The sequence below is a fragment of the Blautia sp. HCP3S3_H10_2 genome (genome assembly GCF_052122375.1).
In the GTDB taxonomy this organism is placed as follows: domain Bacteria; phylum Bacillota; class Clostridia; order Lachnospirales; family Lachnospiraceae; genus Blautia_A.
Map to the genome: position 1 here is coordinate 115,344 of NZ_JBQKCL010000001.1, position 57,671 is coordinate 173,014.

Annotated in this window: 47 protein-coding genes and 1 pseudogene (2 of these 48 cut by a window edge); 41 read left to right on the top strand and 7 right to left on the bottom strand. The window is 43.6% G+C overall.

From position 1 onward, the window contains the following. Window positions 1–1,305, top strand: partial view of an ABC transporter ATP-binding protein gene (locus tag ACTQWB_RS00575; protein ID WP_441500096.1) — the 3' portion only. It extends 543 nt beyond the left edge of the window; 1,305 of the gene's 1,848 nt are visible here — the last part of the coding sequence; its start codon lies beyond the left edge, outside the window; it ends in the stop codon at window positions 1,303–1,305. A gap of 230 nt (window positions 1,306–1,535) precedes the next feature. Here the strand turns inward: ACTQWB_RS00575 and ACTQWB_RS00580 are convergent, their stop codons facing one another. Genes ACTQWB_RS00580 through ilvB form a run of 3 tightly spaced genes read right to left on the bottom strand, consistent with a single transcriptional unit; the run spans window position 1,536 to window position 4,804 of the window. Beyond that, window positions 1,536–2,489: a DMT family transporter gene (locus tag ACTQWB_RS00580; RefSeq protein ID WP_441500097.1), complete on the bottom strand. Its 954-nt coding sequence runs from the start codon at window positions 2,487–2,489 to the stop codon at window positions 1,536–1,538. Between the two features lie 31 nt (window positions 2,490–2,520). Beyond that, window positions 2,521–3,033, bottom strand: a complete 513-nt coding sequence (gene ilvN / locus ACTQWB_RS00585; protein WP_441499867.1) for an acetolactate synthase small subunit — start codon at window positions 3,031–3,033, stop codon at window positions 2,521–2,523. Window positions 3,034–3,085: 52 nt separating this feature from the next. After that, window positions 3,086–4,804, bottom strand: a complete 1,719-nt coding sequence (gene ilvB, locus ACTQWB_RS00590; protein ID WP_441499868.1) for a biosynthetic-type acetolactate synthase large subunit — start codon at window positions 4,802–4,804, stop codon at window positions 3,086–3,088. Between the two features lie 278 nt (window positions 4,805–5,082). Between ilvB and ACTQWB_RS00595 the strand changes: the two genes are divergently transcribed. Next, the gene (locus ACTQWB_RS00595) at window positions 5,083–6,249 is read left to right on the top strand and encodes an AI-2E family transporter (protein WP_441499869.1); all 1,167 of its coding nucleotides are present in this window, start codon (window positions 5,083–5,085) and stop codon (window positions 6,247–6,249) included. 109 nt (window positions 6,250–6,358) lie between these two features. On the opposite strand, the gene ACTQWB_RS00600 is transcribed toward ACTQWB_RS00595, so the two are convergent. After that, window positions 6,359–7,594, bottom strand: coding sequence for an argininosuccinate synthase (locus ACTQWB_RS00600; protein ID WP_441499870.1), 1,236 nt, complete (start codon window positions 7,592–7,594; stop codon window positions 6,359–6,361). A 401-nt stretch (window positions 7,595–7,995) separates the two neighbouring features. On the opposite strand from ACTQWB_RS00600, the gene argC reads away from it, so the two are divergent. The 4 genes from argC (at window position 7,996) to ACTQWB_RS00620 (ending at window position 12,513) form a co-directional block, all read left to right on the top strand. Then, complete coding sequence (gene argC, locus ACTQWB_RS00605; RefSeq protein ID WP_441499871.1) at window positions 7,996–9,036, top strand: N-acetyl-gamma-glutamyl-phosphate reductase; 1,041 nt, start codon at window positions 7,996–7,998, stop codon at window positions 9,034–9,036. Between the two features lie 54 nt (window positions 9,037–9,090). Continuing rightward, on the top strand, window positions 9,091–10,314 hold the full coding sequence (argJ, locus tag ACTQWB_RS00610; RefSeq protein ID WP_441499872.1) for a bifunctional glutamate N-acetyltransferase/amino-acid acetyltransferase ArgJ: 1,224 nt from the start codon (window positions 9,091–9,093) through the stop codon (window positions 10,312–10,314). Window positions 10,315–10,439: 125 nt separating this feature from the next. Then, window positions 10,440–11,336, top strand: a complete 897-nt coding sequence (argB, locus tag ACTQWB_RS00615) for an acetylglutamate kinase (RefSeq protein WP_441499873.1) — start codon at window positions 10,440–10,442, stop codon at window positions 11,334–11,336. Beyond that, window positions 11,323–12,513, top strand: a complete 1,191-nt coding sequence (locus ACTQWB_RS00620) for an aspartate aminotransferase family protein (RefSeq protein ID WP_441499874.1) — start codon at window positions 11,323–11,325, stop codon at window positions 12,511–12,513. The genes argB and ACTQWB_RS00620 overlap by 14 nt, the downstream gene beginning before the upstream one ends. Window positions 12,514–12,713: 200 nt before the next feature. Here the strand turns inward: ACTQWB_RS00620 and ACTQWB_RS00625 are convergent, their stop codons facing one another. Further along, complete coding sequence (locus tag ACTQWB_RS00625) at window positions 12,714–13,043, bottom strand: DUF1292 domain-containing protein (RefSeq protein WP_441499875.1); 330 nt, start codon at window positions 13,041–13,043, stop codon at window positions 12,714–12,716. Between the two features lie 300 nt (window positions 13,044–13,343). Here ACTQWB_RS00625 and ACTQWB_RS00630 point away from each other — a divergent pair, with 300 nt between their 5' ends. The 9 genes from ACTQWB_RS00630 (at window position 13,344) to holA (ending at window position 22,637) form a co-directional block, all read left to right on the top strand. Continuing rightward, a complete protein-coding gene (locus tag ACTQWB_RS00630) occupies window positions 13,344–13,559 on the top strand; it encodes a helix-turn-helix transcriptional regulator (RefSeq protein ID WP_441499876.1) in 216 nt (71 codons plus the stop codon). Beyond that, entirely contained in the window at window positions 13,552–14,358 is an 807-nt protein-coding gene (locus tag ACTQWB_RS00635) for a DUF3169 family protein (protein ID WP_441499877.1), read from the top strand. The genes ACTQWB_RS00630 and ACTQWB_RS00635 overlap by 8 nt, the downstream gene beginning before the upstream one ends. 199 nt (window positions 14,359–14,557) lie before the next feature. Beyond that, window positions 14,558–14,992: a DMT family transporter gene (locus ACTQWB_RS00640; RefSeq protein ID WP_441499878.1), complete on the top strand. Its 435-nt coding sequence runs from the start codon at window positions 14,558–14,560 to the stop codon at window positions 14,990–14,992. Window positions 14,993–15,118: 126 nt separating this feature from the next. Beyond that, a complete protein-coding gene (locus tag ACTQWB_RS00645) occupies window positions 15,119–15,904 on the top strand; it encodes a helix-hairpin-helix domain-containing protein (protein ID WP_291817809.1) in 786 nt (261 codons plus the stop codon). A 13-nt stretch (window positions 15,905–15,917) separates the two neighbouring features. Then, window positions 15,918–16,607 carry a response regulator transcription factor gene (locus tag ACTQWB_RS00650; protein ID WP_021925592.1) on the top strand — a complete coding sequence of 230 codons (690 nt, stop codon included), beginning with the start codon at window positions 15,918–15,920 and terminating at the stop codon, window positions 16,605–16,607. Between the two features lie 3 nt (window positions 16,608–16,610). Continuing rightward, a complete protein-coding gene (locus ACTQWB_RS00655) occupies window positions 16,611–18,038 on the top strand; it encodes a sensor histidine kinase (RefSeq protein ID WP_441499879.1) in 1,428 nt (475 codons plus the stop codon). Between the two features lie 10 nt (window positions 18,039–18,048). Then, window positions 18,049–18,993, top strand: a complete 945-nt coding sequence (locus ACTQWB_RS00660) for a GerMN domain-containing protein (protein WP_441499880.1) — start codon at window positions 18,049–18,051, stop codon at window positions 18,991–18,993. A gap of 12 nt (window positions 18,994–19,005) precedes the next feature. Beyond that, entirely contained in the window at window positions 19,006–21,486 is a 2,481-nt protein-coding gene (locus tag ACTQWB_RS00665) for a DNA internalization-related competence protein ComEC/Rec2 (RefSeq protein WP_441499881.1), read from the top strand. 167 nt (window positions 21,487–21,653) lie between these two features. Beyond that, on the top strand, window positions 21,654–22,637 hold the full coding sequence (gene holA, locus ACTQWB_RS00670; protein WP_441499882.1) for a DNA polymerase III subunit delta: 984 nt from the start codon (window positions 21,654–21,656) through the stop codon (window positions 22,635–22,637). A 93-nt stretch (window positions 22,638–22,730) separates the two neighbouring features. Here holA and rpsT read toward each other — a convergent pair whose 3' ends face one another. Next, the gene (gene rpsT / locus ACTQWB_RS00675; protein WP_441499883.1) at window positions 22,731–22,994 is read right to left on the bottom strand and encodes a 30S ribosomal protein S20; all 264 of its coding nucleotides are present in this window, start codon (window positions 22,992–22,994) and stop codon (window positions 22,731–22,733) included. A gap of 188 nt (window positions 22,995–23,182) precedes the next feature. On the opposite strand from rpsT, the gene gpr reads away from it, so the two are divergent. The 23 genes and pseudogenes from gpr (at window position 23,183) to ACTQWB_RS00790 (ending at window position 52,518) form a co-directional block, all read left to right on the top strand. Further along, on the top strand, window positions 23,183–24,112 hold the full coding sequence (gene gpr, locus ACTQWB_RS00680; RefSeq protein ID WP_441499884.1) for a GPR endopeptidase: 930 nt from the start codon (window positions 23,183–23,185) through the stop codon (window positions 24,110–24,112). Window positions 24,113–24,246: 134 nt separating this feature from the next. Beyond that, entirely contained in the window at window positions 24,247–25,491 is a 1,245-nt protein-coding gene (locus ACTQWB_RS00685) for a stage II sporulation protein P (protein ID WP_441499885.1), read from the top strand. A 76-nt stretch (window positions 25,492–25,567) separates the two neighbouring features. Next, entirely contained in the window at window positions 25,568–27,376 is a 1,809-nt protein-coding gene (gene lepA, locus ACTQWB_RS00690) for a translation elongation factor 4 (RefSeq protein WP_441499886.1), read from the top strand. Between the two features lie 74 nt (window positions 27,377–27,450). Next, a complete protein-coding gene (locus ACTQWB_RS00695; protein WP_291817783.1) occupies window positions 27,451–27,840 on the top strand; it encodes a hypothetical protein in 390 nt (129 codons plus the stop codon). A 16-nt stretch (window positions 27,841–27,856) separates the two neighbouring features. Continuing rightward, window positions 27,857–28,990 carry a radical SAM family heme chaperone HemW gene (hemW, locus tag ACTQWB_RS00700; protein ID WP_441499887.1) on the top strand — a complete coding sequence of 378 codons (1,134 nt, stop codon included), beginning with the start codon at window positions 27,857–27,859 and terminating at the stop codon, window positions 28,988–28,990. 164 nt (window positions 28,991–29,154) lie between these two features. After that, entirely contained in the window at window positions 29,155–31,992 is a 2,838-nt protein-coding gene (gene uvrA / locus ACTQWB_RS00705) for an excinuclease ABC subunit UvrA (protein WP_441499888.1), read from the top strand. Window positions 31,993–32,150: 158 nt separating this feature from the next. After that, complete coding sequence (locus tag ACTQWB_RS00710) at window positions 32,151–33,140, top strand: rod shape-determining protein (protein ID WP_441499889.1); 990 nt, start codon at window positions 32,151–32,153, stop codon at window positions 33,138–33,140. A gap of 295 nt (window positions 33,141–33,435) precedes the next feature. Continuing rightward, the gene (recD2, locus tag ACTQWB_RS00715) at window positions 33,436–35,712 is read left to right on the top strand and encodes an SF1B family DNA helicase RecD2 (RefSeq protein WP_441499890.1); all 2,277 of its coding nucleotides are present in this window, start codon (window positions 33,436–33,438) and stop codon (window positions 35,710–35,712) included. Beyond that, window positions 35,705–35,770: pseudogene (locus ACTQWB_RS00720) on the top strand (hypothetical protein); the annotation flags it as partial. The gene recD2 and the pseudogene ACTQWB_RS00720, both read left to right, overlap by 8 nt. A 24-nt stretch (window positions 35,771–35,794) precedes the next feature. Next, window positions 35,795–36,346: a ComF family protein gene (locus ACTQWB_RS00725; RefSeq protein ID WP_441500098.1), complete on the top strand. Its 552-nt coding sequence runs from the start codon at window positions 35,795–35,797 to the stop codon at window positions 36,344–36,346. Window positions 36,347–36,430: 84 nt separating this feature from the next. Further along, window positions 36,431–36,865 (top strand): hypothetical protein, encoded by a 435-nt coding sequence (locus ACTQWB_RS00730; protein WP_441499891.1) that lies wholly within the window; start codon window positions 36,431–36,433, stop codon window positions 36,863–36,865. Beyond that, the gene (locus ACTQWB_RS00735) at window positions 36,862–37,980 is read left to right on the top strand and encodes a hypothetical protein (RefSeq protein WP_441499892.1); all 1,119 of its coding nucleotides are present in this window, start codon (window positions 36,862–36,864) and stop codon (window positions 37,978–37,980) included. The genes ACTQWB_RS00730 and ACTQWB_RS00735 overlap by 4 nt, the downstream gene beginning before the upstream one ends. Window positions 37,981–38,113: 133 nt before the next feature. Beyond that, the gene (gene cdaA, locus ACTQWB_RS00740) at window positions 38,114–38,992 is read left to right on the top strand and encodes a diadenylate cyclase CdaA (RefSeq protein ID WP_441500099.1); all 879 of its coding nucleotides are present in this window, start codon (window positions 38,114–38,116) and stop codon (window positions 38,990–38,992) included. Then, window positions 38,970–40,271 (top strand): CdaR family protein, encoded by a 1,302-nt coding sequence (locus tag ACTQWB_RS00745; protein ID WP_441499893.1) that lies wholly within the window; start codon window positions 38,970–38,972, stop codon window positions 40,269–40,271. Before cdaA ends, ACTQWB_RS00745 begins: the two co-directional genes overlap by 23 nt. 20 nt (window positions 40,272–40,291) lie before the next feature. Continuing rightward, window positions 40,292–40,555, top strand: a complete 264-nt coding sequence (locus ACTQWB_RS00750; RefSeq protein ID WP_441499894.1) for an HPr family phosphocarrier protein — start codon at window positions 40,292–40,294, stop codon at window positions 40,553–40,555. A 24-nt stretch (window positions 40,556–40,579) separates the two neighbouring features. Continuing rightward, entirely contained in the window at window positions 40,580–43,237 is a 2,658-nt protein-coding gene (locus ACTQWB_RS00755) for a L,D-transpeptidase family protein (RefSeq protein ID WP_441499895.1), read from the top strand. A 257-nt stretch (window positions 43,238–43,494) separates the two neighbouring features. Further along, window positions 43,495–45,072: a GH25 family lysozyme gene (locus ACTQWB_RS00760; RefSeq protein ID WP_441499896.1), complete on the top strand. Its 1,578-nt coding sequence runs from the start codon at window positions 43,495–43,497 to the stop codon at window positions 45,070–45,072. 89 nt (window positions 45,073–45,161) lie between these two features. Then, the gene (rfbC, locus tag ACTQWB_RS00765) at window positions 45,162–45,716 is read left to right on the top strand and encodes a dTDP-4-dehydrorhamnose 3,5-epimerase (protein WP_441499897.1); all 555 of its coding nucleotides are present in this window, start codon (window positions 45,162–45,164) and stop codon (window positions 45,714–45,716) included. Between the two features lie 10 nt (window positions 45,717–45,726). After that, window positions 45,727–46,542, top strand: a complete 816-nt coding sequence (locus ACTQWB_RS00770; RefSeq protein ID WP_441499898.1) for an ABC transporter permease — start codon at window positions 45,727–45,729, stop codon at window positions 46,540–46,542. A 121-nt stretch (window positions 46,543–46,663) separates the two neighbouring features. Continuing rightward, window positions 46,664–47,878, top strand: coding sequence for an ABC transporter ATP-binding protein (locus tag ACTQWB_RS00775; RefSeq protein ID WP_441500100.1), 1,215 nt, complete (start codon window positions 46,664–46,666; stop codon window positions 47,876–47,878). A 2-nt stretch (window positions 47,879–47,880) separates the two neighbouring features. Beyond that, on the top strand, window positions 47,881–48,807 hold the full coding sequence (locus ACTQWB_RS00780) for a class I SAM-dependent DNA methyltransferase (RefSeq protein WP_441499899.1): 927 nt from the start codon (window positions 47,881–47,883) through the stop codon (window positions 48,805–48,807). Beyond that, window positions 48,807–50,042, top strand: a complete 1,236-nt coding sequence (locus tag ACTQWB_RS00785; RefSeq protein ID WP_441499900.1) for a hypothetical protein — start codon at window positions 48,807–48,809, stop codon at window positions 50,040–50,042. Before ACTQWB_RS00780 ends, ACTQWB_RS00785 begins: the two co-directional genes overlap by 1 nt. Before the next feature lies 1 nt (window position 50,043). Then, window positions 50,044–52,518: a glycosyltransferase family 2 protein gene (locus ACTQWB_RS00790; RefSeq protein WP_441499901.1), complete on the top strand. Its 2,475-nt coding sequence runs from the start codon at window positions 50,044–50,046 to the stop codon at window positions 52,516–52,518. 177 nt (window positions 52,519–52,695) lie between these two features. Here ACTQWB_RS00790 and ACTQWB_RS00795 read toward each other — a convergent pair whose 3' ends face one another. Beyond that, window positions 52,696–53,946: a D-alanyl-D-alanine carboxypeptidase family protein gene (locus tag ACTQWB_RS00795; RefSeq protein ID WP_441499902.1), complete on the bottom strand. Its 1,251-nt coding sequence runs from the start codon at window positions 53,944–53,946 to the stop codon at window positions 52,696–52,698. A gap of 281 nt (window positions 53,947–54,227) precedes the next feature. On the opposite strand from ACTQWB_RS00795, the gene ACTQWB_RS00800 reads away from it, so the two are divergent. The 3 genes from ACTQWB_RS00800 to ACTQWB_RS00810 all read left to right on the top strand — a co-directional run. Next, window positions 54,228–56,099 (top strand): glycosyltransferase family 2 protein, encoded by a 1,872-nt coding sequence (locus tag ACTQWB_RS00800; protein WP_441499903.1) that lies wholly within the window; start codon window positions 54,228–54,230, stop codon window positions 56,097–56,099. A gap of 9 nt (window positions 56,100–56,108) precedes the next feature. Beyond that, complete coding sequence (locus ACTQWB_RS00805) at window positions 56,109–57,065, top strand: glycosyltransferase family 2 protein (RefSeq protein ID WP_441499904.1); 957 nt, start codon at window positions 56,109–56,111, stop codon at window positions 57,063–57,065. Window positions 57,066–57,248: 183 nt separating this feature from the next. Continuing rightward, window positions 57,249–57,671, top strand: the beginning of a protein-coding gene (locus ACTQWB_RS00810; RefSeq protein WP_441499905.1) for an undecaprenyl-phosphate glucose phosphotransferase. 981 nt of this gene lie beyond the right edge of the window; the window shows 423 of its 1,404 coding nt (coding positions 1–423); its start codon is at window positions 57,249–57,251; the stop codon falls past the right edge of the window.

Genomic DNA, 57,671 nt, shown 5'->3' on the forward strand with positions numbered 1-57,671 from the left:
CTGATCGCAAGTAAGAATCTTGCAGGCCTTAGTGGTAAGTATTTCATGGAACAGCAGAAGAACCTTGGTATTGTAAATGGTTATATCGAGGAAATGATGGAAGGCCAGAAAGTTGTTAAGGTATTTTGCCATGAGGAAGAGAGCCTTGAGAAATTTAATGAGCTCAATGACCAGCTGTTTGAAAGCGCAAACAATGCAAATAAATTTGCCAATGTGCTGATGCCGACCTGTGCACAGATCGGAAATATCAGTTATGTACTGTGTGCCATTGTAGGTGGAGTGCTTGCGGTAAATGGAATCGGCGGATTTACCCTTGGCGGTCTGGCAAGCTTCCTTACCTTTAACAAGAGTTTCAGTCAGCCAATCAACCAGGTAAGCCAGCAGTTTAACAGTATCGTTATGGCACTTGCAGGTGCAAAACGTATTTTTGATCTTCTGGATGAGAAACCGGAGGTTGATGAAGGCTATGTTACTCTGGTAAATGTAAAAGAAGAGAATGGCAAGCTTGTAGAATCAGAGAAACGTACCGGACGCTGGGCCTGGAAGCATTTCCATAAGGCGACTGGAAAAACAGACTATATTGAGCTGAAAGGTGATATTGTTCTGGATGGTGTGGATTTCGGTTACCGTGATGACAAGATCGTGCTTCATGATGTGAAAATGTACGCAGAGCCGGGACAGAAAATTGCTTTTGTTGGTTCCACTGGTGCAGGTAAGACTACGATCACGAACCTTCTGAATCGTTTCTATGATATTCAGGATGGTAAGATCCGTTATGACGGCATTAACATAAACAAGATCAAAAAAGGTGACCTGAGACGTTCCATGGGTATTGTTCTTCAGGATACCAACCTGTTTACGGCAACGGTTATGGAGAATATCCGTTATGGTAAGCTGGATGCCACAGATGAGGAAGTCATCGCAGCGGCTAAGCTGGCAAATGCAGATGGATTTATCAGAAGACTTCCAGATGGTTATAATACCATGCTGCGTAATAACGGTGCAAACTTAAGCCAGGGACAGAGACAGCTTCTTGCTATCGCGAGAGCTGCAGTAGCAGATCCGCCGGTACTGATCCTTGATGAGGCCACCAGCTCCATTGATACCCGTACAGAGAAACTGGTACAGGATGGTATGGATAAACTGATGGAAGGCAGAACTACATTTGCCATCGCGCACAGGCTTTCTACCGTCAGAAACAGTGACTGTATCATGGTTCTGGAGCAGGGACGTGTAATTGAGAGAGGTTCCCATGACGAGCTGATTGCTCAGAAGGGCAAATATTATCAGTTGTATAATGGATGATTCTGTATAAGTAAGAAATGTAGGAATCGTTTGGAAAAAAGTAAGGGGTAAATGTTTACCTCTTCTTTTTTTATTTCAAAGGAAAGCATGAAAAAAAGAGCTGCAAAAAAGCAACTCCTTGATTGATGCGACAGAATTATTTTGCTACAGACTCCAGAGGGTGTTTGAAACATCATTTCTGCAATCTGTATGCCCTATTTTGCGGTATATTTTGTAGCGTAGCCCTTGGGCTATTTTGTGGATTTCTGCGGCAACTGTGCCAATACAATAGCACAGAACATAACCACGCATCCGATGATCTCCCTTGTGCTTAAGCTTTGTCCAAGAATGATCCAACCAGCCAGTACGGAAATGCAGGACTCCAGACTCAGAATCAGAGAGGCGATGGTAGGATTCATGTTTTTCTGACCGATGATCTGAAGGGTATATGCAACACCACAGGACATAACACCGGCATATAGAATGGCACCCCACGCTCCGTTGAAATCAGAAAGCTGCGGATGCTCAAAAATCAGAGCCGGAATAGTAGTAAGGATACCGCAGACAAAAAACTGGATACAGGACATCTTAACCCCGTCAACCTTCGGAGAAAAATAATCGATCACCAGAATGTGCAGGGAGAACAAAAATGCACAGATCAGCACCAGAATGTCTCCCTTTCCTATGGAGAAACCATCTGTGATGCACAGCAGATAAAGTCCGGCTACTGCCATTACAACCGCAATCCAGATAAAAGGACTGCATTTCTTTTTCATAAACAGTCCAAGAATGGGTACAATCACGATATAGCATGCTGTGATAAATCCGGCTTTTCCAACGGAGGTCTGTAGAATGCCAAGTTGTTGGAAATTGGAAGCAAGGCACAGGCAGATGCCACAGGAGACACCTCCAAGGATTAAAGTGCGGTTACGGGAAAGCAGACCACCTGATTCCGGTCGGGATGCAGAAGCCTGGCTGTTGTTCTCTTTGCCAGAAGGTACATCATGGGAAACTTCAGTATCCCGTGGGGGATTGATCCGGTTCATCAGGAAAATAACGGGAAGCAATACCAGAGAACCAATCAGACTTCTGGTTGCGTTAAAGGTAAATGCTCCTACGGCATTGCCGCCTTCGCTCTGGGCCACAAACGCGATTCCCCAGATGGTAGCGGTAAGCAGCAGGATCAGTGAGTTTTTTAAGGGTATCTGTTGTTTTTGCATAGGCTTTTTGTTCCCCTTAGCGTTCCATCATACTGATGGATTCAATGCCTACACTACCGCCACGAACGACTTCGATGCGGCCGAATTCTTCTTTGATCAGCTTTACAACTGCGTCGTTCTTGGTTGCGGTCTGTACAAATTCCAGGAGCAGGCTGTCCTTGCCGTAGTCAATGACACGGGCCTTAAAAGTCTCAGCAATCTGGAAAAGCTCAACTTTATCTTCGGAAGAGCAGTTGAATACTTTGATATAAAGAATTTCTTTCATACGAACGAAGGTGTTGGTGAAATCAATTACTTTGATCACTTCTACCATGCGGTTCAACTGCTTCTTGATCTGTTCAAATGTCTCATCGTCACTTACAGTACCGATGGTCATACGGGAAACGGTAGGATCCTCTGTGGTACCTACAGTAAGGCTGTCCAGGTTATAGCTTTTACCGGAAAAAAGTCCGGAAATTTTGGACAGAACACCGACCTGGTTCTCTACATAGAGGGAAATCCATCTTTTTTTCATTCCTTTATCTGCCATGAGATAAACCTCCTGATTTTCATAATTGTTTGTAACGGCTGCTGAAAATAAATCAGCAATCCATGATCAGATCTTCCAATGTTCCTCCTGGTTTTACCATCGGATAAACCATTTCTTCCGGATCGATCACAAACTCGATGAGAGTAGGAACCTTGGTATTCTTCTTAGCTTCCTCAAATGCGGCGGCAACTTCATTTTTGTTGAATACGCGGATGCCTTTTGCGCCATAGCTTTCTGCCAGTTTAACAAAATCCGGTGTGTATTTCGGGTATTCCTCGCCATTGGTACGGCGGGAGAGGGCACCGGAACGGAGATTGGTCATACTGTAGCGTTTGCCGTAGAAAAGCTTCTGCCACTGACGTACCATGCCAAGATATTCGTTGTTAAATACGCAAAGGATCAGCGGAAGCTCTTCCAGGACGGCTGTGGCAAATTCCTGGATGTTCATCTGCATACCGCCATCACCGGAGATGACAATAACTGGTTTATCCGGATTGCCGATCTTGGCACCGATACCGCCAGGGAATCCGTAACCCATAGTGCCAAGGCCACCGGACATGATCAGCTGTTTGCCAGGTGTGATCTGGGCATACTGGGAAACCAGCATCTGATGCTGGCCTACATCCGTAACGATGATAGCTTCTTCAAACTGGTTGTTGATTTCATTGATAATATCAACTGGACTTAAACGGTCATTGGGACGCATGGCAAGAGGATGCTCCTGTTTCCAGCCATTTATCTCATTGAGCCATTTTTTACAGGTGTAATTTTCAACATATTCAGACATTTTGGTAAGAGCTTCTTTGGCATTGGCAACGATCGGGATATCCACATGGATATTACGTGAAATGGACGCTGTATCAATATCAATATGGATGATCTGTGCATGTGGGGCAAATTCATGGAGCTTGCCTGTAATACGGTCGTTGAAACGGGTTCCGATAGAGAAAAGCACATCGCAGTTGCTGACTGCCATATTTGCAGCGTAAGCGCCGTGCATACCAAGGTTGCCAATAAAAAGCGGATGGTTGGTAGGAATATCCCCACGTCCCATAATTGTGGTGACGACTGGAACACCGGTTTTCTCTACTACTTCAAGGAAAACATCATTGGCACGGGCAATATTGATTCCGCCGCCTGCAAGGAAAAGAGGTTTCTTTGCTTTGGAAAGGGTCTTGATAGCGCGTTTCAGCTGGCCGATATGGACGCTGGTGTTCGGTTTATAACCACGGATGTTTACATTCTTAGGATATTCCGGGCTGCCAAGCTCTGCCATAACATCCTTGGGAAGATCAATGAGAACTGGTCCTGGGCGGCCGGTACGTGCGATGTAAAAAGCTTCCTTAATAATGCGGCCGAGATCCTCTCTGTTGCGTACAGTAACGCCGTATTTGGTAATACTGCGGGTGATTCCTACAATATCAACCTCCTGGAACGCATCATTTCCGATCAGATGACGTGCTACCTGTCCTGTGAAGCATACAAGTGGAACGCTGTCGTAATTGGCTGTTGCAAGGCCTGTGACCAGGTTGGTGGCACCAGGACCGCTTGTGACCAGGCAGACTCCTACTTTCCCGGTGGTACGTGCGTAGGCATCGGCTGCATGAACCAGAGCCTGCTCATGGCGTGGAAGGATTACAGTAATGTCGTCTTGTTTATATAATTCGTCGCTGATGTCAATGGTACATGCTCCGGGATAACCGAAAACGTACTCAACACCTTCTTCTTTCAGTGCTTTTACCAGCAGCTTATTACCTGATATCTGTTTCATTTAGTGAAGCTACCTCCTTCTTGCCGGGAAAAAGAGCCGGCATTTCATGTAATTATAAAAAAATCTCCAAGCTGATCAGCTTAGAGTGTTACTGCTTTAATGAATTACAGTAATACACTTCCAGGGGCGAAAAAATAACTGCCTTGGAACAGTAAGAATATTATACCGTTTGCGGGATGGTGTGTCAACAAATGCCAGATGAAATCTATTCAAAAAATATAATCTATGGTACAATAGATAGAACAAAAATAAAGAGGAAGGGAAGAGGTTGGCGAGGCGTGGAATTAAATAAGGAAAATATGAAAAAGATAAGGTGGCTGATCGCATTTGCGGTGATTCTTTATCTGGGAGTTCAGAATCTTTCTGTAGTGCTGAAATACGTGAAGGTATTGTGGGGACTGATGCTGCCTTTTATATTGGGCAGTGCCATGGCGTTTGTTTTGAATGTTCCCATGTCTTTTATTGAGAGACATCTTTTCGGAAAAGCGAAAGAGAAACAGGGGAAGGGTGCAAAGGCAGCAGCGCGTATGGCAAGACCGGTCAGTCTGTTTTTATCCATTGTATTCGTGGTGCTGGTGGTTCTGCTTGTGGTGCTGGTCGTGGTGCCGGAAATTGGAACTACGCTGGTAAGCGTGGTGAAGAGAGTAGAAGAGAATATTCCTGTGTTACAGAAATGGCTTACCAATACGTTTCAGAGCGATTCTGAAATCGTAAAATGGATTTCTTCTATAGAAATCGAGCCGCAGAAAATCCTTGATTCCATAGGGAAAGTTCTGAAAAACGGAGCGGATAATCTGGTTTCTTCCACCGTCACGGTCACTATGGGAATTGTAAGTATGGTGGTAAATTTCGCCATTGCATTTGTGTTTTCCTGCTATGTGCTTCTGGCGAAGGAAAAGCTGGGAATGCAGGTGCGAAAAGCTGCATATGCGATTCTTCCAGCGAAGACCGTGAAATATCTGGAACATGTCTGCACCCTGGCAAGTAAGATTTTTGCAAGCTTTATCACCGGCCAGTGTATTGAAGCGGTGATTTTGGGAAGTATGTTCTTTGTGACCATGACCATTGGCAAATTTCCGTATGCAATGCTGATCGGAGTGCTGATCAGTTTTACAGCGTTGATTCCTGTATTTGGCGGCATTATCGGCTGCTGGGTGGGCTTTTTCCTCATCCTTATGGTGAGTCCTATGAAAGCCTTTGCATTCCTGGCTTTGTTCGTGATATTGCAGCAGATCGAGGGCAATCTGATCTATCCCCATGTGGTAGGAAATTCTGTGGGACTGCCAGCTATCTGGGTATTGGTTGCGGTGACCCTTGGCGGTAATCTTATGGGAATTGTGGGAATGCTGGTATTCATTCCGCTGGTGTCTGTACTGTATACGCTGTTTCGGGAATGGGTGTACGAAAGATTGGATAAGAAAAAAGTAAAGCTGGAAGAGCACTAGAGCCTGTTTGAGAAATGAATAACAAATGGTTGCATAAATAATTGAAAAATATCTCCGGGAAACAAAAAGCTTCCGGAGATATTTTTTACATTTTTATTTTTTATGAAGATCAGTCGTTGGTCTGTTTCTGGCTTTCTACTTCTGCAAGCTTCATTGCACGAACCTTCAGCGGCAGACCGAACAGAGTGATGAATCCGTCTGCGTCATGATGATCATACATATCACCTGTGGTGAAGGATGCAAGAGACTCATTATAAAGGCTGTATGGGGAAGTTGTTCCGGCCTTGATGATGTTACCTTTGTAAAGCCTGAATTTAACTTCACCAGTTACGTATTTCTGGGTGGATTCTACGAATGCCTGGATTGCTTCGCGAAGCGGTGTGAACCATTTTCCTTCGTAAACAACCTGTGCGAGCTGGCTGCCAAGTTTCTTCTTAGTCTCCAGTGTCTCACGGTCAAGAATCAGCTCCTCAAGCTGCTCATGGGCTGCCATAAGGATTGTTCCGCCAGGAGTCTCGTAAACGCCACGGGATTTCATACCTACAACACGGTTTTCCACGATATCAATGATACCGATTCCGTTTTCACCGCCAAGTTTGTTCAGCTCAGTGATGATCTCAGAAACTTTCATGGCTTTTCCATTTAAGGTTTTCGGAACACCGGCCTCAAAGGTCATGGTAACTTCTGTTTCTTTATCTGGTGCCTTCTCAGGTGTTACGCTGAGAACTAACATATCGTCATAGTTTGGAGCCTGTGCCGGATCCTCAAGCTCAAGTCCCTCATGGCTGATGTGCCACAGGTTACGGTCACGGCTGTAGCTATGCTTTGCATCAAATGGAAGATTAATGCCGTGAGCCTGGCAGAATGCGATCTCATCTTCACGGGACTGCATGGTCCATACATCTGTCATACGCCATGGAGCGATGATCTTAATGTCTGGGGCAAGTGCCTTGATTCCAAGCTCGAAACGAATCTGGTCATTTCCTTTGCCTGTTGCACCGTGGCAGATGGCAACTGCGTTCTCTTTTCTTGCAATCTCAACCAGCTTCTTAGCGATAGCAGGACGGGCCATGGAAGTACCAAGAAGGTATTTATGCTCATAGACAGCACCTGCTTCTACGCATGGCATAATGTAGTTGTCGCAGAAATCATCTACGATATCTTCGATATATAACTTGGAAGCTCCGGAAAGCTTCGCTCTTTCTTCGAGGCCATCCAGCTCATTTCCCTGTCCACAGTTTACACAGCAGCAGACTACTTCATAATCGAATGTTTCTTTCAGCCACGGAATCAGTGCTGTGGTATCAAGTCCGCCTGAATATGCGAGTACAACTTTTTCTTTCATAATAATTTACCTCTTTTCTTTTATCCCTCTGAAACAGATAGGGTTATAATTCGTATAAAATTTTGAATAAATATTCATTACTAGAACGGCGTTTTCCTGCCGTTTGTTAATCACAAAGAATAATATACAACATTACTAATAAATATGCAATAGGAAATTGAAGAAAATTTTAATTTATATTTGCATAAAAATACATCTTTTAATAGGAAAATTTGCGATGAAATGCACAAAAAGATTGCAAGGTGCGGAAAAATAAGGAAAAAATCACTATTGCATAATATGCAAAGAAGATGTATAATTCATACATCATTGTTCGTAAAGAATGGACAATCACATTAACAGCATGGTGCCAGGGCAAAAAGCGAGACTTTGACATCATATATACACGGAGGAATCAAAAGATGATAAAAGCTGGAATTATCGGAGCCACCGGTTATGCGGGAAATGAAATCGTGCGTCTCCTTCTTGGACATAAAGATGTGGAAGTTGCCTGGTATGGCTCCAGAAGTTACATCGACAAAAAATATGCAGGAATCTACCAGAACTTTTTTAAGCTGGTAGATGCCAAATGTATGGATGATAATATGGAAGCTCTTGCAGATGAGGTAGATGTGATTTTTACTGCTACACCGCAGGGGCTGTGTGCATCTCTCGTTAATGAGGGAATTCTTTCCAGAGCGAAAGTGATTGATTTAAGTGCCGACTTCCGTATTAAAGATGTGAAGAAATATGAGAAATGGTATGGAATCGAGCATAAATCACCGCAGTTTATTGATGAGGCAGTGTATGGATTGTGCGAGATCAACCGTGAGGATATTAAAAAGGCTCGTCTGATCGCGAACCCGGGCTGTTATCCAACCTGTTCAACCCTTTCCATTTATCCACTGTTAAAGGCTGGAATGATCGATCCGAATACCATTATTATTGATGCAAAATCCGGAACGACAGGCGCAGGAAGAGGGGCAAAAGTTGACAATCTTTACTGTGAAGTAAATGAGAATATTAAAGCTTACGGTGTTGCTACACATAGACATACACCGGAGATTGAGGACCAGTTAGGCTATGCCTGTGGACAGGAGGTAACTATTAATTTTACTCCGCATCTTGTTCCGATGAACAGAGGAATCCTGGTTACTGCATATGCTTCCCTGACTAAAGATGTTACATATGAAGAGGTAAAAGCAGCATATGATGCATGCTATGAGAATGAAAGATTTGTGCGTGTCCTGGATAAGGATATCTGCCCTCAGACGAAATGGGTAGAGGGCAGCAATTACGTGGATGTGAACTTTAAGATCGATCCGAGAACCCATAGAATCATCATGATGGGAGCTATTGATAATCTGGTAAAAGGAGCTGCCGGACAGGCTGTACAGAACATGAACCTGCTGTTTGGATTTGATGAGGCAGAAGGATTATTACAGGTTCCGATGTATCCGTAAGAGAAGGATAAGAACATAAAATTTGCCATATAAGGGCAAAGGAGGAGTATTAAAATGGAAATAATTACAGGTGGTGTTACCGCTGCAAAAGGCTTCAAGGCAGCAGCGACAGCAGCAGAAATCAAATATAAAGGCCGTACAGATATGGCTATGGTTTACAGTGAGGTTCCATGTGTTGCAGCAGGTACTTTTACTACAAATGTAGTGAAAGCAGCTCCTGTAAAATGGGATCAGGATGTGGTTTATAATCATCCATCCGCACAGGCTGTGATCTGCAACAGTGGTATTGCAAATGCATGTACCGGAGCAGAAGGATACGGCTATTGCAAAGCCACAGCAGACGCTGCTTCAGAGATTCTTGGAATCCCGGCAGACAGCGTGTTAGTAGCGTCTACAGGCGTTATTGGAATGCAGATTCCCATTGACAGAATTGTGAATGGTGTGAAAGCTATGGCACCGAAACTGGACGGTTCTTTAGAGGCTGGAACAGAGGCTGCCAAGGCTATTATGACTACCGATACAGTGAAAAAAGAAGTTGCCGTACAGATTGAAATCGGTGGAAAAACCGTTACCGTTGGTGGTATGTGCAAGGGTTCCGGAATGATCCATCCTAATATGTGCACTATGCTTGGGTTTGTTACAACCGATGCTGCAATCTCCAAAGAAATGCTGCAGAAAGCCTTAAGCGCGAACATCAAAGACACCTTTAACATGGTTTCTGTGGATGGAGATACTTCCACAAATGACACAGTTCTGCTTCTTGCAAACGGACTGGCAGGCAACCCGGAAATCACAGAAGAAGGTGCTGATTTCCATAAATTTATGGAAGCTCTGAACTATATCAACACCTGTCTTTCCAAGAAAATTGCAGGCGACGGAGAGGGTGCAACAGCACTTTTTGAAGTGAAAATTATCGGTGCCAAGACGAAGGAAGATGCAGTTACATTGAGTAAATCTGTAGTAACCTCTTCCCTTACAAAGGCTGCAATCTATGGACACGATGCGAACTGGGGACGTATTTTATGTGCAATGGGATACTCAGGAGTGCAGTTTGACCCGGAGAAAGTGGACCTGTATTTCGAGAGCCGTGCCGGTAAATTAAAGATTATTGAGAACGGTGTTTCCACCGGATATGACGAAAAAGAGGCAACCAGAATCCTGTCTGAGGATGAGGTAACAGCTATCGCAGATGTAAAAATGGGTGATGCTACAGCAACAGCGTGGGGCTGTGATCTCACTTATGATTATGTAAAAATTAATGCGGATTATCGTTCCTGATCACATTAAGATATATTGAATGTGACCGGAATGAAAGAGAAATTTATGGGGACATTCTGGTATGCTGGAATTGTTTTGAAGTGTCTGGAAAAGTTACAAAAAGACAAAAAGAAAGGTAAGAGAAAATGGTAAATCAGAAATATCTTGACAAGGCGGAAGTGTTGATTGAAGCTCTTCCTTATATACAGCGTTTTAACCGTAAAATCGTAGTGATAAAGTATGGCGGAAGTGCCATGCTGGACGAAGAACTGAAGGCCAATGTGATCAAAGATGCAGTCCTTCTGAAACTGGTTGGATTTAAGCCGATCATTGTACATGGCGGCGGCAAAGAAATCAGTAAATGGGTTGGAAAAGTCGGAATGGAAGCCAAATTTATCAATGGACTCCGTGTGACAGATGCCCAGACCATGGAAATTGCTGAGATGGTTCTTGCCCGGGTAAATAAAGAACTGGTTACCCATGTGGAATCCCTTGGCGTACAGGCTGTTGGTATCAGCGGTAAAGATGGTGGCCTCTTAAAATGCAAGAAGAAATATTCCAACGGAGAGGATATCGGATTTGTAGGAGATATCACAGATGTGAATCCCAAAATCCTTTATGATCTTCTGGAAAAGGATTTCCTTCCGATCGTTTTCCCGATTGGATTTGATGACAATTATGCCAGCTACAATATCAACGCAGATGATGCCGCATGTGCGATTGCAGAAGCTGTACATGCAGAAAAACTGGCATTTCTTTCTGATATCGAAGGTGTATATAAGGATAAAGATGATCCGTCATCTTTGATTTCTGAGCTTCATATCCAGGAGGCAAGAAAGCTGATCGAGGATGGATATGTTGGCGGAGGAATGATCCCGAAACTGAATAACTGCATCGAAGCAATCGAGCATGGTGTTAACCGGGTTCATATTCTTGATGGAAGAATCCCACATAGCTTACTGCTTGAAATCTTTACAAATAAAGGAATCGGAACTGCTATTTTAAGAGAGGACGGAGAGAAATATTACCATGAACATGAATAATCAGATGGAAGAATCAGAAGCTAGTATTCTTCATACTTATAATCGTTTTCCAGTTGTTTTTGAAAAGGGAGAAGGGGTTCATCTCTACGATTCACAGGGGGAGAGCTATCTGGATTTTGCAGCCGGAATCGCAGTAAATTCACTTGGATATCATTATCCTGGATATGATAAAGCACTGAAAGATCAGATCGATAAGCTGACCCATATTTCCAATTTATATTACAATGAGCCTATTATTGAGGCTGGTGCCAAGCTTGTAAACGCAAGCCGTATGGACAAGGCTTTCTTTACTAACAGTGGTACAGAGGCCATTGAGGGCGCCTTAAAAGCAGCCAAGAAATATGCATATGAGCGTGATGGACATGCGGATCATGAGATTATTGCCATGAATCATTCCTTCCATGGAAGATCGATTGGAGCACTTTCAGTTACCGGAAATGCCCATTACCGTGAGCCATTTGAGCCTCTTATGGGCAGTGTAAAGTTTGCAGATTTCAATGATTTAGAGAGTGTAAAAGCCCAGGTTACAGACAAAACCTGTGCCATTATTATGGAAACCGTACAGGGGGAAGGCGGCATTTATCCGGCTACAAGAGAGTTCCTGGAAGGTGTTCGTGCTCTGTGCGATGAGAAAGATATTTTATTGATCCTGGATGAGATCCAGTGCGGAATGGGCCGTTCCGGTTACTATTTTGCATGGCAGGCATACGGAGTCCAGCCGGATATTATGACTTGTGCGAAGGCACTGGGCTGTGGCGTTCCGGTAGGTGCTTTTGTGCTGAATGAGAAGGTTGCACAGGCTTCCCTGAAGCCAGGCGACCACGGTACAACTTATGGCGGAAATCCATTTGTATGTGCTGCTGTAAGCAAGGTTTTTGATATTTATGAGAAGGATATGATCCTTACCCATGTACAGGAATTAACTCCATATCTTGAGAAAAAACTGGATGCGCTTGTGGAGAAACATGAGTGTGCTGCTGCAAGAAGAGGTATGGGATTTATGCAGGGAATCGTGATCCAGGGACGTCCTGTAGGTGAGGTCGTAAAGAAAGCTCTTGAGAAGAAACTGCTGGTTATTTCTGCGGGAAGTGATGTACTTCGTATTGTGCCTCCGCTGGTTATTACGAAAGCAGATATTGATGAAATGGCAGCGATTCTGGATGAGTGTCTGGCGTAAGTTTCTGATAGCCGGACGTCGGATGGCGCATAAAAAAGTGTCTGGGAATCTCTGTGATAGGAGATAAAAATAACGAGGATGTCAACAAAATGAATGCTGACATCCTCATTATTTTGCTTAGAACTTTTTTCTTTCATATAAATATAATAAGAAATTGATTTTAAGAGCCATATGCCATATTTCCTATAAACAGGTGAGAATTATTCTTCTGCGAAATCAAACTCATCTTTAAATTTCTCTTTGAAAATATCAAAGACAGCAGAGAGAACATCGTCGTCATCAACGAAAACATAGCTTTCTGAATCCTCGGTTCCATCATCCTCTACCTGAAGAATCAGGACTTCTTCATCCTCATCTTCGTCCTCACCCTCTACATCTTCGATTGGTGGAAGAAGGACTGCGTAGCGCTTTCCCTCATAATCAATGGTATCCAGATATTCAAAATCCATATCCTCGCCATTTTCGTCTGTAAGAGTGATAATCTCGATTTCGTCCTCTTCTGGTGTTACTGTGTTTTTTTCGTCTGCCATCATAGGTCTCCTTTCGTTTTGACAAGCCAGCCTGGCTGCCATATTTGTTGAAAATATTATATCAATTGAGAGGGGTGTTGAATAGATGGAAAATATAGAAAATATCAGAAATCTTTTTCTATATTGTCAGTAATAAAGATAGGATAAAATAAATTGAGAAACGGATTGACAACTATAGTTGTCAATGCTAAAATACGAATAACAGGTAATGACAAAAATATTTGTCAAAATGACAAAGAAATAAGTCATACGGAGAGAACAACTGAATATACTGCGAAAGAGAAAGAAGGGAGCCGTGGAATGGCGCTAGAGAACCGCTTGAAAGAACATCGGGCTAGGCTTGGAATCAATCAGGCTGATATGGGAAAGCTGGCTGGTGTGTCAAGACAAACCATCAGCCTGATCGAGAGAGGAGACTATTCACCTTCTGTGACGCTGGCATTGAAGCTTGCGAGGATTTGTCAGGTGAAGGTGGAAGATATTTTTACTTATACGGAGGATGGAGAAGATGAATAGAGGAAAAACTGAAAAGAGGAAAATGAATTCATATTTGAAAATGATATTATTAATGATAGCTGGCGGTATTGTAGGCGGGATTTTTGGATTTGCGACAGCTTATAGTGGGGAAGATGCGATTGCAGCTGTTGGGCATGTGATGAATGGAATACTTTTCTTTGTACGTGACCATGCTGTGTTATTGGAATGTATCTGCGGCGTAATCTGTATTGCGATTTGTGAAATTAATTTTGCAAAAATGAAAGTAATGGGTAATCAGATGCAGGAAGCAGAAGACGAAGAATATCATGAACTTCAGTATCGTATAGAGGTATCTTCGAGTTGGGGAGTAATTGCAAGTACAGTTGGAACAGTTCTTATGATGCTGATTATTTCACCAGGCTACTCTATAAAATATATTGAGAGTCAGAGTATAGGAGAGACTTGGCTGTTTTTGGTTGGGCTGGTAGTGTTCATTGGGGTGATAGGATATTTAAGTATGTGGCAGGTTCGCTATATAAAACTGCTTCAGAGACTGTATCCGGAGAAGAAAGGTGACCCTGCTTCCATGAAATTTCAGGAGCAGTGGCTTGCAAGCTGTGATGAGGCAGAGCGGGAAGAGATTTATGAAGCAAGTTATAAGACTTATCAGCTTACTGGAAAAGTACTTCCTGTCTGCACATTGGTAGCTATGTTGCTTCATATGGTATGGGATACAGGTATTCTTGCCATTATAATTCCCGCTTTTCTCTGGATTTTAACTGCTTCCAATTACTGTCGTTATTGCGTAATGAAAAAAAGTGAAAAGCTTGCGAAATGAATGAATCTTTGAAAAATACATATAATATAATTGAGGAGATGCAGAAAGTGCATCTCCTTTTCTTCCTAAACAGAAGTGTCTGGTTACGTAGACATCACCATGAATAAAAGTCATTGCTCTGCGCTCTTGGACTCTCCTGTAATCATGGTAAGAAAACTTTTATGCAATAGGAATGTTGTTAGAAGTATGGAGGTATTATATGTGGGGATTTATTGTAGCATTGATATCCGGTGCATTGATGAGTATTCAGGGGGTTTTTAATACGGAAGTGACCAAGCAGACCAGTCTGTGGGTGTCAACTGGCTGGGTGCAGTTTTCGGCCTTCTTGGTTTGCGTATTGGCATGGATATTTACTGGAAGAGACAGCATTGGGGCACTCTGGCAGATTGAAAACAAGTATACTTTGCTTGGTGGTGTGATCGGAGCTTTTATTACTATAACTGTGATTCAGAGTATGGGGAGCCTGGGACCGGCAAAAGCGGCCATGTTGATTGTAATATCCCAGCTGGCAGTTGCATACCTGATCGAATTATTCGGGCTGTTCGGCGTAGAAAAAGTGGATTTTCAATGGCGGAAACTGCTGGGTATGGCTGTGGCTATTGTAGGAATTGTCATATTTAAATGGGAGAAATAAGGTAAATAGATAAAAGACTGATAAAATTTAGAAATGGTATTGTAAAAAATGTAAAGTTTCGTTAAAATAGATGAGGTAAAGCATGAGTAGCGGGGAACCTGCGCATAAAGCGAAAGGGGAACCTGCATGAAAAGAAAAATAAATTACAGATGTGGAATCTGGATGCTCCTATTTTTTATCTGGATGGCGTTGATGATGACAGGCTGTACGCGCCGTGAGGATATTTTTCTTGAAGAGATAGCTTCTGATGGGGAAACGGAGAATGCAGAAGAAATTTCGAAAACAGAAAATACCTCAGATAAGGAAAATAAGGCAATAGAGAGTCCAGACCAGATCACGGAGATTCCACAAAAAATATACGTTGATGTATGCGGCGCTGTTGTAAGTCCGGGCGTTTATGAATTGGATGAAGGGGCACGTATTTTCCAGGCAGTAGATGCGGCTGGAGGATATTTGCCAGAAGCTGCTGTAAACTATCTGAACAGAGCCAGAAGCATTGCGGACGGGCAGCAGATTTATGTGCCTACGGAAGCAGAGGTTGAAGAAAATCTGGAACTTATTTCTGCAAAAGTACCGGAAGCGTCGGGAAACGCAGAAGAGGCAGATGGAAAAATGAATCCAGACGGAAAAACGGATGGAAATGCGTTTGCAAATGCTGGAGACAAAAGCGGGACTGGTGAAGATGTTGCTGGTGGAGCCGGTGATGACCTGACAGACACTCGGATCAATCTGAATACCGCAGATGCAGGACAGCTTTCTACGCTAAGCGGAATCGGGCAGTCCAAGGCAGAAGCAATCATCGCATACAGAGAGGAACATGGAGGCTTTACTTCCATAGAAGAGATTATGAATGTAGAAGGTATCAAAGAAGGTACCTTTTTAAAAATAAAAGATAAGATATCAGCTGGATAAGGGAGATTCTTAAATGAGCAGGAAAGTTTTGGTAGTAGATGATGAGAAACTGATCGTAAAGGGAATCCGTTTCAGCCTGGAACAGGATGGAATGGAAGTAGATTGTGCTTACGATGGCGAGGAAGCACTGGAGATGGCGAAGGAGAAGAAATATGATATTATTCTCCTGGATCTTATGCTTCCCAAGATGGATGGTTTTGAAGTATGCCAGCAGATCCGGGAATTTTCAAATGTTCCTATTGTGATGCTGACAGCCAAGGGAGAAGACATGGATAAGATCCTTGGGCTGGAATATGGCGCAGACGATTATATTACCAAGCCATTTAACATTCTTGAGGTAAAAGCAAGAATCAAAGCGATCATGCGTCGTGCAGGCAGCAATCAGGAAGAGAAAGAGAAGGCGAAGACCATTGAAGCCGGTGACCTGAAGATGGACTGTGAGAGCCGCCGTGTATTTATCGCTGGCAAAGAAATCAATCTGACTGCCAAGGAATTCGATGTGCTGGAGCTTCTGGTGTTTAACCCGAATAAAGTTTACAGCCGTGAGAACCTGCTGAATATTGTATGGGGATATGAGTATCCAGGTGACGTCCGTACTGTGGATGTACATATCCGTCGTTTACGTGAAAAAATTGAGGCGAATCCCAGTGAGCCGAAATATGTACACACCAAATGGGGTGTGGGTTATTATTTCCAGGCTTAAGCTATGCCAGAGAAAAAGAAAACAAGCTTTTTAAAAAGTCTGCGTTTTCGTATTCTGATCATTCTGGTCATTCTGGGAATCGTACCAAGTGTCATTGTTGCCCATGTGATGGTTGCTGCTTATGAAAGTAAGGCAGTCGCTGTACGCAAACAGACAGTAGAGAGGCAGTGTGACATTTTGTGCAACCTGTTAATTAAAGAGAATTACATGAATGACTCCAGCTCGCAGGATGTAAACAGCAAGCTGGAGTTGTTGTCTAATGTATATGATGGCAGAATTCTGCTGGTTGACAGGGATTACAGAATCATCAAGGATACCTATGGCGTAGATGAAGGAAAGACACTGATCTCCACGATGGTGATCAAGTGCTTCAAAGGCGAAGAAGCCAGTCGCTATAACAGCAAGAGCCAGAAGATTGAAATGGCTCTCCCGGTGAAGAGCCCGGAAGTAAAGCAGCTTCAGGGTGCTATGCTGATCAGCTTTTCTTCTAATGAAATCGCACAGAATATTCAGGAACTGGAGCAGAAGAGTATTCTGCTCACTGGAATTATCATTGTTCTGGCGGTGCTTCTGGGGTATGTTCTTTCCACGGTACTTGTGAAGCCTTTTGCACGGGTTACCAAATCAATTGAAGACCTGACAGATGGTTATCAGAACGAAGAGATTTCTGTTCCGGATTACACGGAGACTGCGCTTATTACCGATGCATTTAATAAAATGCTTTCTAGGATGAAGATACTGGATGAATCACGAAATGAGTTTGTCTCAAATGTGTCCCATGAGCTGAAGACTCCGCTTACTTCCATGAAGGTGCTTGCAGATTCCCTGGTTGGACAGGAAGGGGTACCCGAAGAACTGTATCAGGAATTTATGGGAGACATTACTGCGGAAATTGACCGGGAGAACAAGATCATTACCGACCTTCTTTCTCTTGTAAAGATGGACAAAAAGGCGGCAGACCTGAATGTGGAACATCTGAATATCAACCAGCTTTTGGAGGATATTCTGAAAAGACTCCGTCCTATTGCGGACAAACGTAATATTGACCTGATCCTGGATAGTTTCCGCCCTGTGGAAGCCGATGTGGATGAGGTGAAGTTCACTCTTGCAGTGAGCAATTTAGTTGAGAATGGCATTAAGTACAATGTTGACGATGGCTGGGTACGGGTAACCCTGGATGCGGACCACAAATATTTCTATGTGAAGGTTGCGGATTCCGGAATGGGTATTCCGGAAGACTCTGTTGGAAGGATTTTCGAACGTTTTTATCGTGTGGATAAATCCCATTCCAAGGAGATTGGTGGTACAGGCCTTGGTCTTGCGATTACCAGAAGTGCGGTTACCATGCATCATGGTACCATTCAGGTAGCCAGCAAGGAAGGTGAGGGAACCACATTTACTGTCAGAATCCCATTGTCATACATTCCGTAGGAGGTGCCAAATGAAGAAAATCTTAAGTGTGGCGCTTACACTGGTTCTGGTTGTTAGCCTTCTTACCGGATGTACGGTGGAGACCCAGGGAGAAAAGACAGAAAGTGTAAGCAACCAGTATTATATATATTATGTAAACAAAGACGAGACAAAGGTTGTAAAAGTGCAATACTATCCGGAACAGGAAAGCTCCGAATTTATGCTTCAGGATCTTATGGGGATTCTGAACAGCCAGGAGTCGAGTGGTGAAAACCAGCCTCTTTTGCCTTCTGGCGTCCAGCTTGTGACCTACCGTTTAAATGAATCTTTGCTGGAGTTGGAATTTAACAGTGAGTACAGTAATATATCACGAGCCAGGGAGATTCTGGTACGCGCCGGTGTGGCAAGGACTTTCCTGCAGATCCCGGGAGTTACCGGAGTGAAAATATTTATAGGAAGCCAGGAGCTTACAGATTCAAAAGGACAGGCCGTAGGTGTGATCGACAACAATACGTTCGTGGAAATGTGGGGGTCTGATAAAGATGCTTACCGCTATGATACCTTTACCCTGTATTTTACAGACAAGACAGGAGAGCATCTTGTGGCTGAGCAAAGAAACGTCTACTATAAGAGAATTCTGCCACGGGAAAGAGTGATCCTGGAGCAGCTTGCAAAAGGCCCCATGGTAAAAGGACATTATCCTACCATTCCACAAGATACAGATATTCTGGGAGTGGAAGTATCGGATAATGTCTGCTATGTGGATTTCAGCTCGGCATTTTCGGATGCTGGAATTGATATTCCTGTCAATACTATGATCTATTCCGTGGTAAACTCCCTCCTGGATACCTCATCTGCGGATAAGGTACAGATTTCAATTGAGGGAAATACAGAAGCTTCTTTAAGCGATGGCACATCCTTGTACAACCTTTTTAGTAAAAACACAGATCTGATTCTTAAAGAGGATCAGAAATAAAGGAGTTTTGGGATGACGCGAAGACCGTTATGTATCTTGTGTCTGGTACTGATGCTCTTTCTGTGTGTGGCTGACCGGGCAGGTCTTCCCCTTATCCGGGGAAATCCTGTTCCGGAAAATACAGCTTCCTGGATCGAGAAGCATCCACAGGCTACTATTTGCGGAGAAGTAGTACAATCTACAGAAAGTGAATTTTCGCAAGCAGTTTATCTGCGAAATACATATCTTATTTATCAACCAAAGAAAAATCAATCTTTAAAAAAACAATCTATAAATGCTCAATCGAAAAATGAGCAATCAGAAGAAAATCCATCACAAAAAATCCAGTCAAAGAAAATATCTATAGAAAATGTAAAAGTATTTCTGAAAAGAAAAGAGAAGGTTCCGGTGGGGACTGTTGTTTTGGTGTCAGGAAAACTGGAAAGAGTAGAAGAAAAGCGGAATCCAGGAGAATTTGACAGTCAGCAGTACTATGCCTGCCAGCATATTTTCTATTTTATGAAAAAGGCAGAAATATTGGAAAAGTCAGAGAGGTATTCTGCCTATGGAGAGGGGATAAGTGAAGTAAGGGAGTATTTAGCTGGTGTACTTGGAAAAATTGCAGGAGAAGAAGCCGGAATTTTTCAGGCAATCGTATTGGGAGACAAAAGCAGCCTGGATAAGGAAATAAAGCTTCGTTATCAGATGACCGGAATTGTGCATGTGCTGGCGATTTCAGGATTACATATCAGTGTGCTCGGCATGGGGCTTTACAGTCTGCTTATGAAAACAGGACTGGGAATCTGGCTTTCCGGATTGTTTTCCCTGCTTGTTCTGCTCCAGTATGGAATGATGACTGGCGGCAGTGTATCTACTATGCGTGCAGTCTGCATGTTTCTGATATCGATTGGCGCGAAAATAACCGGACGGATTTATGATCTTCCCACAGCACTGGCTGTTTCAGCGGTGATGATGTTGGGAGATTCCGGGGCCTATCTGTATAGCAGCGGATTTTTGCTGTCGTTTAGTGCTGTTGTGGGAGCAGGCGTTGTCGTTCCTGCATTGACGAAAAGAATGGAAGAAAGTGCCCGGAAAATTCCGTCACAAAGGAATGGTAAGGCAAGACCTGGAAGAAGCAGAATTCCAAGGCGAGGGAAAAAGACATTTGGTAATAAGGCCTGTGCTGCACTTATGGCATCATTGGGAATCCAGCTCACCATGCTTCCGGTCTCTTTCTATTTCTTCGGAGAGGTATCTCTGATAGGAATTGTTTTAAATCTGTTGGTGCTTCCAACTGTGGGAGTGGTTCTGGGAAGTGGAGTGGTGGCTCTTCTTACAGGATGTGTGAATCTGAAGCTGGGAAGTGTAATGATCTTACCCGGGAGATTTCTGGCGAAGGTCTATGGGAAATTGTGTGAATTAGCCGGTAATCTCCCGTTTTGTACCTGGATCCCAGGGCAGCCTAAACTATGGCAGGTGGGAATCTATTATATCCTATTGTTTGGAACAATCCGGGGGCTTACATACAAGAAGAGCGTGGATTTGCGGGGGGATTCAAGGAACCATTTAAAAAAATATTTCAAGAATCATTTCTCAAATTGTGCCAGAGTTAGACTACATTCGGATAAAGGAAAAATAAATAATGAAATTGCCACAAGGCTAGTGGCATTAATTGGTATCAGTATAGCCTTAATGATTCTGTGCTGGCGTGGACAGGCATCGTTTTCCATTACCTGTCTGGATGTGGGACAGGGCGATGGCATTGTAGTGCAGACTCCGGAAGGACATTGTTTTCTGGTAGATGGTGGGAGTTCAAGCAAAAACGGGACGGGACAGTATCAGATCCTTCCATATCTGAAAAGTCAGAGGATTTCCAGGATTGATGGTATTTTTATTTCCCACACAGATAAAGACCATATCAGCGGAATACAGGAAATTCTGGAACTGACAGCAAAGAAGTTAAACTCGGTAAAAATCGGCTGTCTGTATCTTCCTAAATGGGAAAAACCTCCAGATGAATGGGAAAATCTAAAAAGACTGGCAGAAACAGCAGGAATTCCAGTGGAAATCCTAAAAGAAGGAGACTGCCTGAAAGCTGGAAAACTGCAGATAAAAATAGTTGCGCCATTGATCAGGGCATCAGGCATGGATGTAAACGAAGATGGGATGGTGCTTCAGGTGAAATATAAAAACTTTATTGGATTGCTGACCGGAGATATTGGAGAAGAAACGGAAAAGAAGCTGCTTACCCAGGGGAAACTGGAGGATGTGGATTTTTTGAAGGTGGGGCATCATGGCTCCCATTATTCAACCAGCTGGCAGTTTCTGGAGAAGGTGCGTCCTGAATATGCTTTTATTTCCTGTTCAGAGACAAATACTTATGGACATCCTTCGCCAGAAACCATAGAACGTCTGGATGCGGCTGGCTGTCAGGTTGAATTTACCATGAAAAGCGGTGCAATAAAGGTTATTTTGAATGCGGGAAAAATTGAAGTGGAAAGATATTTAAAGTAGGAACGGAAAATGAGAAACAAAAGTACAGAACCTGAATATAGAGAACCTGAATTGAAAAAGGTGCTTTTATAAAATCACAAATTGTGGTATGGTTTAATGGAGGGTCAAAGCACTTTCAGAGATGCTTTTGGCAGCATGAAAATTCCGGAATGACAGGAGATTAGATTTTGAAGAATATCCAGGAAGATATAAAAACAGGCAATTTTAAACAGGCGTATCTGCTTTATGGAGAAGAAGCCTATCTGAAGCAGCAGTATAAACATAAGCTGGTACAGGCTTTGAACCCGGATGGGGATACCATGAATTTTAATCACTATGAGGGCAGAAGCATCGATGTGAAGGAGCTGATCGATCTTTGTGAAACCATGCCTTTTTTTGCTGACCGGAGAGTGATCCTTCTGGAAGATACGGGCTTTTTTAAGAATAAATGCGATGAGCTGGCTGACTATATGAAAGAATTGCCAGATTATCTCTGCCTTATTTTCGTGGAAAATGAAGTGGATAAGAGAAACCGCATGTACAAGGCTGTAAAGGCGTCTGGACGGATTGGCGAATTTGTGACACAGGATGAGAAGACATTAATGCGCTGGGCAGCAGGTCTTCTGAAAAGAGAAGGGAAAATGATCACCCAGAGTGATATGGAGCTTCTGCTTACGATGACAGGCGTGGACATGGGAAATCTCCGTATGGAGCTGGAGAAACTGATTTCATATACTGGTGACAGAGATGTGGTAACCCGGAAAGATATACAGGAGGTCTGCACCACACAGACGCAGAATAAGATTTTTGACATGGTCCGGGCTGTAACAGAAAAGAACCAGAAACGGGCACTGGAACTGTATTATGATCTCCTTACCCTGAAGGAGCCGCCGATGAGGATTCTGTTTCTTCTGGCGAAACAGTTTCGCCAGCTTCTTCTTGTAAAGGAATATGCAGAGGAAGGACTTCCGCAGCCAGAGATGGCGTCAAGACTTGGGGTTCCGTCCTTTGTTGTGAGAAACATTGCTTCCTGCGCCAGATCTTACAAGATCAGTGAGCTCCGTCAGGCGGTGGCTGATTTTGTGGATGCAGAGGAAGCGGTAAAGACAGGTCGTCTGCAGGATGTATTAAGTGTGGAATTGCTGATCGTAAAATATAGTTCGGGAAGATAGAAATCCTCCGAAAGATAGAAAAAAGGCAGTCGATGACGGTTCGACTGCCTTAATTTTCACTTATAAGCTTATAACTAAAAATTCAGATATCTATTAGCCAATGCTGTTAACGGCTTTGGATAAACGGGAAACTTTTCTAGCGCAGTTGTTTTTGTGATAAACACCTTTGGAAGTTGCTTTGCTGATTGTAGAGATAGCCTCTTTTAATGCAACCTCTGCTGCTGCCTTATCGTTGTTAGCTACTGCCTCGTCAACTTTTTTGATGGAAGTCTTAACAGCAGAACGGATGGATTTGTTTCTCGCAGCTTTTGTTCTGTTAACTAAAATTCTCTTTTTTGCAGATTTGATGTTAGCCAATTCGTACACCTCCAATTCGTGAGTGATAATAAAATTTACTGTTTCATAAGAACAGACACGGGCGTTCCTATGAACATGCTTATATAGTTTATAATAATTGCCTTGGATTGTCAATACATATTTTTACAAAAAATGGGGAGATTACATAGAAATGTTACGGTTCAGAACAAAGCTTCAGGAGGAAAAGTATGCTGGAAAATTACAAGATCAGAACAGACCTGGCGGTGGAGGCCAGGGAACGCTTTGCAGAAAAAAATGTAGAAGTCCGGGGTGTTGAGGTGAATGAAGTGTATAATGAAGAAAAAGATATTCGGACTACAGTGGTAAAAATAACCACTGAAAATGGTGCCCGTTCCATGGGAAGACCGCAGGGGACATATATTACAATCGAATCAGAGGGACTTTCGGCACCAGATGAGGAGTATCACAGAGAAGTGTCTGAAGAACTTTCCAGACATCTGCGGCAGCTTATCGGACTGGAAAAAGAAAAATCAGTGCTTGTGGTTGGGCTTGGAAATCAGGGAATCACAGCGGATTCCCTGGGACCAGAGGTGATCGGAAACCTTCATATGACCAGGCATCTGATCCAGGAATACGGACTGAAAAGTACGGAAAAAGAAATTTTACATGCGATCAGTGGAATTGTTCCAGGTGTGATGGGACAGACAGGAATGGAAACCTCGGAAATTGTGGAGGGTGTAGTGGCGGTTACAAAACCAGATGTGGTGATCGCAGTAGATGCCCTTGCTGCGAGAAGCACCAGACGGTTGAACCGCACCATCCAGATCACAGATACGGGAATTACTCCCGGATCCGGGGTGGGAAATCACCGGAACGGTCTTACGGAAGAGAATCTGAAAGTAAAGGTCATTGGAATCGGTGTGCCAACAGTAGTAGATGCAGCTACTATTGTCCACGATTCCATGGCACATCTTCTGGAAGCGTTGGACGAAACAGAGCAGAAGGAATTTCTGGAAGAAATGATCTCCCCGCATCTTCATGGCATGTTTGTGACACCAAAGGATGTGGATGAGACCATTAAATATCTGAGTTTTACCATCTCAGAAGGCTTGAATATGACTTTTGCCGGAGAAAACGGAAAGGTTACAGTTTGGTGAAGGTCACATATAGGGAAAAGCAGAGCGTTTTGATGCTGAATCTGAACAGTCTGGAAAAATGTGGAAAAGCAGAAGCAAAAAAGAAACATACGGGGGAAAAGTCTGTCATAGGATAACCTTAAAGAGGTGATTCGGTGACAAAATCCCAGAAGGTATTCTGCATTTTTCTCTGTCTTTGCTTTTTTGCGGTTCTGGCAATGCTCCCAGAGCCTTTTTCCCTGTGGAAAATTATGCAAAATGTGTACAGGCAGTTTCCTTTCTATTGTTTTGTAGAAGAAAAAGCGCAGGAGACCTGGCTGGAACTGGATGAGGAGACAGTGGCGAAAATCGGGGAGGAGAATGGAAAATACCTTGGGGCGCAGGTGAAAAAAATAGAGGAAGAAGAAAATAAAGAAATAAATAAAAGTAAAGACAAGGAAAACCAGGAAAACCAGGAAAACCAGGAAAACCAGGAAAACCAGGAAAATCAGGTAATGCCAGGTGAAACAACTATGGATACGAAAACAGAACAAAATGCAGCATCCGGTCAGAACAAGGATGTCCAGCCTGCCAGCAGTCTTACACAGGCATCAGTGGCACTTCCGCATCCGATTCTGGATCTGTCCCAGGACAGGCTTGCTGATTATGACTATCTTATAAGTAATTTTTATATTGTAGATGACAATACCGATGCCTCGGCTGTAAAAATCAATGCTGCTGAATTTTTAGCCGAAGATTTTTCCCTGAGTCATGGCCCTCTTCAGCCTCAGATCCTTATTTACCACAGTCATTCCCAGGAAACTTTTGCAGATTCCAGGGAGGGGGAAGAGGCGGATTCCATTGTGGGAGTGGGCAGCTACCTGACAAGTCTTCTGACAGAAAAATATGGCTATCGTGTGATCCATATAAAAGAAGCTTTTGATCTGATGGGGGGAGAGCTGGACCGGAGCAAAGCATATGATTATGCCTGCGATTATGTGGAAAAAGTATTGGAAGAGAATCCTTCTGTGGAGGTGGTGATCGATCTGCACCGGGATGGAATTGACGAAAACAGGCATCTTGTGACCAAGATAAATGGCAAAGATACGGCGCAGATCCTGTTTTATAACGGGCTTAGCTACACCAATACACAAGGGGCGGTTTCGTATCTTCCAAATCCTTACATACAGGACAATCTTGCCTTCTCCTTTCAGCTGGAATACCAGGCTGCATTGTATTATCCTACTTTATACAGAGGTATCTATCTGGCTGGTCTGCGCTATAATCTGCATTTGCGCAAAAGAGCCCTGCTTCTTGAGGCTGGTGCCCAGACAAATACCGTGCAGGAGGTGAAAAATGCAATGGAACCTTTTGCGGATATCCTGGACAGAGTGCTAAAAGGCAGTGACAAACAGAATTAATCTGTGCTATAATGTGCGATAACGGGTAAATTTTTGATAGTAAAGAGTAAGCATAACCAGAGGAGGAATATCTGGAATGACAGACCAGAGTAAAATTCGTAATTTTTGTATTATAGCACATATTGACCATGGTAAATCTACACTGGCCGACAGAATCATAGAGATGACAGGTCTTTTGACAGAGAGGGAAATGCAGGCACAGGTTCTGGATAATATGGACCTTGAGAGAGAACGTGGAATTACCATTAAGTCTCAGGCTGTACGAACTGTATACCATGGAAAAGATGGCGAAGAGTATATCTTTAACCTGATCGATACACCAGGCCATGTGGATTTTAACTATGAGGTTTCACGAAGTCTTGCAGCATGTGACGGCGCCATTCTTGTAGTGGACGCAGCACAGGGAATTGAGGCGCAGACACTGGCGAATGTTTATATGGCACTTGACCACGATTTGGAAGTAATTCCGGTGATCAATAAAGTGGATCTTCCAAGCGCGGAACCAGAGCGTGTAATAAATGAGATTGAGGATGTGATCGGTCTTGAGGCACAGGATGCGCCTCAGATTTCTGCCAAAACAGGCTTGAATGTGGATCAGGTCCTGGAGCAGGTAGTGTCCAAGATCCCGGCACCTGTAGGGGATCCGGATGCACCATTAAAGGCACTTATTTTTGATTCTATTTATGATTCTTATAAGGGAGCAATTGTTTTCTGCCGAATGGTAGACGGAAAGGTGCGTAAGGGCACGACCATCCGTATGATGGCCACCGGATTTGTGGCAGAGGTTGTGGAAGTTGGATATTTCGGAGCAGGTCAGTTTATTCCATGCGAAGAGCTGGCGGCTGGAATGGTTGGTTATATCACAGCCAGCATCAAGAACGTAAGGGATACCCGGGTTGGTGATACCATTACAGACAATAACCGCCCTTGTGCTGAGGCTTTACCAGGATATAAGAAGGTAAATCCAATGGTTTACTGCGGACTTTATCCGGCAGATGGTGCGAAATATGGTGATCTCCGTGATGCACTGGAGAAGCTGCAGTTAAATGATGCTTCCCTATTTTATGAGCCGGAGACGTCAGTGGCTCTGGGCTTTGGATTCCGCTGTGGATTTCTTGGACTGCTTCATCTGGAAATTATCCAGGAGCGCCTGGAGAGAGAATATGACCTGGATCTTGTTACTACAGCGCCAAGTGTTATCTATAAAGTACACAAGACAAATGGTGAAGTGATCGATCTGACGAACCCGACCAACCTTCCGGATCCGTCTGAGATTGAATATATGGAAGAGCCTATGGTAAATGCAGAAATCATGGTAACTACAGAGTTCATTGGAGCTATCATGGATCTCTGCCAGGAGCGCCGCGGCCAGTATCTTGGCATGGAATATATGGAAGAGACACGTGCACTTCTGAAATATAAGCTTCCGCTGAATGAGATTATCTATGATTTCTTTGATGCACTGAAATCCCGCTCCAGAGGTTATGCATCCCTGGATTATGAGCTTTGCGGCTATGAGCGAAGTGAGCTTGTGAAGCTGGATATTCTGGTAAACAAAGAAGAAGTGGATGCGCTTTCCTTTATCGTACATGCAGATACTTCCTACGAAAGAGGACGTAAAATGTGCGAGAAGCTGAAGGACGAGATTCCGCGCCAGCTGTTCGAAATCCCGATCCAGGCTGCAATCGGAAGCAAGATCATTGCCAGAGAGACGGTTAAGGCAATGCGTAAAGATGTCCTTGCCAAATGCTATGGTGGTGATATTTCCCGTAAGAAGAAGCTTCTGGAGAAGCAGAAGGAAGGAAAGAAGAGAATGCGTCAGGTTGGAAACGTAGAGATTCCACAGAAGGCATTTATGAGTGTACTGAAACTGGATGAAAACTAGAGCATTTTTGCAGGCTCTGGAAGGCTGACTGATATGAGAAAGAACCCGGCTGGTGCCGGTTGCGGAGGTATCAGATGAAAGCGAAGCTATATGTTCTGATAAGAAGAATAAAGAGAAGTTTTAAAAAGGACAGGGAACAATGGATCAAAGGCGGCATCCTGGCTGTGTTCCTGCTGGTAATCGTGATTTTTGCAGGCAGCTGCGCATGCGGCAAAAAGACTGTGAAAGCACCTGATGCAGCGTCCCAGGGAGTAATGAAGATCACACCGATCCCAAGTCCTACGCCTACCCCGGTGCCCAGGCAGGTAAGTAAAGATGCAGTGGCACAAAATGGCAGCGTAACTATGGTCAATGAGTATCTGGTGCAGAAAGGGGAAGAAAAGGCTTCTGGAAGTGATGCTGCCGGTAAGAGCAGTGATTCTTCTGAAGGTTCTTCCAGTGAGCAGACAGATACATCAGAATAAATGGAGAAAAATCAGAATGGGAATAAAGAAGAATGGTCTGGAATTATATCTTCACATCCCGTTTTGCATAAAGAAATGTGATTATTGTGACTTCCTGTCAGGTCCTGCAACCAGGTCCGGGCAGGAAGCTTATATTTATGCACTTTTACGGGAAATGAAAGCAGCCTCACAGTCGGAACAGCGCCTGGTGGATACTGTTTTTATCGGGGGAGGAACGCCATCCGTGCCGGAGTGTGATCTGATGGAACAGCTTTTGACCGGAATCCGGGAAAATTTTTGTTTTTTCCCAGATCCAGAAGTAACGATAGAAGCAAATCCCGGAACACTGACACCTGAAAAACTGTCTCTTTACAGGGAATATGGGATCAACCGGCTTAGTATCGGCTTGCAGTCTCCAAAGGACGGGGAACTGGATATGCTTGGAAGGATCCATAATTATGGGCAGTTTCTGGAAAGCTATCAGATGGCAAGAGAGGCTGGTTTTTCTAATATTAATGTGGATCTGATGTTTGCAATCCCTGGACAAAGCTATGAGGGCTGGATAGAGAATCTTAGGACAGTGGCAGCGCTGGAACCAGAGCATATTTCCGCATACAGTCTTATTGTTGAAGAAGGGACTCCTTTTTCGAAAAGGCAACTGGATCTGCCCGATGAAGACACGGAATACCGTATGTATGAGGATGTGGCAGCAGTTCTGGGAGAATATGGATACCATCAGTATGAAATTTCAAATTATGCAAAAACCGGTCTGGAATGCAGGCATAATGAAGGGTACTGGCAGAGAAAGGACTATCTGGGACTTGGGCTGGGAGCTGCGTCCCTGCTTGGAAAAGAGAGGTTTACCAATACTGCAGATATGCAGGAATATCTGCAAAACAGCGGATCTTTGGAAAAAATACGAAAAGACAGGGAAGTGCTTACCCGTGAAGATGAGATGGCAGAGTTTATGTTTCTTGGACTTCGCATGACAAAAGGTGTGTCTAAGTCAGAATTTCAGGAATATTTCGGGACTTCTATAGAGAAGATATATGGAGTGGTTCTGGAAAAGTATAAGAAACAGGGCCTGCTTATTGAAGAAAAAGACAGGATTTTTCTGTCAAGGGAAGGGATACATGTGAGCAATGCGGTGATGGCAGATTTTTTGCTGTAGATTGCCGGAGCGTCTCAGAGAAAGGTCTGAGAACAGTAACAAGGGCTTTCTGTAATTGGCAGAGTTCACTGTTAAAACACTTGACGAACAAATGTTCTTGTGCTATCCTTGAAGAACAGATTGAGTTACGAAGGATGTTTTCCGGTATAGAAATGGAGGAACAGATGGCAGCAGAGAATAAGAAACAATTTATCAGAATCAGAGGAGCTAATGAGAATAACCTGAAGAATCTCAGCGTGGATATCCCCAGGGATAAATTTGTAGTTCTTACAGGTCTGAGTGGATCCGGTAAGTCTTCACTGGCTTTTGATACTATTTATGCAGAGGGACAGAGGCGATATATGGAGTCATTGTCTTCTTATGCCAGACAGTTCCTTGGACAGATGGAGAAGCCGGATGTTGAGAGTATCGAGGGGCTTCCACCGGCGATTTCCATTGACCAGAAGTCAACCAACCGTAACCCCAGGTCTACAGTTGGTACGGTGACGGAGATTTACGACTACTTCCGTCTTTTATATGCACGTGTTGGCATTCCGCACTGTCCGAAGTGCGGGAAAGTGATCGCCAAGCAGACCGTAGACCAGATGGTGGATCAGATCATGGAACTGCCAGAGCGCACGAAGATCCAGCTTCTTGCACCTGTAGTGCGTGGCCGTAAGGGTACCCATGCCAAATTACTGGATCAGGCCAGAAGAAGTGGATATGTGAGAGTTGAAATTGACGGGAATGTGTATGAGCTTTCTGAGGAGATCACTCTGGATAAGAATATCAAGCATACCATTGCCATTATTGTAGATCGTCTGATCGTGAAGCCAGGGATAGAGAAGCGTCTTACGGATTCCCTGGAGACGGTGCTGAATCTGGCAGACGGGCTGGCTGTAGTAGATACCATGGATGGAAATTATATAAATTTCAGCCAGAGCTTTTCCTGCCCGGATTGTGGTATCAGTATTGATGAGATAGAGCCGAGAAGTTTTTCTTTTAATAATCCGTTCGGAGCCTGCCCAGAGTGTCTGGGACTTGGGTATAAGATGGAATTTGACCCGGATCTGATGATTCCGGACAAGTCCTTAAGTATTTCTCAGGGGGCCATTGTAGTAATGGGATGGCAGTCCTGTACAGATAAGAGCAGCTTTACCAATGCCATTCTGAATGCACTTTGCCGGGAGTATGGTTTTGACCTGGATACACCGTTTAAGGACTATCCGAAGAAAATCCAGGATATTATTCTGTATGGTACCGGGGGACATTCTGTAAAGGTTTATTATAAAGGCCAGCGTGGGGAAGGCGTCTATGACGTAGCATTTCCCGGGCTGATCAAGAATGTGGAGCAGCGCTATAAGGAGACTGGCTCAGAGTCGATGAAGCAGGAATACGAGAGCTTCATGCAGATCACTCCCTGTACTGCATGTAAGGGACAGCGACTTAAGAAAGAATCACTGGCTGTTACCGTAGCAGATAAGAATATTTATGAAATTACCAATATGTCCATAGATAAGCTGAAGGTATTTTTGCAGGATATGCAGCTTTCCCCACAGCAGCAGCTTATCGGGAAACAGATTCTTAAGGAAATCAGGGCCAGAGTTGGATTTCTGGCAGATGTGGGTCTGGAGTATCTTTCCCTGGCACGTGCTACTGGTACACTTTCCGGTGGCGAAGCACAGCGTATCCGTCTGGCTACCCAGATCGGATCAGGACTTGTGGGTGTTGCCTATATTCTGGATGAGCCGAGCATTGGTCTCCACCAGAGGGACAATGACAAGCTTCTGGGGGCGCTGATGCATTTACGGGATCTTGGAAATAGTCTGATCGTGGTGGAACATGATGAGGATACCATGCGGGCAGCTGACTGTATCGTGGATATTGGTCCGGGTGCAGGAGAGCATGGGGGACAGCTGGTAGGAATGGGAACTGCTGAAGAGCTTATGCAGAACCCGGATTCCATCACAGGGGCATACTTAAGCGGACGGTTGAAGATTCCGGTACCAGAAGTCCGTAAGGCACCTACAGGTTTCCTGACGATCAAAGGCGCAGCAGAGAATAATCTGAAGCATATTGATGTTGAGATTCCACTGGGAATCATGACCTGTATTACAGGCGTATCCGGTTCAGGTAAGAGTTCCCTGATCAATGAGATCCTTTACAAGCATCTTGCAAGAGATTTGAACCGTGCGAGGGTGATTCCTGGTAAGCATGATGATATTCTGGGAATAGACCAGCTTGATAAGGTTATTGCCATTGACCAGTCTCCTATAGGACGTACCCCGCGTTCCAATCCGGCCACATATACAGGTGTATTTGACCAGATCAGAGATCTTTTTGCGGCAACGGCAGATGCCAAGGCAAAGGGGTATAAGAAAGGGCGCTTTAGCTTTAATGTGAAAGGTGGCCGTTGTGAAGCCTGCAGTGGAGACGGTATCATCAAAATTGAAATGCATTTTCTGCCAGATGTCTATGTTCCTTGTGAGGTCTGCAAGGGTAAGCGGTATAATCGTGAGACTCTGGAAGTGAAATACAAGGATAAGAGCATTTATGATGTGCTGAATATGACGGTTGAAGAGGCTATGACGTTTTTCGAGAATGTTCCATCTATCAGAAGAAAGATTGAGACTTTGTATGATGTGGGACTTTCCTACATTCGTCTTGGACAGCCGTCTACCACACTTTCTGGTGGTGAAGCACAGCGTATCAAGCTGGCTACAGAGCTGAGCAGACGCAGCACTGGTAAGACAATCTATATTCTGGATGAGCCTACTACAGGTTTGCACTTCGCAGATGTACAGAAGCTGGTGGAGATCCTAAGAAGGCTCTCAGACGGTGGAAATACAGTGGTTGTGATCGAGCATAATCTGGATGTGATCAAGACTGCAGATTATATCATTGACATCGGACCGGAAGGCGGAGATGGAGGCGGAACAGTTGTTGCCCAGGGCACGCCGGAAGAGGTTGCGAAGAATCCTGCTTCTTATACCGGCCGTTATGTGGCGAAATATCTGAAATAAACCTCTTTCCAAGCAGGTTGTTTTTGGTTATAATGATACGAAGAGTCGTTTACTATGAAAGTCCTGTGCGGCAGCTATGAATCCAGAATGATTGCATGATAGATTTATGGACATCACACAGGCTAAACTTTCGTTTTAGTAGTAGAAAGGGGAAACAAATGCCTGCCAGTGATATTGGAATTGACCTGGGAACCAGAAACAGCCGGGTATTTTCCACAGGACGGGGACTGGTGCTCAGCGAGCCGTCTGTGGTGGTTTATGATAAGAATTCAGAAAAGATAAAAGCAATTGGAGAGGAAGCAAGACAGATGACTGGACATGCCTCCTCAAATATAGAAGTGATCCGTCCGATACGCCAGGGTGTGATCGTTGATTATACAGTTATGGAGAAGATGTTGAAATTCTTTATTTCCAAGGCTATGGGAAGACATTCTTTCCGGAAACCAAGGATCAGCATCTGCATTCCGAGTGGAACTACAGAGATTGAAAGGAAAGCAGTGGAGGAAGCTACTTATCAGGCTGGAGCCAGGGAAGTATTTCTCGTGGAAGAGCCCATTGCGGCTGCAATCGGTGCAGGGGTGGATGTAACGAAGCCCTTTGGAAATCTTATTGTAGACATCGGCGGGGGTACTACAGATGTAGCCGTGATCTCAATGGCAGGATCTGTTGTATCAGCCTCAGTGAAGGTGGCAGGGGATAATTTTGACCAGGCGATCATGAGCTATGTGCGAAAGAATCACAGCCTCTTTATTGGAGAAGAAGCAGCTGAGAACATTAAGATAAAAATCGGAACTGCCTGCCAGGAACCATCTCCCCGGACATTGGAAGTGAAGGGAAGAAATGTGATCACAGGGCTTCCCAAGGTAGTTACCTTAACTTCAGAAGAAATCCGGATCGCATTAAAGGATGCGACGAACCAGATCGTGGAAACCGTACATGGAGTTCTGGAGAAAACTCCGCCGGAACTGGCAGCAGATATAGTGGACAGAGGAATTGTGCTTACAGGTGGCGGCGCTATGCTGAAAGGTATGGACACTCTCATTGAGCAGAAGACCGGAGTTAGTACACTTACCGTGCAGGATGCCATGTCTGCAGTGGTTGTTGGTACGGGAAGATATGCGGAAGTAATTACAAAGATGGAGGAATGATCATGTCTGGCGCATACTATACAGCGACAGATGATCAGAGTGAAAAGGGTGCTGCATATGCAGTGCCCTTTGTGACCTACAGAGAATGTAACTGTTCAGAGCCAAGCGGATATATGTGCAAAAGTGTGAGTCATGCTTGCATGAACGAACACTTTTGCACATATATCCATTTGGCGGATACGCCACACCGATGAAATGCGCAGCATTTTGGAGGTTGGCTCTGAACAGTTACCAGAGAATAAAGAATGGACAAGAGATAACAGAAACCAAGAATTTAGCAGTGGGAGAGATGCAAATGAGCGATATGGTTACAGGATATATAGATCATGTTATATTCCGTAATGAAGAAAATGGATATACAGTGATGGTGATCAAGACTTCAGATTCAGAAGAGCTTACCTGTGTGGGAACTTTTCCGGATATTACCCAGGGAGTTACCATAGAAGCTGAGGGACAGTTTTCCCAGCATCACGTGTATGGCAGACAGTTCAATATTCGTTCTTATGTGGAGAAAGCGCCAGAAGACACTCAGGCTATGGAGCGCTATCTTGGATCCGGCGCCATCAAAGGGGTTGGAGTTGCTCTTGCTGCAAGAATTGTACGCTTTTTTGGAGAAGATACTTTAAGAATCGTGGAAGAAGAGCCGGAGAGGCTGGCCGAAGTAAAGGGAATCAGCGAAAAAAAGGCCAGAGAGATCGCCGCCCAGGTGACGGAGAAGGCAGATATGCGCAAAGCTATGATGTTCCTTCAGAAATATGGAATTTCCCTGAACCTTGGTGCAAAAATCTATCAGAAATATGGTCAGTCTGTGTATAATGTACTCCAGGAGAATCCGTACAGGCTGGCGGATGATATTTCGGGAGTCGGCTTTAAAATTGCAGATGCCATTGCATCCCGGATAGGGATTCATTCAGATTCAGATTACAGGATACGCAGCGGGATGATGTATACTCTTCTTCAGGCTTCAGGGGAAGGGCATATTTATCTCCCCAAGGAAGAGTTGTTTGCAAGAGCTTCCCAGCTGCTGCGCGTAGATGTTTCTTATATGGAGAAGCATCTGATGGATATGGCAATTGACAGGAAACTGGTTCTGAAAGATTTGGATGGCGTTACGCTTGTATATCCAAGCCAGTATTATAATCTGGAATTAAATACTGCCAGGATGCTTACAGAACTGAATATCCGTTATCCCCAGGATGAACAGATGATGGAGCGCAGAATTGCACAGATTGAGAAAGAGACAGGAACAGTTCTGGAAGAGATGCAGAAGAAAGCAGTTGTGGAAGCTGCGGGAAATGGTCTGTTTATTCTTACCGGAGGTCCTGGTACAGGAAAGACTACGACTATCAATGCCATTATCCGTTTTTTTGAAGGAGAAGGGGCCACTTTGCGGCTGGCTGCACCTACCGGCCGTGCAGCAAAGCGTATGACAGAGGCTACCGGATATGAAGCACAGACCATTCACCGCCTTCTGGAACTAAATGGAGTGCCGGATGATGACAACAGGCAGACGCAGGGAGTTCATTTTGAGCGGAATGCAGAGAATCCTCTGGATACAGATGTGATTATTATTGATGAAATGTCCATGGTGGATATTTTTCTGATGCATTCTCTGCTTCTGGCAGTAACCGCAGGAACAAGGCTGATTCTGGTGGGCGATGAGAACCAGCTTCCAAGTGTAGGTCCGGGAAATGTTTTAAGAGATATTATCCGCAGCAAAGTTTTTCCTGTAGTTGAGCTGAAGAAAATTTTTCGGCAGGCTTCTCACAGCGACATTGTGGTAAATGCCCATAAGATACACAATGGGGAACAGATCACCCTGGATAATAAGAGCAGGGATTTCTTTTTCCTGAAAAGATATGACGCAGATATTATTATTCGTGTGGTGATCGCCCTGATCCAGGAGAAGCTGCCGAAATATGTGGATGCGCGCCCTTTTGAGATACAGGTTCTCACACCCATGAGAAAGGGCCTGCTTGGAGTAGAACGGTTGAATCAGATTCTGCAGAGATATCTGAATCCACCGGAACCAGGCAAAAAGGAGAAAGAAATCGGAGACCGTATTTTCCGTGAAGGAGATAAGGTCATGCAGATAAAAAATAACTATCAGCTGGAATGGGAAATCCGTGGGAAATACGGAATTCCGGTTGAGGAAGGGGTAGGAGTATTCAACGGAGACACAGGAATCCTGAAAGAAATCAATGAGTTTGCGGAGACTGTCACAGTGGAATTTGAGGATGGACGTTTCGCAGATTATTCTTTCAAACAGCTGGAGGAGCTGGAGCTTGCCTATGCCATAACCATACATAAATCCCAGGGATCGGAATATCCGGCAGTTATTCTGCCGCTTCTGTCCGGCCCGAAGATGCTGATGAACCGTAATCTTTTATATACCGGGGTTACGAGAGCGAGGAAATGTGTAACTGTAGTTGGAAGTGAAGAAACCTTTGGGGAGATGATCCGCAATGAAAAACAGCAGAAGCGTTACAACTCTCTTGGGACAAGGATACAGGAACTTTCTGGATCTGCTGTATCCCAGACGGTGTCCCCTGTGTCACAGGATTCTGAATGATCGTCACGGGCTGCTATGTCCGGACTGCGCAAGGGATATCCAGCCTATAACAGGAGCGCGTTGCTACAAATGCGGAAAACCGGTGAAAGAAGAGGAAGAATACTGTTGGGATTGCCAGAAACATCCTGGAGCATTTGATCAGGGACGGGGGATTTTTCTTTATGATGACCGGATGAAATATTCAATAATGAAATATAAATATTTCGGCTGCAGGGAATACAGCCGTTTTTATGGGAAAGCCATGTATCTTTATGGAAAGAGCATGCTGAGCCAGTGGAAACCTCAGGTGATCGTTCCCGTTCCCCTGCATTGGAAAAAAATGAGGTCAAGAGGCTTTAACCAGGCCGAGCTTTTGGCACGGGAATTGTCCAGATACACCGGAATTTCTGTGAATACCAGGATGTTGAAGAAATGTCACACTACCAGATCACAAAAGAAACTGGATGCAGCCCAAAGAAGGAAGAATCTGCAGGAGGCATTTACAGTTATTGGGAATCCGGAAGGAATGCGGATTTTACTTATTGATGATGTATATACTACTGGAAGTACAATGGATGTGCTGTCACGGGCACTTCTGGAAAAAGGAGCAGCCAATGTGTTTTTTCTTACATTGTGTATTGGAAGGAACAGGTAAAAAAAGACTTTTCATGCCATGGGATATATGATACAATCATCATGTATGAGTATAGCTTTTTAAGAAATGCATAAGGAGCCATTTATGATAAACGAAGAAAAAGTAAAGGTAATGGACAAGCTTGCGCTATATGAGAAACAGGAAGGAAGGAAGTATCTTCCGGTAAGCAAGTACTACAGAAGTGATTATATTGGTCTGGCACTGATCAAGAATTTTTTCCTTGTGACAATCGGATATGGATTGATACTTGCTGTGATCGCAGCATATAATCTGGAATATCTGCTGGATAATGTCCATAAGATGGATCTGATTTCCCTTGGAATAGTCGTTCTGGCAGGATATGTTGGAATACTGGCATTGTATTCTGTATTGACCTATGTCCAGTATACCGTGAAATACCACAATGCCAAGAAGAGTGTGAAACAGTATTATACCCAGTTGACGAAGCTGGAGAAAATCTATACTCGTGAAGAAAAGAAAGTCGCAGGACGTGAAATGTCAGGAGGATATATAAAATGACAGCATTACTTGAATTAAAGCAGAAAATTAAAGGAATGTACGGACAGTATGAAATGTATATCCTGCCTGTAATGAAATTTATTCTTGCATTGGTTTACTTCCTTTGGATCAATGCCAATATGGGCTACATGACCCAGCTGGACAATGTATTCCTGGTATTGATACTGGGGCTGATCTGCTCGATTCTGCCAGCTTCTGCGATGATGTATATTGGATTTGTATTGATACTGGCACACTGCTATGCACTTGGTATAGAAGTTGCAGCATTTATGCTGGTTCTGATCTTACTGATGCTGATCTTTTTCCTGAGATTTAGCGGTGAACAGAATGTAATATTTGTATTTACCCCACTTTCTTTTGCCTTTAGTCTCCCAGCACTGCTTCCTATTGGAAGCGGACTGATGGAGAGCAGTTTATCTGCAATCCCGGCAGGATGCGGCGTGGTCATGTATTATTTTATCCGCTTTTTAAGAGCCCAGTCTACGATCCTTGTGAATCCGGAGCTGCAAATGACAGACAAGCTGCAGATCATGGCAGACGGACTTGTACAGAATTGGGGAATGTGGATCACAGTTGTAGCATTTGTGGCAGTAATCCTTCTGGTACACCTGATCCGTACCCGTTCATTTGATCATGCATGGAGGATATCCATAATTACAGGTGGCGTAGCTTACGTGTTTATAATGCTGGTTGGAAGTTTTGGAATGGACCTGAACGCAACAGTTGCGATGGTACCTCTCCTGATCTGCACGATCGCAGCGGTACTTCTGGCTCTGATACTGGAATTTTTCGCATTTGGCGGGGACTACAGCCGCGCCGAGCGACTTGAATATGAAGATGATGAGTATTTTTACTATGTAAAAGCAGTTCCGAAGGCTTCTGTTACCACCTCAGAGAGAAGCATCAAGAAAATAAATGCAGAGCCTGTACGGGAGGAACGTAAGGCAGAGGATAATACAGCTGCTTATGCAAATCCGATCTTCCGCCAGGATGAGAAACCGAAGAGGAAGAAAGTCTCTCCTGCGACAGAAAGGAAACCGAGACAGGCGGAGAAGCCAGCTGCGAAGGATGTTGATTTTGAGAAAAAACTTGAAGAATCCCTTAAGGATCTTTAAAGTTGCCGGAGAATCTGTTTCCGGTAACTCTTGAACAGAAAAAGGTTACCGGGGGAGTTTGTCCGGTAACCATTTTGTTATAAAAGAGAGTTTTTAAATTGCTGAAACAGGAAAGGAGTACACTATGCAGGATATGGCAGTCACATTATCAGGATATTTGTCCAAGCTCTCCCTGCCCAGTCTGGGAGTTACGGATATACTGGAGATTGCCCTGATTTCCTTTTTTATTTATCAGTTTATGGTGTGGATTAAATTCACCCGTGCTTATACACTGTTAAAGGGAATCCTGGTGGTACTTCTTTTTATTTTATTTGCCTATATTCTGAAAATGAACACCATTCTCTGGATCATTAAGAATCTTTCTACCATACTTCTTACCAGTGTTGTTGTTATTTTCCAGCCGGAATTGCGGAAAATGCTGGAGCAGCTGGGACAGAAAAAGATTATGGCTTCTATTCTGCCCCTTGATTCAGGAAAGGAAGTTCAGGAGAGATTTACAGATAAGACTATAAATGAACTTGTAAAAGCATGCTTTGATATGGGAGAAGTGCGGACGGGTGCATTGATCGTAATTGAGCAGAATATACGTTTAAGTGAGTATGAACGTACCGGAATCAATGTGGATGCAGTACTTACAAGCCAGCTTCTGATCAATATTTTTGAACACAATACGCCACTTCATGATGGAGCAGTTCTTGTACGTGGTAACCGGATCGTGGCCGCGACCTGTTATCTGCCCCTTTCAGATAATATGGAACTGAGCAAACAGCTTGGAACCCGTCATAGAGCCGGTGTAGGAATCAGTGAAGTGAGTGATTCCCTGACGATCATTGTTTCAGAAGAGACGGGACAGGTTTCTGTGGCCCAGAATGGAAAACTCAGCAGAGGACTTACCAGTGCAGAACTCAGATCTGCGCTGATCAAGGCACAGAATAAGAAGATTGTAAATAATAGTAAACTGCGTCATCTGTTGAAAGGGAGAATGAGACATGAAGAAGACAAAACTGACTAGGAATTTCACCTTGAAGATCATGTCTGTTTTCATCGGATTTCTGATCTGGTTTATTGTGGTAAATGTAGATAATCCGGTTTCAAGTAAAAGCATTACAATACCGGGAGATAAGGTGGAACTGCAGAATACGGCCTATGTGGACAGCGCAAACATGATGTGTATGCAGGATGATGATCCGGATCCTATCAGGGTTACGGTCACAGGGGAAAGAAGACTGCTTATGAAGGTCAGTCAGGCCAATATAACACTGACTGCAGATCTTCAGCAGGCTGGAAGTCTGGATACAGATCCTGTTATGGTGCCCATTACAGCGTCATGTCCTGGAATCAGTCCTGAGAATATTAAGGTGACCCCGCAGTATCTCAGTGTGAGGCTGGAAGAAAAGGTAACCCAGGAATTTCTGGTCAACGTGAATTATGGCTCCAGCCAGCCGGGAAAGGGCTATGAAGTTGGTTCCCAGACTGCCAGTCCGGAGAAAGTGAAGATTACAGGACCGAAGTCGCTGGTGAATAAAATTGACAAAGTAAATGCTACAGTTGATGTTGACGGCAAGACAAAAGATTTTTCCGAGGAAGCTGAACTGAATATAATCGATAAGAATCAGGACAGCCTGGCGGGCAGGATGGCTTATCTTACAATTGACAATACTAAGGTTGTAGTCACTACCAAATTCTGGAAGATCCGTACAGGAGTGAATATTGGTGCTAACTATGTGGGGGTACCTGCTGATGGCTACCAGGTAGAGAGTGTTACGACAGTTCCGGATACCATAAGTGTTGCAGGAACGGATGAAGCACTGGATAATCTGAAACAGAATGACAATACGATCTGGATTGGCGGCACCGATATTGATATTACAGGAGAGACCGCAGATATTGAGAAAAAAGTAAGTCTCAAGGACGTTCTTCCAGATGATCTGCAGCTGACAAGTGGAACCAGTGAAGATGTCTGGGTAAAAGTAAGCATTCTTCCTATTGGAAGTCATTCTTACGGTTTACTATCAAATCAGATCACAGTGAATCATCTTGACAGCAATCTTCTGGTAACATTTGGAACGGATAAGATTGAAATCCGTGTGAAAGCTACAGATGGAAATCTGGATGACTTTGATCTTGATAAAGTGAAAGCATCTGTTGATCTTGCAGATATGGGAGTTGGAAGCTATCAGATTCCGGTTTCCGTGAAACTGCCAGATGGTTTTGAACTTCTGGAAGATGTGACTGCAGATGTGACCATATCTGAGGTTTCAAATTCAGATTCAAATTCAAATAACGGATAAACAGATAAGGAAGTGAAGACATGGTAAGTGAGAAAGTACGGGTAAACAATCCATCAGGACTTCATTTACGTCCGGCGGGGATCCTCTGTAAGGAGGCGATGAAATATAAATCTCTTATTACATTTCAGTATGGTGGAGGCACAGCCAATGCCAAAAGTGTTCTCAGTGTCCTGGGAGCCTGTGTGAAATGCGGAGATGAGATCATTATATTTTGTGAAGGCGACGATGAGGAAGAAGCTCTGAGAAATCTTGTAACTGCTATTAACAATGGACTAGGTGAATAAGTTTTATAAACGGGAGGCATAAAAGTGAAAAAGAGAGTTGCAGCTGCATTTTTAGGGGTTATGTTAAGCGTGTCTATGGGGCTTGAAGTTCCTGCAGCAGCGTTAGATGCCGGATTTGAATCTGGTTTTACATCTGAGGAGGGCAGCGATGGGCAAGATGCTGGAAATACAGCAGAAGTGCAGCCATCTGACGATGGGAATAGTACAGTTGAGACTCCTGCTTCTGAGGGACAGCAGTCTCAGGAAGAAGTAAGTGATGGAAGCTTAACGGATAACGATATTGATGAAGGCGGGTTCACTTCTGGAGGGACTGTAACAGAAAGTGGAGAGACAGAACAGACTCAGGAATTTGAAAGTAATATCCAGAGTACTCCAGTTGATGTCGGGAATAATCCAGTGGATACAGCAACAGTTTCAACAACTGCTTCGGATAGCGTGTTTAACTGGGACGAATGGGAGCAGACGAGTGGTGGATTCAGACTCCGTAAGAAAATTGCTACAGTAGTTACAACTTCTGCAGAAGTGCAGGGTTCTACTACCCAGGATGCTGAAGCTGTAGTGACCGAGAGTGATTTTGCGGATGCTCAGACGGATGTGGATACACAATCCGAAGAAAATACCGGGGATGCAACGGGAAATACAGAGAGTGCTCAGACAGCAGATACAGCTAATGCCCAAGCAGCACCGCTTAGTTTTCAGGATCAGTATTATACTGCTGCTGACGGAATTGTAGAAATCACAACAAGATCTGAGACAGGTGCTACACACACTGGCTCTTATCTGTTTGATGAAAATGGAATTCTTGTTACAGGAATTAAGGTACTTACTGGAAATGAGAGTACCAATGGAAAAACAGGTGAATTTTACTTTACCGCAGCTGATAATGCGGAAGCATATCAGGAATTCACAGGTAAAGGAGCTGCTTTAGTTCCCTGGAAAACTAACGTTGGCCAGATGAAGAAGGACTACTGGCTGTGGAGTAAAACAGAAAACAAATTCCATTATTATGGAGCTGACGGAAAGGCTATGACGGTTGCCCAGCTGGATCAGGCAGCCAAAGCAAATAATACGTACACAGGATATTATAAGATCAATGATGAATATTACTGTCTGGATGCAAATGGGAAGCCACGCACAGGAGCAATCACTCTGACTGCGAAAGGAGCAAGTGCACAGTACTACTTTGTACCAGCAACAAATGCCGGGGAAATTCCAGGAAAAATGTTCCGCGATGGTTGGAAACTTTTCAAGAATGGTTCTAAGGAACAGTGGAAATATTATGATTCCGGTGAGCTGAACAGTGCAAAAATGGGACAGCTTCTGGTACATGGAATCATGGTTACAGATCTGGATGGACGTAAAGATGCCCAGAAATCTTATCTGCTGGATGCCAATGGATATCTTCTTAAGAGTGCTATGAAGAAAGCCGCTGATGGCAATTATTATATTACAGATAAGTATGGCAGCGTCTACAAGAACAGACTTGTTACATATAAGAAGAAACAGTACTATGTAAATGGAAATGGTGTACGTGCGAACTGGAAGAAGGGCTGGCACCGCTGTCCGGGAGCTGGTAACAGAATGTACTATTTTGGCTCAACAGCTGGTGTTATTGTTAAGAAGACCGGTTGGCAGAAGGTAACTACAACGAAGGGTAAATTCTATGGCTGGTTCTATTTTGACAAAAAAGGAAATCACTACACAAGTAAACTGAAGGGTGGATATTACTTCAAAGCCGATGGAAGACTTGCAAGCGGCATCACCGTGATCAATGGAAAGAGCTACTTCTTCAAACCATCTACCTCCAAGACAAGAAATGGTAAGATGGTAAAGAACCAGATGTTTGTCTACAAGAAGAAAACTTATTTTGCTGCGTCCAATGGTGTGCTTCGCAAGAGCGGATGGCAGAAGATTGACGGGAACTGGTATTATTTTAAAAACTTGAATGTTGTAAAAAATACATTCATTAAAAAAGGAAAAAAATACGGCTATGTAGATGCGACCGGTAAATATACCACAGGATGGGTTATTGTAGATAATTCCAAGAATCTGGTGAAATATATTAACCCGGATAAAAAAGGATTTGTAACGAATACATCTAAGAAAATTGATGGTAAATTATATTACTTCGACAAAAACGGTTACAGAATCAATGATCTGACCAATATTTATACGGGACCATATACGGTAGAAGTTGACCGTGTGAATGGTGTTATGACCGTTTATGCTGATTCTGCCCGCACGATTCCGGTTAAATCAATCCGTGTGTCTGTTGGAAATCCTGGAACACCAACACCTACAGGCAGATATACACTGACAAGCTATAGCAGATGGCAGCCTCTTATGGGACCATCCTGGGGACAGTATGGTACTCATGTAAATGGCGCTGGTCAGGGTGGAATTTTTGTTCACTCTATTGCATGTAGTTATGCTAACAGCTATAATCTTCCGGTAGGTGCATATTACAAGCTTGGAAGCCCTGCCTCACATGGATGTATCCGTACCTGTGTAGGAGATGCAAAATGGGTATACAATAATTGCAATGGTTCTACCATTTATATTTTCGATGGTAAATATAAGTCAGATGAAGTATTTAAGGGACCGCTTGGACGTCGTGCAATTGTACCGCTTAAGGGAACCAAGAATGGCGGATACTATGATCCAACTGATCCTGCCGCATAAGAAAAATATTATGATGTGTAATATTTTTTGAGAGTATCAGACATAAAAATGAGAAAAAGGCGCTTTAAAATTATCAGGTTTGATGATTTTGGGGCGCCTTTCTACTGTTTTGGAGAATAACGTTGAAATTTGAAATGGGAAACTGTATAATAACAAAGTAACACATTTTTAATATCTTAAATATAAACTACGCTAGAGCCTGTTTGAAAAAGGCTTTTTCTGGTTTGGCAATAAAATTGAAGGCGCTAGGAGGAGAAATGAATAAATGGAAAAAATGGCTGGTAGCGAGTTTGTTGACAGCTATGCTTGGAACAGCTGGAATTGCAGGGGGAGCAGTGAATGTTCGTGCAAACGCAGGAAAAAGCCCCTCTTCTGGAATCGGGAGTCTTTCGCCAGATGAGCAGGTGCCAAGTGTTGGTTCTTCATCAGCAAAGAAAGCAAATGCCAATGCATGGAAGAAAATCAATGGAGTCTGCTATAACGGAAGCGGTAAAAAAATTGAGAATGCCATTACAAGAGGAATTGATGTTTCAGAATGGCAGGGCAAGATAGACTGGAATGCTGCTAAAAATGATCTGGATTTTGCTTTTGTCCGTATTTCGTATGGAACAAGTCATCTGGACACTTATTATGATTATAATATGACACAGGCGGAAGCAGCAGGAGTACCAGTTGGTACTTATATATATAGTCTTGCAAGGAATAATAAAGAAGCATTGGCTGAGGCTCAGCTGGTGATCCGGCAGATGCAGGGGCATAAGGTATCCTATCCTGTAGTATTTGATCTGGAAGACGAGAAGACATTGGGAACGCTGACCAAGAAGGAAGTTTCCCAGGTTGCGCTTACCTTCTGTGATGAGATCCGTAAAGCAGGATATACACCTATGCTTTATATGAATTTGAACTGGTATAATAATTTTGTGGATTGGAGTGTGCTGGAAGGTTCCGGAATTGATGTGTGGATCGCAAGCTATGGGGATACGATTCTTGCACCCAATACGAATAATTACAGATATACGATCTGGCAGAGTACCGCTGGTGATGAAGTACCGAGTATGATTTCCACGAAACAATTGATCAGTGGGGTTCCGAAAGAGAATAATGTAGATGTAGATTTCGGTTTTGTAGATTATACGACCAGAATTATCCCAAGATGGAATGCCCAGGAGGGATATACACCGGCAGCTGAGCCATTGTTTGCGGATCCCAAGATCTACATGAATGGCTGGAAAACTGTAAGTGGCAAGAAGTATTACTATGAAAATGATATAAAAGCAACTGGCTGGAGAGAAATTGGCGGTAAATATTATTATTTCAGCCCGAAGGATGGCCATTTATGTAAGAGCACTGTTATCAAAACGGATTCCACAGCTTATTATGTAGATAAGAATGGTGTAAGGGTAAAAAATAAGGTTGTAACCAAATCTGGAAAGACCTATTATTTTGGTCCTGCCGGCAAAGCGTTAACAGGCATGCGAAAAATAAATAAAAAATATTATTGCTTCAGTCCGGTATCTTTTACAATGCAGAAGAATTATAAGTATGTGACACCTGGTGGAGCTATCTACTATTTTGACAGTAAGGGTGTCCGGGTAAAAAGAAAGTTTCTCACCATAACTGAAAATGGTAAGAAAAACACCTACTATTTTGGGGCAAACGGAAAAGCTTATAAGGGCTGGCATACAATAAATGGTAAAAAGTATTATTTTTATCGTGGTACAGGAGCCAAAGCGGGTGTGCGCGCACAGAGTGTCCGTCTGACAAGCAGTGATGGCGTTGTATCTGTATTTAATAAAAATGGCGTATGCAAGAAACAATATAAAGCTAAAAAGTAAAAATATGAAAGTGCCAGCTGCAGACCAATAAAAGTATGCAGAACACTTTTGAGTAGATATACCAATAAGAATGATAAGGAGAAATCAAAATGGGAAAAATTAAAGTAACAAACTGCGATGATATTGAAGGATTAAAGGTAATTGAGCCAACCGTATTTGGGGATTCCAGAGGCTATTTCATGGAGACCTATAACTATAATGACTTTAAAGAAGCTGGAATTGATGTAGAATTTGTACAGGACAACCAGTCCAGCTCACGTTACGGAGTTCTCCGTGGTCTTCATTTCCAGCTGAACTATCCGCAGGATAAGCTTGTCCGTGTAGTAAATGGAGAGGTATTTGACGTAGCGGTAGATTTAAGAAAGGGTTCCAAGACCTATGGAAAATGGTACGGTGTTGTTCTTTCTGCTGAGAATAAGAAGCAGTTCTTTATTCCGAAAGGATTTGCCCACGGATTCCTGGTTCTTTCTGAGAACGCAGAGTTTACCTACAAATGCTCTGATTTTTATCATCCAAACGATGAAGGCGGCCTTATCTGGAACGATCCGGACATCAATGTCCAGTGGCCGATTCCGGAAGGCATGGAGCTGATCTTCTCTGACAAAGACCAGAAATGGGGAAGCTTCAAGGAATTAAACAGATAGGAGACAGCAGATGCTTAAGTCTATTTTATCTTTGCCGGCGGATTTATACAAAAACCGCCGGCTGGTTATGAAACTGGCCAAAAACGATTTTAAGACCAGATATGCAGGTTCTTATTTCGGAACCTTCTGGGCATTCGTTCAGCCTGTGGTGACAATTCTGGTATATTGGTTTGTATTTTCAGTGGGGTTCCGGTCCAATACAGATGAGCTGGGAGTCCCTTTTGTGCTTTATCTGGTAGCTGGTATCGTGCCCTGGTTTTTCTTTTCCGATGCGCTTTCCGGAGGATCTAATGCACTTCTGGAATACGATTACCTTGTAAAAAAGGTAGTGTTTAATATCAGTGTCCTCCCGGTTGTAAAGATTCTTTCAGCTGCATTTGTACATGGATTTTTTATCATTCTGGCAATTGTACTCTATATGTTTAACGGAAGATTTCCTGACTGGTATTATCTTCAGATCTTTTATTACAGCTTCTGTGTTTTTGCGCTAGTTCTTGGCTTGTGCTATGCGACCAGCGCGGTTGTGGTACTTTTCCGTGACCTTAAACAGGTAATCAATATTGCATTACAGGTAGGCGTATGGCTGACTCCTATCATGTGGGTGGCAGAAAGCATGATCGGTACCACAAGCATCCTGTATAAAATACTTCAGCTGAATCCCATGTTTTACATTGTATCCGGATACAGAGACGCATTCATTATGAAACGCTGGTTTTTCGAAAGACCATTGTGGACTTTATATTTCTGGGGATTTGCATTTGGCTGCTTCCTGCTCGGAAACTGGGTATTTAAGCGCCTTCGTGTTCATTTTGCGGATGTTCTGTAAAACATAAATAGAAGTAACCGTTCAGCGTCTGCTTCCCAGATGTATAGCGCAGAACCGTTACAAATAGAAAGGAAATAACGTGGAAAGTAAGAATGCCATTGAAATAAGAAATCTGTCGAAAATGTATAAGCTGTACAATAAACCGCTGGACCGTCTGGTGGATTCTCTTGGGCTTACCAGGAAGAAGCTGTATAAAGAGCATTATGCATTGCGAGACATTAATTTTGATATAGGTGTTGGCGAATGTGTGGGAATTATCGGAACCAATGGCTCCGGTAAATCCACTATTCTGAAAATCATTACAGGTGTCCTTTCCCCCACAGGCGGAAGCATCACTGTAAATGGAAGAATTTCTGCACTTCTTGAACTGGGTGCAGGATTTAACCCGGAATATTCCGGCCTGGAGAATATATATCTGAATGGTACCATGATGGGATTTACGGAAGAAGAAATTGATGCCAGACTGGATGATATTCTCAATTTCGCAGACATCGGGGAATTTGTCCACCAGCCTGTGAAGACATATTCAAGTGGTATGTTTGTGCGTCTGGCATTTGCTGTTGCAATCAATATCGATCCGGAAATTCTTGTGGTCGATGAAGCTCTTTCTGTTGGAGATGTATTTTTCCAGTCGAAATGCTACCGTAAGTTTGAAGAGTTCAAAAAGCAGGGGAAAACAATCTTATTTGTAAGCCACGATCTGGGAAGTATTTCCAAATACTGCGATCGTGTTATCCTTTTAAACCAGGGAGAAATGCTGGATCAGGGAACCCCTAAGGCAATGGTTGATATGTACAAGCAGCTTCTTGTACGCCAGAATCCTGTGAAACAGGCCCAGATGAAGGAAGCTTTGCGGGAAAGCCAGAAAAAAGGCTTCCAGATGAATCCGAATACACTGGAATATGGGGAAAAACAGGCGGAGATCGTGGATTTTGTGGTGATCGATTCCAAAGGACGCCAGAGCAACACCATCGAAAAAGGAACCAGCTTCCAGATCAAAATGAGAATCCATTTTAACGAAAATATTTTACAGCCGATCATGGCTTTCACGTTCAAAAATATCCAGGGAACGGAGATTACAGGAACCAATACCATGTATGAGGGCGTGAACGTGGAAAATACGGAGCCTGGAAGTGAATGTGTGGTAACTTTCGAGCAGAAAATGGATCTCCAGGGTGGGGAATACCTTCTTTCCTTTGGGTGTACAGGCTACCAGAATGGAGAATTTACCGTATTCCACCGTTTATATGATGCATGCAACATAACAGTAGTTTCTGTGAAGAACACAGTAGGATTTTACGATATGAATTCCAAAGTGCAGATAGAGGAACAATAAATATGCAGGAAAAAATCGGAAACGTAACATTAGACTATGAGTTTTACCCAGGCAGGGATCTGTATAGTGACGGACCTGTGGAAGAGGAGCTTCTGGAAATTGCGAAGAATTATAGAGAAGAAGAGATGAACCAGGTAATTGCCAGCAGAAACAGCTGGCCGGTTCTTTACCATTTTTCCCATATCCGCCAGAACATACTGGAGTGGCTTCCAATCACAAAACAGGATAAGGTATTGGAAATTGGTTCCGGGTGTGGCCCTATTACCGGCGTGCTTGCGAAAAAGGCCGGAAGCGTGACCTGTATCGACCTGTCGAAAATGCGCAGTACCATTAATGCCTACCGGAACCGTGAATGTGACAATGTAAAAATCATGGTCGGCAACTTTCAGGATGTGGAGAGCAGTCTTACGGAAAAATATGACTATATAACGCTGATCGGTGTTTTCGAATACTCCCAGGGATATATAGGTACAGAGGAGCCGTATGTGGAAATGCTCCGCCGCATTGCCCGTCATCTGGCACCAGGAGGCAGGCTTGTAATTGCCATTGAGAATCGTCTGGGCTTAAAATATTGGGCTGGCTGTACAGAGGATCATGTGGGAAAATATTTCGAAGGTCTGGAAAATTACCCGGATACAAAAGGGGTAAGGACTTTTTCACGGAAAGAGCTGTCTGATATTATTGCGCAGGCGGGTGAGTTTAAGACTACTTTCTATTATCCATATCCGGATTATAAATTTCCGATGGTAATTTATTCAGATAAGCGTTTGCCGAAAAAAGGGGAACTGAAGGACGATTTCTGCAACTTCGACAGAGCCAGATTACATTTATTTGATGAGGGAAAAGTATATGATTCCTTGACGGATGCTGCGCTTTTCCAGGAATTTTCCAACTCATTTCTGGTTCTTGTGGAAAGGAGGGAGAGCTGATGAGTGAGATCATTTTCAGCAAATACTCCAATGAAAGAGACCGCCGTTTCGCTATCCGGACAGATATCCTGGAGGAGAATGGCAGAAGATGGCTTCAGAAAACGCCTTTATATCCGGAAGGAAAGGAGCATATAAAGAATATGCTCCTGTGGAACCAGAAATTAGATGCTTTATATAAGACTGCTCCTTTTGTAAGCAATAAATGTGAAGCTGGGGAGAATTTTATTAAACTGGAATATCTGGAAGAGGGAAACCTGGCGGAATATCTGGACGATCTTCTGGAAAAGGGCAGGGAAGAAGAGACGAAAAAAGTGCTGATGGATTATCTGGAAAAAGTGCAGAAAATCCACAGTCAGAAGCCATTTTCCATGACAGAAGATTTTAAAAAGGTATTCGGAAATGTAAATCTGCCAGAGAATCTGACCTGTGCAGATGTGACGAATATAGACTTGATCTGTGACAATGTACTGCTCACCAGCCCATATACCATTCTGGATTATGAGTGGACTTTTGAATTTCCGGTACCCTGCGAATTTGTTCTTTATCGGATCATCCATTATTATATCCAGACACATAGTGTGAGAAAAGCACTGGATGAAGCTGCTTTATATGAGCAATTTGGGATAACCGGGGAAATGCAGGAGTGCTTTTTCCAGATGGAAAAGGGCTTTCAGGCATATATTACAGGAAAGCATGTGCCCATGAGGGAAATGTATGCAGATATGACGCCGGGAGTAAATTATGTATCCAAAACAAGTTCCGGTGCAATGCAGGTATTTTTCGGGGAACAAAGAGGCTGTTACCAGGAAAAAAATTCTGTAAAACGTTATATGATCGCTGGAAATGCAAGATGCGAGCTGGAACTGCCAGTAAATTGCAGATTTATCAGACTGGATCCGGGAGATGTGCCTTGTTCGGTACGTCTTGATGAGATTTCCTTTGATGGAAAGCCAGCTTCCTTAAAAGGCGTGGAAACTCCTGACGGTGCGATTTTTGGCTACTGGGCATTTCTGGCACGCCTGGATCCGTGTATTGCAGATATTGCTGTTCCGGAAGGGGCGAAAACCCTTACTGTAAAGCTGGAAATTTATGAAGAGAATGTGGATATGCTCAACCATGTCCGTGTTCTTGAGCATAAGAATCACAGTATCCTGCAGAAAGTGGGAAACAGGGCGAAAAAAGCAGTCCGCCGCATAAAAAATGCTTCGGAAGGCTCGAAAAAGAAAGGAAATTAGAATGAGTCAAATGGTAATGCTTGTAGAAAAAGAGCGGTTTCTTTTGAATGATGACAGCAAATACATGATTACCGGGAAAATTCCGAAAGAAGCAGAAATAGAGTGCTATATGGATGGCACCCGTCTGACAGCAGAAATCAATACAGCGCCGGTAATGTCTGTGGTTATGCGCGCTGTTGAAGTCCAGAATCCAGGAGGAAAATGGGCAGAAGTGCTGATTACACTGCCAGAAAACCTTGAAAATTATAAAAAACTGGAAGCATATGCGGTAGTTGGAGGCCAGCGTACACTCTGGTACAAAGTAAAGACAGCAGAGCTTCTGAAAAAAAGAGGAAAACCGCAGTTTTTTGTTGACCGTGAAACGGTTCACGAAGAGCAGAAAATGATCGTAGTCACGGGATGGGCAGCAGGTAAGACACAGTTGCAGCTGAAGGTATACGATGAAAACAAAAATCCATTGAAGACCACTGTAAAGTGGACAACAAGAATGGATGTTGCGGAAATGTTCCGGGAGTGTGAAGTGGGAAAAGATTGTGGATTTCACCTCCGTGCAGAAAATATTTCCGGTAAAAAATTATACCTTGTAGTCCAGGATGAAGAAAAAAAGAAAGCGGTTTACAGGATTGGCCTGTCAAAGGTGGAACGTCTTAAAGCAAAGGCTGATATATATAGTAAAAAAGCGGTATCTGTTTTCCGCGTTAACGGAATTTCCTCTGTGTTGCAGAAGTCGGTAAATAAGATCCGGAAAATGAGACAGGGAGACGGGCTTTATCATACCTGGCTGAAAGAGAATCCGCTTACCAAGCAGGAGCTGAAAAGACAGAGACAAGCTGTTTTTAAAGAGGACGTGAAATTCAGTCTTGTAGTTCCCCTGTATAAAACAGAAAAGCATCTTCTGAAAGCCCTGATCGAATCTGTACAGGCGCAGACATACAGCAACTGGGAACTCTGCCTCTCGGATGGAAGCGGAGCTGACTCCCCGATCAGGAAGACGCTGGAGGAATATCAGAAAAAGGACCCAAGGATAAAAGTTGTTTTTAACGACAGACAGCTGCAGATTTCAGAGAATACCAATGCTGCAATCAGAATCGCCACAGGAAATTACATTGCGTTTGCAGATCATGACGATACACTGTCCGAAGAAGCTTTTTACCAGATGGCAATGGAGATTGCATCCCATCCGGAAGCAGAACTTCTTTATTCCGATGAAGATATTATTGACATAAAAGGCCGCCGTTTATATCCGCATTTTAAGTCAGACTATAACCCGGAGCTTCTTTGCTGTGTAAACTATATCTGTCATCTGGTTGTGGTAAAGAAGGACCTTCTGGACAGAACAGGGCTTTTGAGACCTGAGTATAACGGTTCCCAGGACTATGATTTCCTGCTCCGGTGTACAGAGCATACCAAAAGTGAAAACATCCGCCATATTCCGAAAATTCTCTATCATTGGAGAAGTCATGAGGGATCTACAGCGGGAAATCCGGATGATAAGCCATATGCAGTCATTGCCGGTGAAAAGGCTCTGGCAAGACATTATGAGCGGCTTGGAATCAAGGCTTCTGTGGAATATACCGGCTGTCCGGTGGTTTTCAGAACCCATTTTGAAATTCAGGGAGAACCCAAAGTTTCCATTCTGATTCCAAACAAAGATCATACAGAGGATCTGGATAAATGTGTGACCTCCATTATGGAGAAGAGCACCTGGAAAAATATTCAGATCGTGGTCATAGAGAACAACAGTGAAAAGGAAGAGACCTTCCAGTACTATGAAGAGTTGGAAAAGCGCTATCCAAATGTTAAGGTGGTAAAATGGGAAGGACCGTTCAATTATTCTGCAATCAATAATTTTGGCGCGAAATATGCGGATGGAGATTATTTCCTTCTGCTGAACAATGATACAGAGGTGATCACTCCTGACTGGCTGGAGAGTATGTTGGGATATTGCCAGAGAGAAGAGGTAGGGATTGTTGGTGCGAAGCTTCTCTATCCGGACAATACCGTCCAGCATGCCGGAGTTGTGGTTGGAATTGCAGGCTTTGCAGGACATATCCTTACCGGTTATGACCGGAATGCAGTAGGCTATCTGTGGAGGCTTATTACAACCCAGGACGAAAGTGCTGTCACAGGAGCCTGCCTGATGGTAAAAAGAAGTGTTTTTGAAGAATTACGTGGTCTGGACGAGAGCTTTGCCGTGGCATTGAATGACATTGATTTCTGTCTTCGTGCAGGTGCTCTTGGGAAAAAGGTTGTCTTTACGCCGGATGCCTGCCTGTACCACTATGAATCCAAATCCAGGGGACTTGAGAATACACCGGAGAAAAAAGAGCGCTTCCAGAAGGAAGTGGATCATTTCAGGGAGCGTCATGCAGAATTTCTGAAAGCAGGAGATCCTTATTACAATCCGAACCTGAGTATTGTGCGAGGCGATTGTGCTTTTCGGATGGCTTCGGAGAAGAAGGATGAGGTAATCTGAAATAAAATCATTGTTCCAGTAGAAAGACTGGATAATAAAAAACAGACTGGTTTCGAGTAAATTTCGAAATTCAGTCTGTTTTTTTGCTTGAAAACCATTTATGCAATGAAAAACAATTTCTGCAATCTGTATGCTTCGTTTTGCAGTATATTTTGCAGAAAGTATTTTTAATACACTTTAAGACTTAACTACTTTCACGATTCTCCAGATCAGAAGAATCAGCAGAAGTAAAAATAAGCCTGCAATCACAAAATAAGGAATCTGGGTATGGTTATCAGAGTAATCCTTTGCTGCCTGCATGTTCTGCTCGCCTGTCTGGACAGAAGCGGTATCTTCGGCCTGTGCGACCTCCAGGGTTGCAGTGCCCACGGCAGTACCATTAAAAAAATAGGTCCGGCTGATCTCATCGCCATTCTGTGTATCTTCTGTGGTAAGGCTGTCAGCACTGGTTCCAGCAGGAACCACCACATTGCCGCCGGAGATAATGCTGAAATCACTGTCTCCAAGTGAAAGTGTCTGGAACTGGTCGAAACCGTAATTCAAAATAGAAGCTGCGTCAGGTGCAGTCTGTCCGGAGGCACCTTTGAGAACTACACTGATCAGTGTCATGCCACTTCGCTGGGCTGCGCATACCAGTGTACTGCCAGAGGCTTCTGTATAACCCTCTTTGCCGCCGATGCATCCTTCATAGAATCCGGTGCTTCCCGTATCGGTCATGGTGAATTTGCTAGTAAGATTGCGGGCAGCTGCTTTATTCGTAGCTGGTATGGTGTAGCTGGTAGCTGCGGCAATGGTCCGGAAGGATTCATTCTGGATCGCTGCCTGCATGATCAGAGCCATATCGTGTGCTGTGGTGTGCTGATTTTCATCCGGAAGCCCTGTGGGGTTGGTGAAAACGGTATTGGTACAGCCAAGCTCCTGTGCCCGGCTGTTCATCTGCTGTACAAATCCATCAACAGAACCGCCTACATGTTCCGCAATCTGTAAGGCAATATCATTGGCAGAGGCAACCATAATGGCGTAGAGACACTGCTCTACAGTGAAAACCTCGTCAACCTGGGAAGAAATACTGGCTCCTCCGTCTGTGACACCGGAGACTCCGGTAGCGGTCATGGTGACCTGATCGGCAAGCTGGGTATTCTCAAGAGCCAGAAGGCAGGTCATGATCTTAACTGTACTTCCGGGGAAAAGTACCTCATCTGCATTCTTGGAATAAAGAATGGTATTGGTGGAATTTTCCATGACCACGGCTGCTTCAGAAGAAATATCAGAAGCCTGTGGCCATCCGGAAATGGAATTGGTGGATATGGTGCTGACTGCTTCAGCCGCTGTCTGGTCTGCTTCTTCCGCAGATACGGGAATCTGGAAAAGAAGAGAAGCAGAAAGTCCAAATGCCAGTAGGGCTGAAAATATCTTTCGCTTTTTCATAGTATCGTGAACTCCTGTATGAAATTATTATAATTATGAAGGATTGTGGGAGCAGCGCAGCTGCGGAACAATCCGTGGTATCGAGTTCGTGTCAAAAGACCTTTTGACACGAACATCATAATTATAACATATAAGATAGTTTCTCTGTAAAACTAAAAAGTATGATACAGATATCATGATATCCTAAAAATAGATACAATTCAACCTTTCTTTTACACCTTCCTTGCAAAAATGTTTCTCCAATGTTAAAATAGAACATCATAAATGCAAAGGATTTTAATATGAGCGATAAAAACGGATCAGAGGGACGGATCCAGTGGTCTCGTTTCTTCAAAAAATTATCTCCTTATATGATCCAGAAAGGGCTGTTATATCTGAAGCATTATGGCCCGAAAGAATTCTGGATACGGCTTCATGAGCGCTTTGAACCGGAGGAGATTCCTTATGGTCCCTGGTATGCGGCCTATGTGCCAGACCAGACGGTCCTTGACAAACAAAGAAAGAAAAGATTTGCCTATTCACCTCTTATCAGTGTGGTAGTTCCGGCTTACCGTACCCCGGAATTATTTTTAAGACAGATGATCGATTCCCTTGTAGCGCAGACCTATGGGAACTGGGAACTGTGCATTGCCAATGGAAGTCCGGAAGATCAGTCTATGAGAAAGGTGCTGGAAGAATACAGCACGAAAGATAAGAGAATCCGCTGGCAGGAGCTGACAGAGAATAAGGGAATCGCAGAGAATACCAATGCTGCATTTGCTATGGCTAAGGGCGCATTTGTTGGTCTTCTGGATCATGACGACCTTCTTGCACCAAATGCCCTTTATGAGGTGGTAAACGCATTGAACCAGCATGAAGATGCAGATGTGGTCTATACAGATGAGGATAAAGTAACTGCAGAGTTAGATGAGCATTTTCAGCCGCATCTGAAGCCGGATTTCAATATTGACCTGCTTCGTTCCAATAACTATATCTGTCACTTTTTCGTAGCCAGACGTGAGCTGGTGGAAGAAGTGGGAGGATTTCGCAGAGAGTTTGACGGAGCCCAGGACTATGACTTTATTTTCCGCTGTGTGGAAAAAGCCAGGGAAGTGGTGCACGTACCGGAGATTTTGTACCACTGGCGTACCCACAAGGCATCCACGGCAGACAATCCGGCAAGTAAGATGTACGCATTCGAGGCTGGCAAACGCGCCATCGAGGCCCACCTTGAAAGAACAGGGGTAAAGGGCACAGTAAGCCATACACCGGATCTTGGATTTTACAGAGTGAAATATCCGGTGCAGGGACATCCTCTGGTTTCCATTATCATTCCCAATAAGGATGAAAAGGAGACCCTTGAAAAATGTCTGGAATCCATTAAGAAGAATACCTTATATGATAATTATGAAATTATTATTGTGGAAAATAACAGCACCACAGATGAGATCTTTGACTATTACAAAAAGATTTCGACAGATCCCAGAATTCATCTGATCTGTTGGAAAAAGGAATTTAACTATTCTGCTATCAATAACTTTGGCGTGAAAAATGCCCGTGGAGAGTATCTTCTTTTCCTTAATAATGATGTGACAATCATTACCGAAGACTGGATGGGCGAGATGCTGGGCGTATGCCAGAGGAAAGAAGTTGGCGCTGTTGGTGTGAAACTGATCTATCCGGACAATACCATCCAGCATGCAGGCTGCGTGATCGGAATTGGCGGAATTGCAGGCCACATGTTTGTGGACATGCCAGCTGACCGTACCGGATATCTTCACAAAGCGTCGATTTTACAGGATATGAGTGCAGTGACTGCGGCCTGTATGATGATGAAGCGCAGCGCATTTGATAAGGTTGGCGGTTTTACAGAAGAACTGGCTGTTGCATTCAATGATGTGGATCTTTGTCTGAAGACCACGAAAGCAGGATATCTGGTGGTATATGATCCTTATGCGAAATTATACCATATGGAATCCAAGACCCGCGGTGCAGAGAATAACGACGCAAAGGTAAGACGGTTCCAGCGGGAAATCGAATATATGAGAAGTAACTGGATCGACATTCTGAAAAAAGGTGATCCGAATTATAATAAGAATTTGTCCCTGACGAAATGGAATTATTCTTTGAGACCACTTCCGGGCATGACCGGCAAAAATGAGAAGAAAGACTAAGGAGACATTATGCAGGAAGTATCAGTCATTATTCCGAATTATAATGGAGTGGCATATCTGGAAGGCGTACTTTCCAGCCTGGAGCAGCAGGATTTCCAGAATTTCGAGACGATTCTTGTGGATAACGGATCCACAGATGGAAGTGTTGCTTTTGTAATGGGGAATTTTCCATGGGTACACATTGTGGAATTGCCGGATAATTTTGGCTTTTCCAGGGCTGTGAACGAGGGAATCTACGCATCGAGGGCACCTTATGTGCTTCTTTTAAATAATGATACAGAGATAGAAAAAAGCTTTGTAAGGGAAATGCTTGCCTCCATAAAACGGCACAAAAAAGCTTTCTCCTGCAGCGCCAGAATGATACGTTACCATGAGCGGGAGAAGCTGGATGATGCAGGAAATTATTATTGTGCTCTTGGCTGGGCTTTTGCCAGAGGAAAAGGGAAAGATATCCATACTTACGAAAAGGAAGAGCGGATCTTTACCTCATGTGCAGGCGCTGCCATTTACCGTAAGAAAATTTTTGAGCGAATCGGTTATTTTGATGAAGAGCACTTTGCATATCTGGAGGATATTGATGTAGGATACCGTGCCAGAATCTTTGGCTATGAGAACTGGTATGCCCCAAAAGCCCTGGTATATCACGTAGGAAGCGGCACAAGTGGTTCCAGGTACAATCAGTTTAAAACCAGGTATTCTTCCAGAAATAATATTTATCTGATCTACAAAAACATGCCAACACTTCAGATCATTCTGAACCTTCCTTTCCTGATCCTGGGATTTGGGATGAAGATTTTGTTTTTTGCCCAGAAGGGAATGGGAAGAGAGTATGTGGCTGGAATCAAAAATGGTATTCAGATCAGCAGGAAACATAAAAAAGTCAGATTCCATCTTGGAAATCTGGGAAGATATGCCAGAATCCAGCTGGAACTGTGGTGGAATATGTTTTACAGGTTTTTTGCCTGATAAAATTTATTAATTTTTCACATTTGATGTATGAATAATTGGTTGCAATTCTGTTTTATCTATTATAAGATAGAGAAAGTCACAGAATGAATGGCTGCTATTCATGATAAATGGATGGAAGCTATGGGTTACAGGGCGAAATTCTGTCCGTAACAGCTGTGAAGAAGGCAGAGGTGGCAGAGATTGATTAGAGACAATCAGAAGAATTTCAGTCGGCTCCATGTTGTTGTAGATGCCTGTGTAATTACAATATCTTATTTCTTTGCCTGGGCACTGAGGTTTATCGGACCGTTTGCGGCAAGCGCAGTGCGTGCGAGAAGTTTTGAGCAGTATATGTCTGCGCTGGTTTTTATTTTGCCGGCATATATTTTGCTGTATCATGCGTTTTCCTTGTATGAGCCTATGCGGATGCAGGGAAGACGTCTTGTATTGTCCAATATTGTCAAGGCGAATTCCCTTGGCATTCTGATCACTACATTTATTTTATATACCATTGAAGAGGGCGATATTTCCCGTTCTGTGCTGTATATGTTCTATGGTATCTGCATTGTTGCAAGCTGGGGAGCCAGAATGCTTATTTTCTATGGCCTCCGTAAGATGCGGAAG

What these genes read in the sequence shown, in the direction of transcription:
- ilvN (WP_441499867.1), bottom strand. Translation starts at nt 3,033, where the DNA reads ATGGCAGATAAAGGAATGAAAAAAAGATGGATTTCCCTCTATGTAGAG.
- ilvB (WP_441499868.1), bottom strand. Translation starts at nt 4,804, where the DNA reads ATGAAACAGATATCAGGTAATAAGCTGCTGGTAAAAGCACTGAAAGAA.
- ACTQWB_RS00600 (WP_441499870.1), bottom strand. Translation starts at nt 7,594, where the DNA reads ATGAAAGAAAAAGTTGTACTCGCATATTCAGGCGGACTTGATACCACA.
- argC (WP_441499871.1), top strand. Translation starts at nt 7,996, where the DNA reads ATGATAAAAGCTGGAATTATCGGAGCCACCGGTTATGCGGGAAATGAA.
- argJ (WP_441499872.1), top strand. Translation starts at nt 9,091, where the DNA reads ATGGAAATAATTACAGGTGGTGTTACCGCTGCAAAAGGCTTCAAGGCA.
- argB (WP_441499873.1), top strand. Translation starts at nt 10,440, where the DNA reads ATGGTAAATCAGAAATATCTTGACAAGGCGGAAGTGTTGATTGAAGCT.
- ACTQWB_RS00620 (WP_441499874.1), top strand. Translation starts at nt 11,323, where the DNA reads ATGAACATGAATAATCAGATGGAAGAATCAGAAGCTAGTATTCTTCAT.
- ACTQWB_RS00625 (WP_441499875.1), bottom strand. Translation starts at nt 13,043, where the DNA reads ATGGCAGACGAAAAAAACACAGTAACACCAGAAGAGGACGAAATCGAG.
- ACTQWB_RS00630 (WP_441499876.1), top strand. Translation starts at nt 13,344, where the DNA reads ATGGCGCTAGAGAACCGCTTGAAAGAACATCGGGCTAGGCTTGGAATC.
- ACTQWB_RS00635 (WP_441499877.1), top strand. Translation starts at nt 13,552, where the DNA reads ATGAATAGAGGAAAAACTGAAAAGAGGAAAATGAATTCATATTTGAAA.
- ACTQWB_RS00640 (WP_441499878.1), top strand. Translation starts at nt 14,558, where the DNA reads ATGTGGGGATTTATTGTAGCATTGATATCCGGTGCATTGATGAGTATT.
- ACTQWB_RS00645 (WP_291817809.1), top strand. Translation starts at nt 15,119, where the DNA reads ATGAAAAGAAAAATAAATTACAGATGTGGAATCTGGATGCTCCTATTT.
- ACTQWB_RS00650 (WP_021925592.1), top strand. Translation starts at nt 15,918, where the DNA reads ATGAGCAGGAAAGTTTTGGTAGTAGATGATGAGAAACTGATCGTAAAG.
- ACTQWB_RS00655 (WP_441499879.1), top strand. Translation starts at nt 16,611, where the DNA reads ATGCCAGAGAAAAAGAAAACAAGCTTTTTAAAAAGTCTGCGTTTTCGT.
- ACTQWB_RS00660 (WP_441499880.1), top strand. Translation starts at nt 18,049, where the DNA reads ATGAAGAAAATCTTAAGTGTGGCGCTTACACTGGTTCTGGTTGTTAGC.
- ACTQWB_RS00665 (WP_441499881.1), top strand. Translation starts at nt 19,006, where the DNA reads ATGACGCGAAGACCGTTATGTATCTTGTGTCTGGTACTGATGCTCTTT.
- gpr (WP_441499884.1), top strand. Translation starts at nt 23,183, where the DNA reads ATGCTGGAAAATTACAAGATCAGAACAGACCTGGCGGTGGAGGCCAGG.
- lepA (WP_441499886.1), top strand. Translation starts at nt 25,568, where the DNA reads ATGACAGACCAGAGTAAAATTCGTAATTTTTGTATTATAGCACATATT.
- ACTQWB_RS00695 (WP_291817783.1), top strand. Translation starts at nt 27,451, where the DNA reads ATGAAAGCGAAGCTATATGTTCTGATAAGAAGAATAAAGAGAAGTTTT.
- hemW (WP_441499887.1), top strand. Translation starts at nt 27,857, where the DNA reads ATGGGAATAAAGAAGAATGGTCTGGAATTATATCTTCACATCCCGTTT.
- uvrA (WP_441499888.1), top strand. Translation starts at nt 29,155, where the DNA reads ATGGCAGCAGAGAATAAGAAACAATTTATCAGAATCAGAGGAGCTAAT.
- ACTQWB_RS00710 (WP_441499889.1), top strand. Translation starts at nt 32,151, where the DNA reads ATGCCTGCCAGTGATATTGGAATTGACCTGGGAACCAGAAACAGCCGG.
- recD2 (WP_441499890.1), top strand. Translation starts at nt 33,436, where the DNA reads ATGAGCGATATGGTTACAGGATATATAGATCATGTTATATTCCGTAAT.
- ACTQWB_RS00730 (WP_441499891.1), top strand. Translation starts at nt 36,431, where the DNA reads ATGATAAACGAAGAAAAAGTAAAGGTAATGGACAAGCTTGCGCTATAT.
- ACTQWB_RS00735 (WP_441499892.1), top strand. Translation starts at nt 36,862, where the DNA reads ATGACAGCATTACTTGAATTAAAGCAGAAAATTAAAGGAATGTACGGA.
- cdaA (WP_441500099.1), top strand. Translation starts at nt 38,114, where the DNA reads ATGGCAGTCACATTATCAGGATATTTGTCCAAGCTCTCCCTGCCCAGT.
- ACTQWB_RS00745 (WP_441499893.1), top strand. Translation starts at nt 38,970, where the DNA reads ATGAAGAAGACAAAACTGACTAGGAATTTCACCTTGAAGATCATGTCT.
- ACTQWB_RS00750 (WP_441499894.1), top strand. Translation starts at nt 40,292, where the DNA reads ATGGTAAGTGAGAAAGTACGGGTAAACAATCCATCAGGACTTCATTTA.
- ACTQWB_RS00760 (WP_441499896.1), top strand. Translation starts at nt 43,495, where the DNA reads ATGAATAAATGGAAAAAATGGCTGGTAGCGAGTTTGTTGACAGCTATG.
- rfbC (WP_441499897.1), top strand. Translation starts at nt 45,162, where the DNA reads ATGGGAAAAATTAAAGTAACAAACTGCGATGATATTGAAGGATTAAAG.
- ACTQWB_RS00770 (WP_441499898.1), top strand. Translation starts at nt 45,727, where the DNA reads ATGCTTAAGTCTATTTTATCTTTGCCGGCGGATTTATACAAAAACCGC.
- ACTQWB_RS00775 (WP_441500100.1), top strand. Translation starts at nt 46,664, where the DNA reads ATGTATAAGCTGTACAATAAACCGCTGGACCGTCTGGTGGATTCTCTT.
- ACTQWB_RS00780 (WP_441499899.1), top strand. Translation starts at nt 47,881, where the DNA reads ATGCAGGAAAAAATCGGAAACGTAACATTAGACTATGAGTTTTACCCA.
- ACTQWB_RS00785 (WP_441499900.1), top strand. Translation starts at nt 48,807, where the DNA reads ATGAGTGAGATCATTTTCAGCAAATACTCCAATGAAAGAGACCGCCGT.
- ACTQWB_RS00790 (WP_441499901.1), top strand. Translation starts at nt 50,044, where the DNA reads ATGAGTCAAATGGTAATGCTTGTAGAAAAAGAGCGGTTTCTTTTGAAT.
- ACTQWB_RS00795 (WP_441499902.1), bottom strand. Translation starts at nt 53,946, where the DNA reads ATGAAAAAGCGAAAGATATTTTCAGCCCTACTGGCATTTGGACTTTCT.
- ACTQWB_RS00800 (WP_441499903.1), top strand. Translation starts at nt 54,228, where the DNA reads ATGAGCGATAAAAACGGATCAGAGGGACGGATCCAGTGGTCTCGTTTC.
- ACTQWB_RS00805 (WP_441499904.1), top strand. Translation starts at nt 56,109, where the DNA reads ATGCAGGAAGTATCAGTCATTATTCCGAATTATAATGGAGTGGCATAT.